Source organism: Bacillus sp. F56 (assembly GCF_001748205.1).
Classification (GTDB): domain Bacteria; phylum Bacillota; class Bacilli; order Bacillales; family Bacillaceae; genus Bacillus; species Bacillus stercoris.
This window is the reverse complement of the sequence record NZ_BDFC01000011.1, coordinates 57,672-115,342: the sequence shown is the minus strand read 5'-3', so window position 1 is coordinate 115,342 and position 57,671 is coordinate 57,672. Positions and strand designations below refer to the sequence as shown.

Below are 57,671 nucleotides of genomic sequence, written 5' to 3'. Positions count from 1 at the left end.
CATATTACGAAGATATGACGAGATGGAATCTTCAAGTATACGGTTTGGTTGACCAACCGATGCTGCTGAGCTTTGAAGATGTCAAAGCCTTTCCGAAGTACGAATCGAAAAATGACATTCATTGTGTCACGGGCTGGTCGAGGCTTGATAATGTGTGGCAAGGCGTGCGTGCTCGTGATATAGCGGAAAAAGCGGGTGTGAAAGAAGAAGCTGGCTACGTTATTTTACATGCGGAAGAAGGCTGGACGACCAATCTGCCGCTTGATGATTTCTTAGCGGAAACTTCCCTTCTGGCTTATGCGCATAATGGCGAGCCATTAACGCCTGAACACGGCTTCCCGCTGCGGGGTGTATTTCCGCATCTGTATTTTTGGAAAAGCGCCAAATGGCTGCGCGGCATCCAATTTACGAAAGAAAACCATCCAGGCTTTTGGGAGCGGAATGGCTATCACATGAGAGGGGATCCTTGGCAAAATCAACGATTTACATGGGATTAAGGTTCTATTTTAAACAGGACCATCCGCATCTTTATCAGGTTTTTATTTCCATATTGATAGTCTGCAGGTACCTTATTTGATACAGGTGCCTTTTTTATTCGGGAAAAAGTTGACTTTCTTTGGAAGAAAACCTATTATTTGAGTTGTCTAGTTGATAGTGAAAATCATTATCATACATTGCGTTTAGTTTAAGGAGAGGAATGTCGTACTGCATGAAAGAGCAAACAACAGACCGGACGAAAGGCGGAACACCAAACGCATATACGATTCCTGGTACGGAAGTGCGTATGATGTCTTCTCGCATTGAAAACCGTACCTATCATATTTTTATCTCGAAACCGAATACGCCGCCGCCACCCGCTGGCTATCCTGTGATTTATCTGCTGGATGCCAATTCTGTCTTTGGAACGATGACGGAAGCCGTTCGAATACAGGGGCGACGACCTGAAAAAACAGGGGTAATTCCTGCAGTGATCGTCGGCATTGGCTATGAGACAGCGGAGCCGTTTTCCTCAGCACGTCACCGGGATTTTACAATGCCGACAGCCCAATCGAAGCTGCCGGAACGGCCCGACGGCAAAGAATGGCCGGAGCATGGCGGAGCAGAGAGCTTTATCAGGTTTATTGAGGAGGATCTGAAACCGGAGATAGAACGAGATTACCAGATTGACAAAAACAGACAAACAATCTTTGGCCACTCGCTTGGCGGGCTTTTCGTGCTGCAGGTGCTGTTAACAAAGCCGGAGGCGTTTCAAACTTATATTGCGGGAAGTCCGTCCATTCATTGGAATAAACCGTTTATTCTCGAGAAATCGGATCATTTTGCCTCCCTCACTAAGAAAAACAATCAGCCTATCAATATCCTGCTTGCCGCAGGGGAATTGGAGCAGCATCATAAAAGCCGGATGAACGACAATGCGAGGGAGCTTTACGAGCGGCTGGCCGTTTTATCTGAACAAGGTGTACGGGCAGAATTTTGCGAGTTTTCAGGAGAAGGCCATATTTCGGTTCTTCCTGTTTTGGTCAGCCGGGCGCTGCGTTTTGCGCTTCATCCTGATGGTCCGCATCTTTCAATGGGCTGAGACATACTCAGCCTTGCTTCTAAAAAATAGTTGTCACTGAAATTATATTTGACTGTCACATGACATTTGGATATGATTATTTTTATAATTGATAATGATAATCATTATCATTTGTTTGCGCTTTTCAAAGTGCGACAGTCTTTTTCTCTGGATGTCTGTTCGGCATCTAGAGTGAAGAAAGGAATTGATGATATGAATGCAACGGATATAAAGGGCAAAATTGCTTTTATAACAGGGGCAGCCCAAGGGATAGGTGAAGCTGTTGCGCGGACGCTTGCCGGTCAAGGCGCACATATTGCGGCAGTTGATTATAATCCAGAAAAGCTGGAAAAGGTTGTGAACAGCCTCAAAGCGGAAGGGCACCATGCGGAAGCTTTTCCTGCGGATGTGAGAGACAGCGCGGCGATTGACGAGATCACGGCGCGCATCGAACGCGAGATGGGGCCGATTGATATTTTGGTGAATGTAGCGGGTGTCCTTCGCCCGGGTCTCATCCATTCGCTTAGTGATGAGGAATGGGAAGCGACGTTCTCAGTGAATTCGACTGGCGTATTTAACGCCTCGCGTTCAGTCAGCAAATATATGATGGACCGGAGATCGGGTTCGATCGTAACGGTCGGATCAAATGCTGCGGGTGTGCCAAGAACATCTATGGCAGCATATGCCTCTTCAAAGGCTGCGGCTGTGATGTTTACGAAATGCCTTGGCCTTGAACTTGCAGAATACAATATTCGCTGCAACATCGTCTCTCCCGGGTCAACGGAAACAGACATGCAGTGGTCATTATGGGCCGACGAGAATGGAGCGGAGCAAGTCATAAAAGGATCACTTGAGACATTTAAAACAGGGATCCCGCTCAAAAAATTAGCCCAGCCTTCGGATATTGCGGATGCAGTGCTCTTTTTGGTTTCTGGCCAGGCAGGGCATATTACGATGCATAATTTATGCGTAGATGGCGGCGCGACGTTAGGCGTGTAACTGAATTTAAAGGAGGTTCATGAGAATGTTGGAACAAAACGTAATACCAGAAACAAAAGCGGAGCATTTGCTTCGTGAGTATCAGCCGGGTGCTTTTTTCTTAGCTTCACCTCATCGCGTACTGTTAGCGAAAGGCATATGTGAAATCGTACCGGGGGCAGACGGGCAAAATCAAATGGAAACCCTTTCTGTCCGTATTGCTGAGACGCTGCGTCAGGCAAAGCGATCGGGGCAAAGCCGTCCGCTTGTTGTCGGGGCCGTTCCATTTGATCAAGTAAAAGCAGCGCGGCTCGTTGTTCCTGAAGAAGTTCGCTGGTCAGGACCGCTTCAATTTGACCATGAGGAGAAGGAGCAGCAATGTGAGCATACATACCACATAGAGCCTGTTCCGGCACCGGAGGATTATAAAAATGGTGTGGAACAAGGGCTGGCGCGCATTGCCGATGGAATACTCAGCAAAATCGTTCTGTCCAGGTCGCTGCAGCTGACATCGCCTGAACCGATTCAGACGGATGAGCTGCTTCGCCATCTGGCTCAGCATAACACGCATGGCTACACATTTGCCGCAGACGTGTCCAGTCAGACGGAAACATCTCCCCGCCGAACATTGCTCGGTGCAAGTCCGGAGCTTCTCGTTTCAAGGATGGGAACTCAGGTCGTTTCCAATCCATTAGCCGGTTCAAGGCCGCGCAGTGATGATCCTGTTGAAGACCAGCGCCGGGCAGCTGAATTGCTTGCTTCCGCAAAGGATCTTCATGAGCACGCAGTTGTGGCTGACGCAGTTGCGGCAGCGCTAAGGCCTTTCTGCCGGACGCTAGAGGTTCCGGAGAAGCCTTCACTGATCAAAACAGAAACGATGTGGCACCTGTCCAGCGTGATTAAGGGAGAGCTTTCCGATCCATCTGTAACCGCACTTGAATTGGCGGCGGCACTTCACCCGACGCCGGCGGTCTGCGGAACACCGACTGATCTTGCAAGAGAAGCGATTCTCAGCATTGAGCCGTTCGACCGCGGTTTCTTTACCGGCATGGTCGGCTGGTGTGACGATGCGGGTGACGGAGAATGGATCGTGACGATCCGTTGTGCAGAGGCAGAAGATCGCTCACTCCGCCTGTATGCGGGAGCTGGTGTTGTTGCCGGATCAAAGCCAGAGGACGAGCTTCAGGAGACATCCGCAAAGTTTCGGACAATGCTGCGGGCAATGGGTGTGAATCACTTATGATCAGAATGAATTGCTGGAGGGATACAATATGCTGAATGGATTTACTCCTTGGCCTGAAGAGGTAGCTGAGATATATCGGAAAAACGGCTGCTGGGCCGGCGAGACGTTTGGAGATTTGTTAAGAGACCGGGCAGCCAAATATGGCGATCGTATTGCGATTACATGCGGGAACACCCATTGGAGCTATCAAGAGCTTGACACAAGGGTTGATCGTCTGGCTGCCGGATTTCAGAAGCTTGGCATTCAACAGATGGATCGTGTCGTGGTGCAGCTGCCAAATATCAAAGAGTTTTTTGAAGTCATTTTCGCGCTTTTCCGCCTGGGGGCGCTTCCAGTCTTCGCACTGCCTTCACATCGAAGCAGTGAAATTACATACTTTTGCGAGTTTGCTGAAGCGGCTGCATATATCATTCCCGATTCTTATTCTGGTTTTGACTACCGTTCACTTGCCAGACAGGTTCAAAGCAAGCTGCCGACGTTGAAACACGTCATTGTCGCAGGTGAGGCAGAGGAATTTTTGCCGCTGAATGATTTGCATACAGAACCTGTAAAACTGCCTGAAGTCAAATCTTCAGATGTGGCGTTCCTCCAGCTTTCTGGCGGGAGCACCGGGCTATCGAAACTGATTCCGAGGACTCACGACGACTACATTTACAGTCTGAAGCGGAGTGTCGAGGTCTGCTGGCTCGACGACAGCACGGTATACTTGGCTGCGCTGCCGATGGCGCACAATTATCCGCTGAGCTCACCGGGGGTTCTCGGCGTATTATACGCTGGAGGAAGAGTGGTTTTATCTCCTTCTCCAAGTCCAGATGACGCATTTCCTTTGATTGAAAGAGAGAAGGTCACGATAACCGCTCTTGTTCCGCCTCTTGCGATGGTATGGATGGATGCGGCATCCTCACGCCGTGACGATTTATCCAGCCTTCAAGTGCTGCAGGTCGGCGGTGCCAAGTTCAATGCTGAAGCCGCGCGAAGGGTAAAAGCTGTTTTCGGCTGCACGCTGCAGCAGGTGTTCGGAATGGCAGAGGGTCTTGTCAATTATACGAGATTGGATGACCCTGAGGAGATCATTGTCAACACCCAAGGAAAACCGATGTCCCCATATGATGAAGTGCGTGTTTGGGATGATCAGGATCGCGATGTAAAACCTGGTGAAGCAGGCCACTTGCTAACGCGGGGACCGTATACAATTCGAGGTTACTATAAGGCGGAAGAGCATAATGCTGCTTCATTTACTGAGGACGGTTTTTACCGTACGGGTGATATCGTCAGGCTGACATCAGACGGCTATATTGTCGTTGAAGGACGTGCGAAGGACCAAATTAACCGTGGAGGAGAAAAGGTTGCGGCTGAAGAGGTAGAAAATCATTTGCTGGCGCATCCGGCTGTCCATGATGCGGCAATGGTCTCCATGCCTGATCAATTTCTTGGCGAGAGATCTTGTGTGTTTATTATTCCCCGGGATGAAGCCCCGAAATCCGCAGAGCTCAAAGCTTTTTTGAGAGAGCGCGGACTGGCGGCATATAAAATTCCCGACCGTATAGAATTTGTCGAATCCTTCCCGCAGACAGGGGTAGGAAAGGTAAGCAAAAAGGCCCTTCGTGAAGCCATTGCTGAGAAGCTTCTTGCAGGGGCAAAAAAATAAAACAACAATTTGAGAGGAAGTGTTCAAATGGCTATACCTGCCATTCAGCCGTATCAAATGCCGACAGCGTCTGATATGCCCCAAAACAAAGTATCATGGGTGCCTGATCCAAATCGGGCTGTCTTGCTAATACACGATATGCAAAACTATTTTGTTGATGCTTTCACAGCTGGAGCGTCTCCGGTAACAGAGCTTTCAGCGAATATACGAAAGCTGAAGGATCAATGTGTTCAGCTTGGGATTCCTGTTGTCTATACCGCGCAGCCGGGAAGCCAAAATCCGGCTGACCGGGCGCTGCTGACAGATTTTTGGGGCCCGGGATTAAACAGCGGTCCTTATGAGGAGAAAATTATACCCGAGCTGGCACCGGAGAATGATGATCTTGTGCTGACAAAATGGAGATACAGCGCGTTTAAGAGAACGAACCTGCTCGACATTATGCGCAAAGAGGGACGCGATCAGCTGATCATTACCGGCATTTACGCCCATATTGGCTGTCTCGTTACAGCATGTGAGGCATTTATGGAGGATATAAAAGCCTTTTTTGTGGGAGATGCAGTTGCTGATTTTTCATTAGAAAAACATCAAATGGCACTGGACTATGCGGCTGGACGCTGTGCATTTACCGTGATGACTGATAGTCTTCTTGATCAGCTGCAGAATGCGCCGTCAGACGTTCAAAAAACGTCAGCAAACACCGGCAAAAAAGAAGTGTTTACATGTGAGAATATCCGTAAACAAATTGCTGAGCTTTTACAAGAAACACCGGAAGACATTACAGATCAAGAGGATTTGCTCGATCGTGGTCTAGATTCGGTAAGGATCATGACATTGGTGGAACAATGGCGCCGTGAAGGGGCAGAGGTGACTTTCGTGGAATTGGCTGAACGCCCAACGATCGAAGAATGGCAGAAATTGCTCACAACCCGCAGCCAGCAAGTGCTGCCAAACGCGGATTATTTATAAAAGGAGGGTAAACAAACGGATGCCTGATACAAAAGATCTTCAATATTCTTTGACCGGGGCGCAAACTGGCATATGGTTTGCTCAGCAGCTTGATCCGGACAATCCAATCTACAATACGGCAGAATATATAGAAATCAATGGACCCATCAATATTGCTCTTTTTGAAGAAGCTTTGCGGCACGTGATCAAGGAAGCGGAATCGCTGCATGTCCGCTTCGGTGAAAATATGGACGGGCCATGGCAGATGATAAACCCGTCTCCGGATGTACAGCTGCACGTCATTGACGTCAGCTCTGAGCCTGATCCGGAAAAAACAGCATTAAACTGGATGAAAGCGGATTTGGCAAAGCCGGTTGATTTAGGAGATGACCCTTTGTTCAATGAAGCTCTGTTTATTGCCGGGCCTGATCGTTTCTTTTGGTATCAGCGCATTCACCATATAGCGATCGATGGCTTCGGTTTTTCCCTGATAGCCCAGCGTGTGGCAAGTACATATACCAAGCTTATAAAAGGACAAACAGCTAAGGATCGTTCCTTTGGGTCTCTCCAAGCCATTTTGGAGGAGGATACAGATTATCGAGGATCAGAGCAGTATGAGAAGGATCGTCAATTCTGGCTGGACCGTTTTGCAGATGCACCTGAAGTTGTGAGCTTGGCTGATCGGGCGCCAAGAACATCTAACAGTTTTCTTCGTCATACGGCATATCTGCCTCCGTCTGATGTAAACACGTTAAAAGAAGCGGCGCGTTATTTCTCAGGAAGCTGGCATGAAGTTATGATTGCGGTGTCAGCTGTTTATGTGCACCGTATGACCGGCTCTGAGGATGTTGTGCTCGGCCTGCCCATGATGGGAAGGATAGGTTCCGCATCACTGAATGTACCGGCTATGGTGATGAACCTTCTCCCGCTTCGGCTGACTGTCAGCTCTTCGATGAGCTTATCTGAACTGATTCAGCAAATTTCCCGGGAAATCCGCAACATTCGGCGACATCATAAGTATCGCCATGAAGAGCTTCGGCGTGATCTGAAATTGATAGGAGAAAATCATAGATTATTTGGCCCTCAAATCAATCTCATGCCGTTTGATTATGGTCTCGACTTTGCCGGGGCCCGGGGCATAACGCATAATCTTTCAGCCGGTCCTGTTGATGATCTATCAATCAATGTATATGACAGAACAGATGGCAGCGGGCTGCGAATTGATATTGATGCGAATCCCGAGGTATACAGCGAGTCTGATATCAAGCATCATCAGCAGCGTATCCTGCAGTTGCTGCAAGCGGCTTCAGCCGGGGAGGACATGCTGATTGGGCAAATGGAGCTTTTGCTGCCAGAGGAGAAAGAACAAGTCATTCATAAATGGAACCATACGGAAAAATCCGAGAAGCTGGTCAGACTCCAAGACATGTTCGAAAAACAGGTAGTTCATACGCCAGAACGTATCGCTCTTATGTGTGATGACATTCAATTCAATTATCGAAAGCTCAATGAAGAGGCAAATCGCCTTGCGCATCTGTTGATTGAAAAAGGCCTTGGTCCGGAGCAATTTGTCGCTTTGGCGCTGCCGCGTTCTCCAGAGATGGTGGCTTCAATGCTTGCTGTGCTCAAGACTGGTGCGGCGTATCTCCCACTTGATCCGGAGTTTCCTGCCGACCGTATTTCTTACATGCTGGAGGATGCGAAGCCTTCATGCATCATAACGACTGAGGAAATAGCAGCCAGTCTGCCTGATGACCTGGCTGTACCGGAGCTAGTGCTTGATCAGGCTGTTACCCAGGAGGTTTTAAAACGCTATTCGCCTGACAATCCGAATGTATCGGTTTCTCTTGACCATCCTGCGTATATTATCTATACATCAGGATCAACCGGAAGACCGAAGGGTGTCGTTGTGACACAGAAAAGCTTAAGCAATTTTCTGCTGTCCATGCAGGAGGCATTTTCTCTAGGAGAAGAAGACAGGCTGTTGGCTGTGACGACTGTCGCTTTTGATATTTCAGCATTGGAGTTATATCTTCCGCTGATTAGCGGTGCGCAAATCGTGATCGCAAAGAAAGAAACGATCCGAGAGCCACAGGCATTAGCTCAAATGATTGAAAATTTCGATATCAATATCATGCAGGCAACACCGACACTATGGCATGCTTTGGTGACGAGTGAACCTGAGAAACTTCGGGGGCTTAGAGTGCTTGTCGGAGGTGAGGCGCTGCCGAGCGGTCTTTTGCAGGCGCTTCAAGACCTTCATTGTTCAGTTACGAATTTATACGGTCCGACTGAAACAACGATTTGGTCTGCAGCAGCTTTTCTTGATGAAGGGCTGAAGGGCGTTCCGCCGATTGGCAAACCGATTTGGAATACGCAGGTGTATGTGCTTGATAACGGTCTGCAGCCGGTGCCGCCGGGGGTTGTCGGCGAGCTTTATATCGCAGGAACCGGCTTGGCCAGAGGTTATTTCCACCGCCCTGATTTAACGGCTGAGCGTTTTGTTGCAGATCCATACGGACAGCCGGGGACTCGGATGTATCGGACCGGAGACCAGGCTCGCTGGCGTGCTGATGGGTCTTTGGATTATATCGGGCGGGCGGATCATCAAATCAAAATTCGCGGATTCCGAATTGAACTTGGAGAAATTGATGCCGTGCTTGCCAAGCACCCGCACATTGAACAGGCAGCGGTTGTCGTACGGGAAGATCAGCCGGGAGACAAACGATTGGCGGCTTATGTAGTCGCTGATTCTGCTATCGATATTGCCGAGCTTCGCCGTTATATGGGGGCCAGTCTTCCTGATTATATGGTGCCGGCGGCGTTTGTAGAGATGGACGAGCTGCCGTTAACACCTAATGGCAAGCTTGACCGGAAAGCACTGCCGGCGCCAGATTTCAGCACATCTGTCAGTGGTCGGGCCCCGCGGACTCCTCAGGAAGAGATATTGTGTGACTTGTTTGCAGAGGTTCTCGGTTTGGCACGTGTCGGTATCGATGACAGTTTCTTCGAGCTTGGCGGTCATTCTCTTCTCGCAGCCCGACTGATGAGCCGTATTCGCGAGGTAATGGGAGCCGAACTTGGTATCGCCAAGCTCTTTGACGAACCGACAGTAGCCGGTCTCGCTGCCCATCTTCATCAGGCGCAGAGTGCACGTCCCGTTTTGCAAAGAGCTGAGCGATCTGAAAAAATCCCGCTATCTTTTGCCCAACGCCGGCTATGGTTCCTCCACTGTCTGGAAGGGCCGAGCCCTACTTATAATATTCCGGTTGCTGTCCGTTTGTCGGGTGAGCTGGATCAAGGAGTGCTGAAAGCGGCACTTTATGACCTCGTCTGCCGTCATGAAAGTTTGCGGACGATCTTCCCTGAAACACAGGGGACATCCTATCAGCATATTTTAGATGCCGACCAAGCCCGTCCTGAGTTACATGTTACTGAAATTGCTGAGAAGGAGCTTTCTGATCGGCTTGCCGAAGCTGTACGCTACAGCTTTGATCTTGCAGCTGAACCGGCCTTTCGTGCCGAGCTTTTTGTGATCGGTCCTGACGAGTACGTGCTCCTTCTTCTTGTCCATCATATTGTCGGGGACGGCTGGTCCTTAACACCGCTGACCCGAGACCTTGGGACGGCTTATGCGGCTCGCTGCCACGGAAAAGCTCCCGAATGGGCGCCTCTTGCTGTGCAGTATGCGGACTATGCGCTTTGGCAGCAAGAACTGCTTGGAAACGAGAATGATCCAAATAGCTTGATTGCCGGACAGCTTGCTTTCTGGAAAGAAACCTTGAAGAACCTGCCTGATCAGCTTGAACTGCCAACCGATTATTCACGTCCGGCTGAGCCGAGCCATGATGGGGATACGATTCATTTTCGTATTGAGCCCGGCCTTCACAAGCGCTTGCAGGAGCTGGCTCGCGCAAATAGGGTGAGCCTATTTATGGTGCTTCAATCCGGTCTCGCCGCTTTATTGACAAGGCTCGGGGCGGGTACCGACATTCCGATCGGCAGTCCGATCGCGGGACGGAATGATGATGCGCTGGGCGATCTTGTAGGGCTGTTTATCAATACATTGGTGCTCAGAACCGATACGTCCGGTGACCCAAGCTTCCGTGAGCTTCTTGACAGAGTGAGGGAAGTGAATCTGGCAGCCTATGACAATCAGGATCTGCCGTTTGAGAGACTTGTAGAGGTGCTCAATCCAGCTCGTTCGCGTGCGACGCATCCTTTGTTCCAAATCATGCTTGCGTTCCAAAACACACCGGACGCTGAACTGCAACTTCCTGACATGGAGAGCAGCCTGCGAATCCACAGTGTCGGTTCTGCCAAGTTTGATTTGACGCTGGAAATCAGTGAAGATCGCCTTGCTGACGGGACACCAAACGGAATGGAAGGACTGCTTGAATACAGCACTGATCTTTTCAAGCGGGAAACGGCTCAGGCTCTTGCTGACCGATTGATGCGCCTGTTGGAGGTTGCAGAGTCTGATCCTGACGAGCAAATCGGAAATCTGGATATTCTTGCGCCAGAGGAACGCAGCAGCATGGTGACAGATTGGCAAGGTGTATCTGAAAAGATTCCGCACGCATGTTTACCTGAGCAGTTTGAGAAACAGGCTGCATTACGTCCTGATGCCATTGCCGTTGTTTATGAAGATCAGGCACTGAGCTACGCAGAGCTGAATGAAAGAGCAAATCGGCTTGCCCGCATGCTGATTAGTGAAGGTGTCGGGCCGGAGCAATTTGTGGCATTGGCACTGCCCCGATCATTAGAAATGGCTGTCGGGCTACTGGCAGTACTGAAAGCCGGAGCAGCTTATCTGCCTCTTGATCCGGATTATCCGGCTGATCGAATTGCTTTTATGCTAAAAGATGCACAGCCCGCGTTTATCATGACGAATACTAAAGCTGCAGAGCACATTCCGCCAGCGGACAACGTGCCGAAAATCGTACTAGATGATCTCGAACTGGAAAAGAAACTAAACACATACCCAGCTGATAATCCGGATAATACGGATCGGACCCAGCCGCTTACGCCTTTGAATACGGCGTATGTCATTTATACATCCGGCTCTACAGGTGTTCCAAAAGGTGTGATGATTCCTCACCAAAACGTAACGCGTTTATTTGCAGCGACCGAGCACTGGTTCCATTTCAGCTCAGACGATATCTGGACCATGTTCCATTCCTACGCTTTTGACTTTTCAGTGTGGGAGATTTGGGGTCCTCTGCTGCATGGCGGGCGTCTCGTGATCGTGCCTCATCACGTCAGCAGATCGCCAGAAGCATTTCTGCGCCTGCTTGTCAAAGAGGGTGTGACCGTTCTGAATCAGACACCGTCCGCTTTCTATCAGTTTATGCAGGCGGAACGGGAACAGCCGGATCTCGGACAGGCGCTCAGCCTGCGCTATGTCATTTTTGGCGGAGAAGCGCTTGAACTCAGCCGTTTAGAGGATTGGTATAACCGCCACCCTGAAAATAGCCCGCAGCTTATCAATATGTATGGTATTACAGAAACAACCGTGCATGTGAGCTATATCGAATTAGACCGAAGCATGGCAGCTTTACGGGCAAACAGCTTGATCGGCTGCGGCATTCCCGATCTTGGTGTATATGTGCTGGATGAGCGCCTGCAGCCGGTGCCGCCGGGTGTTGCCGGAGAGCTGTATGTATCAGGAGCGGGGTTAGCACGAGGCTATCTAGGCCGGCCTGGTTTAACATCTGAACGCTTCATAGCTGATCCGTTCGGTCCTCCAGGCACTAGGATGTACCGCACTGGGGATGTGGCCCGCCTCCGCGCTGATGGTTCTCTTGACTATGTCGGCCGCGCCGATCATCAGGTGAAAATTCGGGGATTCCGGATTGAACTGGGAGAAATTGAAGCCGCGCTGATTCAGCATCCGCAGCTTGAAGATGCGGCAGTGATCGTTCGTGAGGATCAGCCGGGAGATAAACGGTTGGCAGCTTATGTCATCCCTTCGGAAGAAACATTTGATACGGCGGAACTGCGCAGATATGCTGCTGAGAGATTGCCGGATTACATGGTGCCTGCTGCCTTTGTGACGATGAAAGAATTGCCGCTGACACCGAATGGAAAGCTAGATCGTAAAGCGCTGCCCGCTCCGGATTTCGCAGGGGCAGTGACAGGGCGCGGACCGAGAACGCCGCAGGAAGAAATTCTCTGTGACTTGTTTATGGAGGTGCTTCACTTGCCGCGTGTCGGCATTGATGATCGTTTCTTTGATTTAGGCGGACATTCCTTGCTTGCTGTACAGCTCATGAGCCGCATCCGCGAATCCCTCGGCGTTGAACTCAGCATCGGCAACCTATTCGAAGCGCCGACTGTTGCCGGTCTTGCTGAAAGACTTGAAATGGGATCAAGCCAAAGCGCTCTTGATGTTCTGCTGCCGCTCCGAACAAGCGGAGACAAGCTTCCTTTATTCTGTGTTCATCCGGCAGGGGGGCTCAGCTGGTGCTATGCCGGTTTGATGACGAATATAGGAACGGATTATCCGATCTATGGCTTGCAGGCACGGGGAATCGGGCAGCGCGAGGAGCTTCCGAAAACACTTGATGACATGGCGGCCGATTACATTGAACAAATACGAACGGTTCAGCCGAAAGGCCCGTACCATCTGCTGGGCTGGTCCCTGGGCGGGAATGTCGTTCAAGCGATGGCCACCCAGCTGCAAAATCAAGGAGAAGAAGTTTCCCTATTGGTGATGCTGGATGCCTATCCAAACCACTTCCTTCCTATAAAAGAGGCGCCGGATGATGAGGAAGCGCTTATTGCCCTTCTGGCGTTAGGCGGGTACGATCCAGACAGCTTAGGGGACAAACCGCTAGATTTTGAAGCAGCAATTGAGATTCTTCGCAGTGACGGCAGTGCGCTTGCGAGCTTGGATGAAACGGTCATTTTAAATCTGAAAAATACGTATGTCAATTCTGTCGGCATTTTAGGCTCCTATAAGCCGAAAACCTTCCGTGGAAATGTTTTATTTTTCAGATCAACAATCATTCCTGACTGGTTTGATCCGATTGAACCTGATTCGTGGAAGCCTTATATTAACGGACAGATTGAACAAATCGACATCAACTGCCGTCATAAAGATTTATGTCAGCCGGAACCGCTGGCTCAAATCGGCAAGGTTCTCGCTGTCAAACTGAAAGAGTTACATCAATAAGGGAGGAGAAATAGATGGCAAATCCTTTTGAAAATGCGGATGGCACCTATTTGGTGCTGATCAATGAAGAAGGCCAATATTCCCTATGGCCCGGTTTTATAGATGTGCCGAGCGGCTGGACAGTCGTTCATGAACAAAAAGGGCGTGAAGCTTGTCTGGACTATATCCAATCACATTGGAGAGACATGAGGCCAAACAGCCTAAAGACTGTTGAAAATGTGTAATCGCATAAAAAGAGACTGCAGCAAGCAGTCTCTTTTTCTATTTTACGCAGACGTTTGGGTATGATCACAATCTCTGACTGGGTTTCCGTTTTCATCTGTACACCAAGATTGGGATAAAAACGCTAAAAACACAGCGGCCCACTGATCGGCAAACTGAATTAGAATGCCCCCGTCATGCCAAGAGCCGTTGTCTTTTTTCCAGCGGGTATCCATTGCATTCCCTTGATTCATATGGATATTGTGCATGCCGTTGGTCGGGGTAAAGCCGAATATTTTATCTGCAGCCTGTTCAGGTCCGAATTTGGAACCGAATATATAAACCGGCGCTTTCTCATCTTGCGCTTTCTTCATATACGTTTCAATAAAATCATTTAAATCATTATCAGGCCCCGTGATTTCATGCGGCAAAGGCTTCATTTCTCCTGGGTCAAACAAATTGCCCCGCACGTAATCAAGCGCCACTTCACGGTTTGCCTCATTGATCCGTGTATATCCATACGGCATGTTCGGAAGGATGGTAATCGAGCTCGAATCAAACTGATCGTCAGCCAAATACAATACTTCAGATTCCTCAGAACTGGACATCACATTGATGGCGCACCTGTAATACGTATTCTCTTCACCGAGCACTTTGACTTGGAAATGAGGACTGTCATCATCGGTTTCACGCTTCATGTCTAAGACAATGCCTTTTAACACGCCATATTGCTGAACAGCCATATGAATCCTCCTTTATGATCAACTTCATAATCATAATTCGTGAAATGATCTCTTTTTCCTTTTAAAAGATAAAAAAAGCCTGCAGAAATCTTTCTGCAAGCTCAATGTGAATTAAGCGCCCGCCACAGATGATTCATCCTGTAAAGCTTTCTCGGCAGGAACATATTCATAGCCTAGATCCCTCGCTACAGCTTCATAAGTTACGTGTCCGTTTGCGGTGTTTAAACCCGCTCTCAGTGCCGCATTGTCTGCGAGCGCTTTTGCTGCCCCTTTGTTCGCGATTTGCAGCGCGTATGGAACTGTAACATTAGTCAGAGCGATTGTTGATGTGCGAGGAACAGCGCCCGGCATGTTCGCTACAGCATAGTGCACAACACCGTGTTTTTCATATGTCGGCTGGTCATGTGTAGTGATATGGTCGACCGTTTCGACGATGCCGCCTTGGTCGATTGCTACATCAACAATGACTGAACCAGGTTTCATTTGTTTTACCATTTCCTCAGTCACAAGAGTCGGAGCTTTAGCACCCGGAATTAATACTGCGCAAATGAGAAGATCCGCTTCCGCCACAGCATCAGCAATATTGAGCGGATTAGAAATTAACGTTTTAATTTGATGGCCGAAGATGTCATCAAGCTGGCGCAGGCGGTCTGCGTTTAAGTCAATGATCGTCACATCTGCACCAAGTCCGACAGCCATTTTCGCCGCGTTTGTCCCGACCACGCCTCCTCCGATAATCGTTACTTTTCCGCGAGAAACGCCCGGCACCCCGGCAAGCAAAATACCTTTTCCGCCTTTAGGTTTTTCTAAGAATTGAGCTCCGATTTGCGCTGCCATTCTGCCCGCAACCTCGGACATTGGCGTGAGAAGAGGCAATGTCCGGCCTTCACTAACCGTTTCATATGCGATGGCAGTTACTCCTTTATCCTTCAAGGCCTGTGCAAGCTCAGGCTCAGCTGCTAAATGGAGATACGTAAACAGCACAAGACCTTTGCGGAAATAAACATATTCTTCCGGCAGCGGTTCTTTTACCTTCATGACCATTTCGGCGTCCCAGACCTGTTTCGGATCAGCAATGATTTCCGCTCCTGCTGACTCATAGGCTTCATTTTCAAATCCGCTTCCAAGGCCCGCGCCTGTTTCAACCAGTACCCGGTGGCCGTTTGAAATGAGCTGTGAAACGCCTCCAGGTGTTAAAGCGACACGGTTTTCATTGTTTTTTATCTCTTTAGGAACCCCTATGATCATATCTGTCTCCTCCTGTATCTGTGATATTTTTAGTGTAGCTCGATATTTTGGAAAATTCTTTGTTTGATTAAGAAAATAAAAAAACATGGATTTGTGAAATTTCACAAATCCATGTGCCGAAGTTTAATATCTAAATACATGGTGAATTTTTGATTCACATTTTTTAAATCAATTTCAGCGATCTGGCTGATTCGCTTGAGACGGTAATTCAACGTATTAACGTGTATATTTAATAGCTTGGAAGCCGTATTCACGCTGCTGTCTGCTTCAATAAAGCGCTCTAGCGTCTCTACCAGATTTGACTGGTGATCCCGGTCATATTGTTCCAGTTTGCAAAGCGAGTAATTATCATAGCCCGCCAGTTTCCGTTTTTCATATAAGACATCTAAGTATTGATAAATGCCTAACTCAGAAAAGCTGAAAAGATGTTTGGTCTCTTCCGCGAACCGTTCCTTCGCTTTTAAGACGGACAATGCCTCCTGATAGGAGCGGGAGACAAAAGAAATAGAGCTGTATATTCCGCCGAAAGCGATAGAAACGTCTTCTATTTTATACCGCTCCTTCAGCTGTTTTTGCGTACTGAAAGCAAACTGTTTTAAATCTTGAAAAGGATGATCTGTTTTGGGTACGGTTAATATAATCAGTTCATTAGAATCTACGGTCGCCAGCAACACGTAAACCTGCTGGGTCGTTTCCTGTAAATATTGCAGCTGCTGTTCGATTTTTTCAGTCAGCTCACCGTTTATGCGGATGATCATAACGGAAAATTCTGAAGGAGCGGCCATTCCAAGCTTATGGAACCCATCCGCCATGTCGTCCTCCTGATGGATGTGTCCAGTCAGCATTTTCCAGAAAAATTCTTGGCTGCGTTCTTCATTTTTTGTTTTTCTGATTTGAAGTTTAAGAAGTTTGTTTCTCACTGCTTTTGCCGCCATTTGCAATGTCATCAGGTCATCATCAGACAATGTTTTTTGGATCTCAAGCGCCCATATGAAGCCAAGCACTTGGTTGTTTTTCCAAATCGAAATAGCGACCCGATTGCTCAGCCCGACTTCATCGATTTGCTTGACTCTGATCGGCTGGTCCGTTTTTAAGAGAGCAGGAATTGTCCCGTCTTTCCACAGCTTGTTAATCACCTTCTCCGGTACCCTTCTGCCAATAATGGTAGACGTCCGGGCAGGGTCTGTGCAGTCGCTGTGTGTACTGTAGGCAAGCAGCTTGTGGTTAACATCCTCTATGGTGATCGGGCACCGCAGAACGTCGCTGATATGATCAGCCACATCTTCAAGTCTGTCAAAACTATATTTAAACGGATCATTCGGCATGGTCATAAATCTCCCTACTTTTCGTGCTTGATTTCTCTTTGACATCTCATCCCCTTCCTTTTATTATGATTGTTGTTGTTTGTGAAAATCAACAACAAAGAAAAACACTTACATGAGAGAAACGTTCTATATACATGTGGCGGTGAATCGCCTTTTTCAAGTACAGTTGTATGCCTTATATGATACGAAAGCTTATCCTATTAATCTTCTAAGAGAGTCATCGGAGGCGGGACTGATTAAGGAAAGAAAAAACTGAACCTTTCAGAAATGGTGCTGTAGCATCAAATATTCTGAAAGGTTTTTTTTGGGAGTTGGAGAATCATTTGGGTCTTTTGGATTATTCGGAGGATGAAAAGAAGATTAAGAAAATAAACCTATTTACTTTACAATATATGTTATTTTTAAGTGGTTCGAGGTAAACCATTGGACTCATTTTGTAAAATTAAAACATATTTGTTTGACTATGCCGAAAAACTGTTTTTATAATAATGACGTTCTAAAAATAAGTGAATTAGCCCATATTTAGGCTGATGGCACAGGAGGTAATGAGGAATATGGCAGGATTAATTCGTGTCACACCCGAAGAGCTAAGAGCGATGGCGAAGCAATACGGCGTTGAAAGCCAAGAAGTATTAAATCAGGTTGATCGTTTAAACCGAATGATCTCTGATTTGAAAAGCATGTGGGAAGGTGCTTCAAGCGAAGCGTTCGCAGATCAATACGAGCAGCTCAAACCTTCATTTATCAAAATGTCAGATTTGCTTCAAGATGTGAATCAGCAGCTTGATCAAACAGCAAATACACTTGAGTCTACTGACCAAGACATCGCAAATCAAATCCGCGGATAACAGTATGAAAGGGAAGGAGCGCCTGATTCAGAAGAAGACGGCGCTCTTTCTATGTAAGGGTGATCCTAAATGTATATTGATATTACTATAGATTTGAAACATTATAACGGCAGTGTCTTTGATCTCAGATTGTCAGATTACCACCCGGTGAAAAAAGTAATTGATATTGCTTGGCAGGCCCAAAGCGTATCTATGCCTCCGCGCGAAGGGCACTGGATCAGAGTGGTTAACAAGGATAAGGTGTTTTCCGGAGAATGCAAGCTGTCTGATTGCGGCATTACAAACGGAGACCGGCTTGAAATATTATGAAAGGATCTGGTTGAATGTCAGGTAAACAAAAATCGTATTTAGAAAACCAATTAGAAGCCGTTGCCGAGAAAACAGATGCCGGCTATACATTTACCTTTCAGCGGGAAAAAATAAAGCTTCTGGACGGTCTTGAAGCTAATGTGATCAAAGATATAAATCCATTTTTTCATAAAGAGATCGACGTGACAGATGATGAGGTCATCATCACAATCCAACCTCCCTCCTCCTATAAAGCATTCCGCTTCATGAAAGCTAAGGATAAAAAAAGCAAATGGCAGTTTGCCTATCAGCTTGTTCAAGCCGTGCAGCAGCACAATTTGTCGAGGCTGAATGTGATTGTCGCTCCGGAAAACATTGTATTCGATAAAGGGCTGACGCCTTATTTTCTCCATTATGGAGTAAAGGAAAGCATTCCTCCTTACGAGCACGATGAGGAAAGAGTGTGGCGGGAGCTGAAAGCGGCAGCGGCTTTGGCGGTTGACGGCGCTTTTGCATTTGAAGACTATCTGAAATTCAATGAAACGCTGACGTTCTCCCCAGAGGCTAAAGCGATATTGGATGCGAAATCCTATGATGGCCTGCTTGAGCTGATTCAAACCCATATTGATGAGCTCGAAGCCAAAGCAAAAACATACATACATATCCCGAAAAAGAAGTGGAACATCCAGCGATATATCGGCCTGGGGCTCATTGTTTTGCTTGTACCGGCCCTTATTTACTCGATGTACGCCTTATTTTTCGCGCAGCCAAAGCACCAGGCAATAGTGGACAGCAACCGCGCTTTCTTAAACAAGCAGTACAGTGAAGTCATCAGCACATTGTCCAAGTACGATGCGGAAAGCCTGCCTGAATCAGTGCAGTATCAGCTGGCGACGTCTTATGTTGAGGTCGAAAATCTGGGGAGTGCAAAAACTAAAAATATAGAAAATAATTTAGTCACCCTTCAATCGGACCCTCAGCATTTCTTGTACTGGATTGATTATGGTCGAGGAGAATACAAAGAAGCGATCAGTATCGGCCGTAAGCTTGAATACAATGATTATATTTACTTTGCCCTTGCTAAATATAAGCAGCAGCTTTTATCTGAGGATACAAATGATGAAGACATACAGAAAGAACTTGATTCAGTAAATAGTGAACTTGAAAAAGCGCAAAAAGAACGTCAAGACAATAAACAGTCTAATTCTGATACATCATTAGTCGATACTAGCGAAGAACAGACACAAACAGACGAAGAAAAACAACAAGCGGAAGAAAAAGCCGCAGCAGAGGAAAAAGCGAAAAAAGAAGAACAGAAGAAAAAAGAAGAACAAGAGAAAAAAGAAACAGAAAAGAAAGATGAGAAAAAAGATGACAAATAACGTGAGACATGAAGCGCAGGTCATCGCATGTTGCTATTCGGCCGTTAGGGGGTTCGCCATTTGAGTCTATTATGGGTTTTTTACCAAAATAACGTTCAAAAATTAAATCTGTCTAACCTCCCGTCGTCTCATCCGGTGACCATTGGGCCTGATGTGAAAGATTCCGTTACGATCAGCGCCATTCCATTTAATAGCGGAGTCATTTCTCTTCAAAGAAAGGAATCCGGCGGCCAATACGAAGTTTTCCTGGGAAATGATTGTCTCGGCACGATTGAGACGGATACATCATTTACTCTTCAAACGGATCAGCAGGATATACGCTTGATATTGACGGGCAGTGAACCTGAGAAATCTGTTTATTTTACGGGAAACCGGGATGAAATTGTATGTTCCTCAGAAAAAACGAATGCAGATATTTATCTGAATCCGCAAGATTTTGCATTTGCAGAACAAAGCACGTTTTCTTTGCTTCGTGCCGGCGGCAACTGGTCGGTTCGCCCTGAAAGCGGAACGATCTTCTTGAACGGAGAGAAGATCAACGCCAATACGCCGCTCAAGCCGGGGGATGAAATCTTCTGGAACTTCACGCAAATGAGTGTGATGGAACAAGACCTTTTAGAAATCGTTCATTTTGCCCAGTTTGAAACAGCGTTAACAGAAACAGTCAAACCGAGTACAGAGATGCAGAAAAAATATCCGCAGTACAGAAGAACACCGCGGATGGTGTACGATCTGCCGGATGACCGCGTTTCCTTTAGTTTTCCCTCTCAGGAGAGCGATCAAACCAACAGAGGGCTGTGGCTCGTCATCCTGCCTCCGCTTGTGATGCTGATCGTGATGGGCGTAGTCGCCATCATCCAGCCGCGCGGCATATTTATACTTGTTTCTTTGGCGATGTTTATGATGACTCTCATTACCTCGACAGTGCAATATTTCCGGGATAAGAATCAGCGGAAAAAACGCGAGGAAAAACGGGAGCGTGTATATAAGCTTTACTTAGACAATAAACGGAAAGAGCTTCAGGCACTTGCTGAGAAGCAAAAGCAGGTTCTTGAATTTCACTTTCCTTCATTTGAAAAAATGAAATACTTAACAAGTGAAATCAGTGACCGAATCTGGGAAAAATCACTTGAAAGCAAGGATTATCTTCAGCTGCGGCTTGGGACGGGAACAGTCCCTTCGAGCTATGAAATCAATATGAGCGGCGGAGACTTGGCGAATCGTGATATCGATGACCTCATGGAGAAATCACAGCACATGCAGCGCGTCTATAAGGACATCCGCAATGCGCCGGTTACGGTCGATTTGGCGGAAGGTCCGATGGGGCTTGTCGGTAAATCCCAAATTGTAAAAAATGAGATTCACCAGCTGATCGGACAGCTGTCGTTCTTTAACAGCTATCACGATTTGCGTTTCGTTTTTATTTTTCATGAAGAAGAGTATAAAGACTGGGAGTGGATGAAGTGGCTTCCGCAATTTCAAATGCCCCATATTTATGCAAAAGGATTTATTTATAATGAGCAAACGCGAGATCAGCTTCTGTCTTCGCTTTACGAATTGATCAGAGAGCGCGATCTCGAAGATGACAAAGAAAAACTGCAGTTCAAACCGCATTTTGTATTTGTTATCACGAATCAGCAGTTGATCTCTGAGCATGTCATTCTCGAATATTTAGAAGGACAGCATGAGCATCTGGGCATCTCGACAATTGTCGCTGCGGAAACAAAGGAGAGCCTGTCGGAAAACATTACGACCCTTGTCCGCTACATCAATGAGCATGAAGGCGACATTTTAATTCAAAAGAAAAAAGCGGTAAGAATCCCGTTCCGTCTCGATCATCATCAGCGTGAGGACAACGAACGGTTCTCACGCACGCTGCGGACGCTGAACCACCAGGTCGGCATCACGAATTCCATTCCGGAAACGGTATCGTTCCTGGAGCTTTTTCATGCGAAGGAAGTAAAAGAAATCGGCATTCAGCAAAGATGGCTGACGAGCGAATCGTCGAAGTCGCTGTCAGTGCCGATCGGCTATAAAGGGAAAGATGACATTGTGTATCTGAACCTTCACGAAAAAGCACACGGTCCGCACGGCTTGCTTGCCGGGACAACGGGATCTGGGAAAAGTGAATTTCTCCAGACCTACATTCTGTCACTTGCAGTGCATTTTCATCCGCACGAAGCGGCTTTCTTATTAATTGACTATAAGGGCGGAGGAATGGCGCAGCCGTTCCGCAACATTCCCCACCTCCTAGGCACGATCACTAATATTGAAGGAAGCAAAAACTTCAGTATGCGTGCGCTTGCTTCCATTAAAAGCGAGCTGAAAAAAAGGCAGCGTCTGTTTGACCAATATCAAGTCAATCACATCAATGACTATACAAAGCTGTACAAGCAGGGGAAAGCAGAAGTGGCGATGCCTCACTTGTTCTTAATCTCTGATGAGTTTGCCGAGCTGAAAAGCGAGGAGCCAGATTTTATCAGGGAGCTTGTCAGCGCCGCACGTATCGGGCGAAGCCTCGGCGTTCACTTGATTTTGGCGACACAGAAGCCAGGCGGCATCATCGACGACCAGATCTGGAGTAACTCGCGCTTTAAAGTAGCGCTCAAGGTCCAGGATGCCACCGACAGTAAAGAAATTTTGAAAAACAGCGATGCCGCAAACATTACCGTAACAGGCCGAGGCTATTTGCAGGTCGGAAACAATGAAGTGTATGAGCTGTTCCAATCTGCATGGAGCGGGGCGCCTTACTTAGAGGAAGTCTACGGAACAGAGGATGAACTCGCGATTGTCACAGATACGGGTCTGATTCCGCTTTCTGAGGTTGATACCGAAGATATTGCGAAAAAAGACGTTCATACTGAAATTGAAGCTGTCGTTGACGAAATTGAACGCATCCAAGATGAAATGGGAATCGAGAAGCTGCCAAGCCCTTGGCTGCCGCCGCTTGCGGAACGTATTCCGCGCACTCTTTTCCCTTCAGACGAAAAAGACCATTTCCACTTTGCATATGTCGATGAACCTGATTTGCAAAGACAGGCGCCGATTGCTTATAAGATGATGGAAGACGGAAATATCGGCATATTCGGCTCTTCGGGCTACGGAAAATCAATTGCAGCCGCGACGTTCCTGATGAGCTTTGCGGACGTGTACACACCTGAGGAGCTTCATGTCTATATCTTTGATTTCGGAAACGGAACGCTTCTGCCATTAGCGAAGCTCCCGCATACCGCGGATTACTTCCTGATGGACCAGTCAAGAAAAATTGAAAAGTTCATGATTCGAATCAAAGAAGAAATTGACCGACGTAAACGTCTGTTCAGGGAAAAAGAAATCAGCCACATCAAAATGTACAATGCGCTTAGCGAGGAAGAGCTTCCATTCATTTTCATCACCATTGACAACTTTGACATCGTCAAGGATGAGATGCATGAGCTTGAATCGGAATTTGTCCAGCTTTCCAGAGACGGGCAGAGCTTAGGAATCTACTTCATGCTGACGGCAACGCGTGTTAATGCTGTCCGCCAGTCATTGTTAAATAACTTGAAAACAAAGGTTGTCCATTATCTCATGGATCAATCTGAGGGATATTCCATTTATGGCCGTCCGAAGTTCAATCTTGAGCCGATCCCGGGGCGCGTCATCATTCAAAAAGAAGAGCTTTATTTCGCGCAAATGTTCCTGCCTGTTGACGCTGATGATGATATCGGCATGTTCAATGGGCTGAAATCAGACGTTCAGAAACTTCAAGAGCGCTTTGCTTCAATGGAGCAGCCGGCACCGATTCCGATGCTGCCTGAGAGCTTGTCGACGAGAGAATTTTCTCTCCGCTTCAAGCTGGAACGCAAGCCTTTATCTGTACCGATCGGGCTTCATGAAGAAACAGTCAGCCCAGTCTATTTTGATTTGGGCAAGCATAAGCACTGCCTGATTTTAGGCCAGACTCAGCGCGGGAAAACAAACGTTCTAAAAGTCATGCTTGAACATCTGCTTGATGATGAGACCGAAATGATCGGCCTATTTGACTCGATTGACCGCGGCTTATCTCATTATGCGAAGGAATCAGATGTTTCATATTTGGAAACGAAAGAAGATATTGAGCAGTGGATTGAAACAGCAGAAGATATTTTCAAAACAAGAGAAGCCATGTATGTAGAAGCCGTCCGCCAAGGAGACGCGCACAATCTGCGATTCTCACAAGTGGTGCTGATGATTGACGGGATAACGAGATTCCAGCAGACGATTGATACGAGAATACAAGACCGTCTCGCTAACTTCATGAAATCATACGCTCATCTTGGCTTCAGTTTTATCCCGGGTGGTAACCACAGCGAATTCTCAAAAGGCTATGACTCCTTGACGACAGAGATGAAGCAAATCCGCCACGCGATTCTGCTGATGAAAAAATCTGAGCAAAATGTCATTCCTCTCCCGTACCAAAGACAGGAGCCTGAGATTCAGCCGGGCTTCGGATATGTTGTGGAAAACGGGAAGGAGCAAAAAGTTCAAATTCCTTTATGTTCTGCTGAAAGGGAGAGTGCTAGATGACAGAACAACGAAAAAGCTTGATCAAGTTAATATCCGCCGTCATCATCATTTTGCTGCTGCCGGTTTTGTTTTTCCGATTTATTGGAGACGATCCGACGAAAAAAGCAGTCAATTCCACCCGGCAAATCGCGGTGGTGAATGAAGACACTGGTGTATTGAGTGATGAGGTAAAGTCTGATGAAGAGGACAAATCCGCCCAGTTCGGCAAGGAAGTAGCGGCTGTTCTGGGGGAACGTCCTGATTATTCGTGGACGGTCGTAAACCGAAGCGCGGCTGAGACCGGTCTCGCTTCAAAGAAATACGATGCGATCGTCTACATTCCCTCAGACTTCTCAAAAAACATTTTGAGCTATGACAAAGACCATCCACAAAAAGCAACGCTGGAATTCAGCATTCAAGATAATCTGAATGCGGTCAACAAAGAAAAAGTTCAGCGTGAGCTTGAGGATGCCCAAAAGACAATGAACAAAAAAATGTCGGCCTTATACTGGAACTTTGTGTCGCAAAAAGTGGACAACATCAGAGGAGAATTTGACAAAATCGTCAATAAAGAATCTGAATTCCAGAATGTCATGTACAACTTTTACAAACCAAGCTCTAATGATTTAGCAGGTGAAATCAAACAGCAAAAAGACTTAATCGATGAGCTGAAGAAATCAATGAATGAAGCGCAAGGCACGACAAAAGAAAAAGCTTCTACAGCGGAGGAAGCCAAAAACACGCTGAAAGAATTCATTGATACAGTTGAAAGATACAAAGAATATCAAGAGAATCAGAAAAAGCTGCTTTTGGCAGCCCAGGATTCAACACAGCAGCAAATCCGGACAGGCCTAGACGCCATCCAGGCACAGCAAAAGGCGAATCAGTTCAGCGAACGCATGAGCGGATTGGCAACTGGGATCAGCCAAGCGAAGACACAGCTCGGACAAACCAGCAATGTGCTGGCAAACGCCCAGAGAGTCAGGGAGGGCCAAGTGCCTCAGCAGGAACTTGGCATGGCGAAGATCCAAAGTGATTTAATCGATCAATATCAGGCCGCATCAAGACAGGCAGCACTAAATCAGGTTTATGAATTGCTTGTCCCGGCACGCCGGGCATTGACAGTTGACAAAGGGGAAGACCCAACGGAAGAAGATGGCTCTGACAACGATGATCAAAATCAAGATAAAGATCCGAAAGAAGAAGATCCTGAAGAACTGAAAATCGATCTTGAAAAACAGCGTGAAGAACTGAAAAGCATTGCCGCTGATATCCAGGACATTTCAGATAATCTGAAAGAGCCTGAAAAAGAGGACTCTACTCCAGAGCCGGATACAAATTCCGGAAATAATGATGGAGACGGGACAATTCCAAATGATCAAAATGGTAATTCTGGAGAAGACAATAACAGCAGTGATACCGGTAATGACGGACAAACGGACGGCAATACTCAGGATCAGGACCAGCAGCAGGGAACTGACGGTCAGAAGCAGAACGATGATGCCTCTAATGGCGAGTCGAACAGCGGACATACCGAAACGGGTACATCTGCTGAACAGACTGCTTCATCTGATTCAGCCCTTCAATTGATCCGGCTGGCAAATGAAGACAGAACCGGAGATTCAGGAGACGACGGCGGCACGACTCAGCCTGAAGATGACGGTGAGGTTTCGGATATTGCAAAAGCAAAAGAACAGCTCAGCAAAGCGTCTGAGCGAATCAAACAGATCGAAGAAGAGCTCGAAGAAAAAGAAACGGCTCATAATGAAGAGCTGAAAAAGAAACTAGAAGAACTAAAAGAGCAAATGGATGGTCTCAACGATGAAATAGATGATCTCAAAGGCCAAGTGAAAACGCTCGAAGATAAACTTAAAAAGCTTGAAGCGAAACGCAAGCAAGAACTTGAAGGTATTTATAGAGATATGTATAATGCCATTCAAGAACTTGAAAATAAAGCTCAGCTGCCATTTACCGAAGCAATCTATATAAATAAAGAAAATATAAATGCAGCAATGAGATATTATAAATATCTATCTGTTTATGACTCTGTCTTATCCGGCACGATAGACAGCGCTGCGAAAACCAATGCCATTGAAGGCAAGCAGGGCAACGTCAAATCCGTACTGGCTCTCACACCTGAAGAATCAGCCAGCTGGGAAGCTCTCAAAAACAACACGATGCAAACTGATGAAGACATTAACAGCTTCATCGACGGAATGACCAAATTTGCGGACGACTACAGCGGCTATATCCGCGACTCTCAAGCAGGAGTTCTCGACGAACTGACGAACATCTCTGAAAGTGCCGCAAAAGCGACAGAACAGCTGGTAACGGGCGCAACGCAGGAATCTGCGACGTTCAGCAACGATGGACTGTCTGGCACAATGGCACTGAATGTCCAAGATACGGTCGGTCAGGAAGTGCTGCAAATGTCAGACATGATGGGTTCATTGTCTGATCGCCAGTCAGGCATCATTGATTACACAACCAATATGCAGCAAAGCGTCAATGATGTTCAAGCAAAAGCCGACACCTTAAACAACAACTGGGGGAAAAATGTCGCCTCCACGAAACTCGTGCGCAATGACGTATACGGCATACTCGGAAATACATTAGTAGACGGGCAAAACAATGGCTATGTGTATGATTACTTGGCGAATCCGCTTAAAATCAGCGGAGAGGTTCCGGAAGAGAAAACTCAGACGGTACCGCCGGTTGTCATCCTTGTCATTGTGTTGATCAGCAGTCTGTTAATCGGCTATTTTAGCTCGTATTACCAAAACGCGCCGCTTCTCGTCAAAGGAGCGCTATTCGGAATTCTGAATATCCTTGTCGGACTCATGATCAGCTTGTTCGGTTTGAATATTTATTCACTGCCGGACGATCAAACGATTAAGTGGTCAGTGTTTACGATTCTATTGCTGGTCGCAAGCTCTGCCTTCATCCGGACGGCGTTCAGATTCGGATCGATCCCTGGATGGGTTGCTTCAGCGGCAATGATTCTATTCTATGTTGCGCCGCTTATTGATTTGATCATGCCGAACTTTACATTTGAAGATCCGGTTTCGAAAGTATATATCGACATCCAGTACGGTACTGGGCACTTGTTTACAATGGGAATAACAGTTCTGCTAATCATTACGGTGATTGCCGCGGCTCTGCCGCTGATTATCCGGCTGATGGCTGAACACACAGCAGAAAGCGATGAAACGTATGAAGCGTAATCGCAGCATGGAAAAGGGGATCATGATTTGTATGCTCTCCTTTTCCCTTTTCATACCCTCTGCCGCCGCTGCCCAAACCGAAGAAAATACAGATGTCGCGCCAAACCAGTATCAGAAAAAAGACATCGAAATTGATACGAATTATTTACATGAAGATACCTACTATGAAGAGAAAACAGAACTGCCTGAGGAACAGAAGGATATCACTTTTGATAAACCGAAGGACAAGGACGCCGAGCTGATAAAAGATTTGTTTACATCAACAAATGCCCAGGATTCCAACACGATTGCGGCCCAGTCCAAACAGCTTGGAATTACATTTGCTGAAAAGCCAATGACAAAGGCGTCATCAACGGAAACAGAGAATGAACAAGAAACATCATCATTGCTGCTGCCGATGATCTATGTCGTACTGATCCTGCTCGGAATTGCAGGTATCGTGTTCCTCATCCCAAAAGTCACAGCGCAGGAAAACAAGAAGGCATAGGCCGCGTGCTTGTGTTGTGTAAAAGCGGTGCCGTACAATAATAACGGAAAAGGAGGTTTCCAATGGAACTTTATATCATCACCGGAGCGTCAAAAGGGCTGGGTCAAGCCATTGCATCACAGGCTTTAGAGAAGGGTCATGAAGTCCATGCCTTATCCAGAACGAAAGCGGATGTGTCTCACGAAAAACTGACGCAGCATCAAATAGACCTCATCAATCTTGAAGAAGCTGAACAGCAATTTGAAACATTGCTCTCATCCATCGATCCAGATCGTTATTCTGGTATTACCCTGATCAATAACGCCGGAATGGTAACGCCGATCAAACGCGCCGGCGAAGCGTCTCTTGACGAGCTTCAGCGGCATTATCAGCTGAACCTGACTGCACCCGTGCTTTTGAGTCAGCTGTTTACAAAACGGTTTGCTTCATACAGCGGCAAAAAGACGGTTGTCAACATTACATCTGGAGCCGCCAAAAATCCATATAAGGGATGGAGCGCGTATTGCAGTTCAAAAGCCGGGCTCGACATGTTTACGAGAACATTCGGATTTGAACAGGAGGATGAAGAGCTGCCAGTGCACATGATTTCGTTTTCACCAGGTGTGATGGACACTGAGATGCAGGCCGTCATCCGTTCTTCATCGAAAAAGGATTTCCACCACATTGAACGGTTCCGGAAATTAAATGAAACAGGAAGCCTTCGCAGTCCGGACTTTATTGCCGGCACGCTGCTTTCTTTATTAGAAAAAGGGACGGAAAACGGAAGAATTTATGATATGAAAGAGTTTTTGTAGAGCAGATATTTTCTGCTCTTTTTTTTATAAAAAAAGGCTGCAGCCAGAGCATTTATTGAACAGCGGCATATACTGACTGAAACGCTGCTTTTAGGGTATAACAATGATGATAAGAAGATCAAAATGATGTGACATAAGAATTGAGTTTCTCTGCAAATTATGTTAGGATTCTAAAAATATCTAAAGGAGGGGTTTCCATGAGAAAGGTTACATTAATGGATGTTTTCACCCATCCAATTGCACAAAAATATCTTCAGCGTTCCGGCGTGGCACATGCGATTGCCTGCGCTTATCATGCATACAGGCTGTCTGTGAAGGCTGACATCAATCCTGATTTAGCAGCAAAAGCAGCACTGCTTCATGATATCGGCCATTATGAATGGTATACAGACGGAAAGTGGGATTATGAGAAATACAAAAGAAATGACATCCATGCCATTAAAGGGGCAGAACGGGCGCATAAGCTTCTGATTCGGCTTGGCGAGGAACCGAAAGCGGCAAAAGAGATTGCCCTGGCCATTTTGCTTCATACAGATTCCTATTTGCCTGAAGGCGAATTAGATAAAAACACGCTGCAGCAGATTGTCAAAAAAGCGGACGAACTGGATGAAGAGCCGGGCGGCCACCATCATTACCGCCAAATTGATCCTTCAACCGCACGAAAAAAAATAGAAAAGCTGGACCAATTAATCGACCAAGCCCAGGCATCCGTGATAAAGCCTGTATAAGTACGGAACAGCGGCCAGCTTTCTTCGCTGTCTCCGCTTCATCGACACTTCCTTTACACCCGCTTCCAAACGTATTCTCCTAAAATCTCCGCACCCCTTTGTTTTATCAGGGAAGCCTGTGTCATTATCCATAAGCGCGGCATAAGCTGAGATAAAACACACAAAGGGGATAAAAGTATGGTCAATCAAGGTAGTCCGCAACTGGTCTCTTTAGTCGATCCTTATGTCTATCAGACCATTAAAAAGCTCATCGGCTCAAGGTTCGTTATACAGACAGTACGAGATACGGTCAGAGGCAGACTGATCGATGTAAAACCTGACCATATCACAATTGAAGGAGCCCGAAATTCTGTTTGTTTGATCAGAATCCAGCACATGATTTCCGTCACGCCAGATTACAGTGAGCGGGTCTAACAGTGCTTGCGCATGAAAAATAGGCGTACACCGGGACGTCCTATTTTTCAGTTAAGCGCTGTAAAAACGCACTGGGATACATTGTTCCATCAAGGTCAAAACCGGCAAATTCCTGATAGTCACCATCTAAAAAACAGAAAGTGACGCCGTACACCGTATAGCAGGAACGGACTGAAGCATGCTGGCCGACCCTAAAATGATAACCGTCTGAATCTTTTACATACATTCGGGATTTCCCGGCAAATGGGGCACAGAGGCGTGCTGCCTCACCAAAACATTCGAATCCGGCGATTTTGCCGTCTTGGCTGATATCCAGCAGGAGACAATCATTGACCTTAAGCTCCTCATACCGCATATTTCTGTTCTTTTCCGGAGGATGAACATAGATAAAAGCCAGTTCTGAATCTGTATCGTATGTCACGGCCTTCATTAGCAACACTCCTCTCATTATATTAAGAGTTCTGATATGAGTTCATTTTTGTTACAATGATGGGGTATAAGTTCTTTTATCTGACAGACAAAGAAAAACTAGGAGGAACAAAGCTTGTTGAAATCAAAAGTCCATTTTTGGACATTGCAGATTTTATTTGTTTTGCTGATTATTTATGTAGCAACAAAAGTTTCATTTGTATTTCAGCCGTTCATTGTTTTTATCTCGACATTGTTTTTCCCGATGCTGATTGCGGGAATTTTGTATTTCATATTTAATCCGGTCGTCCGCCTGCTTGAGAAAAAAATTCCGCGGACATTATCCATTCTATTGATCTATTTACTGTTTATCGGTTTGCTTGCCTTCGTTTCAGCGTCAGTCGGGCCTGTCATCACATCCCAGGTGACCGGGCTGTTCAACAACCTTCCTGATTACATAAAACAGATTCAGGCGCTGACAAAGGATTTGTCTCATTCCCAATGGTTTACCTGGATGATGAATCAGGATTATGTATCAATATCAAAAATTGAACAGTCATTGACAAGCTTTCTCCAAAACCTGCCGCAAAATATCACGTCCAGTTTATCTGCGGTGTTTGGCGTCGTGACAAACATCACGCTTGTTATTATTACTGTTCCATTTATCCTTTTTTACATGCTGAAAGACGGATACCGCTTTCCGCATTTGGCGGTAAAAATTCTTCCGGCTTCTTATCGGACAGAAGGCTTAAAGATTTTTAAAGATTTATCAGATACGCTTGCGGCTTATTTCCAGGGACAGCTGTTAATCTGTCTATTTGTCGGGACAGCGTGCTTTATCGGCTATTTAATTGCCGGACTGCCGTATGCCCTGATTCTTGGGATTGTCATGGCGATTACCAATATCATTCCTTATGTCGGGCCTTTTCTCGGTGCCGCGCCGGCTGTTATTGTCGGTTTTATGGACTCGCCGGCTAAAGCGCTGTTTGCGATTATTGTGGTTGTCATCGTTCAGCAGCTGGACGGAAACCTGCTGTCTCCTCTTGTAATCGGAAAACGGCTGAATACGCATCCGCTTACGATTATTTTGCTGTTAATCGGTGCGGGAAGCTTCGGCGGAATTCTCGGCATGATTTTAGCGGTGCCGGTTTATGCGGTAGTGAAGGCGTTCTTCCTGAATATTGTCCGCTTGATCAAACTGCGCCAGCGGTCACGCCTCGAAGAAAACGCAAAGCCCGCTGAATAGGCGGGCACCATTTGCGGCTCTTTGCATATGATGCTGTAAATCAATGCGGAGGTGGGGAAATGCCTGCAATTGTGGGGCCGATTTATATCATGTCAGTTACGGGTAATGCCGCGGCAAGCTTTGGAGACGTATTTGCGATTTCGCCCAAAAGCATCGCTCATTCAGGGGCGGGGTCAGGCACATTTCAGCTTGGTGACTTTGTGAAGATTAACAACCAAACGAGTAAAACTCTCTTCAAAGATGCCGATATCATTGATGAAACAGTTTCGTTTAACGGGTAACAGCCTTTTCACAAGAGGCTGTTGCTTTTTTATTGTATAATATGGGTAGTCTTTGAATAGAGAGGTCATGTTATGAAAATCAGAAAAGCAAATATCAATACGCAAACCGGAATGATCACGGACGTGTATCTGCATGAAAACAGAAAAGAACTGCGCACGCTTGTAGCGGTCCCGCAACTGGAGTGGAGCACGATCATTTCCTATGAAGAAGATAAAGCAACTCTGCCTGAACGGCTGGAAGCTTCGTTGCGCCGGCATACAGAGGAAGCCCCTGCTGCTGAGCTGGCCAAAAAAATCATTCATTGGGTAACAGAAATGTAAACCGCGTTTGAAAGTTTAGCTCCTGCCTGATCAGGTGATAATGAAAACAAACAAGACGGGAGGACAGGCTTTTGAGTGAAGATAAAATGGATCTCTATTTGCAGCAAGGAATGTATGGACCTTTGGAGACAAAGCCTGACGAGCGCCATTTGTTTTTAGGCTCTTTAAGAGAAAGAGTCGTTTTGGCATTGACGAAAGGACAAGTGCTTAGAAGCAAACCGTATAAAGAAGCGGAACACGAGTTGAAAAACAGCCATAACGTTACCCTTTTGATTAATGGAGAGCTTCAGTACCAGTCTTATTCTCCTTATATCCAAATGGCGAATCGATACGGAGTGCCCTTCAAGATTGTATCTGATCTTCAGTTTCATACGCCTTTAGGCCTCGTCATTGCGGTTGACATCGCTGTGAATCGTGAATTGATATATATTCAGGACGACATTTATAATCGGTCAGTGCTGAAATCTTAAGAGACAAACGGGCCGTTTGTCTTTTTATTCATGGCAATTCACTTACAACTGGAGATAAGATATAATGTTCTCATACTGATGGCGGGGAGGCCGGCTATGAAAAAAGCACTTATTTGTATTGATTATACGAATGATTTTGTGGCGAGTGACGGAAAATTGACCTGCGGGGAGCCCGGCAGAATGATTGAAGAGGCGATCGTCAATTTAACCGAAGAATTCATCACAAACGGTGATTACGTCGTATTAGCAGTAGATTCTCATGATGAAGGGGATCAATATCACCCCGAAACCCGTCTTTTTCCTCCGCATAATATAAAAGGCACGGAAGGAAAAGATCTGTACGGAAAGCTTTTGCCTCTATATCAGAAACATGAACATAAACCTAATGTTTACTACATGGAAAAAACGAGATATTCTGCTTTTGCGGGAACTGATTTAGAGCTCAAACTCAGAGAGCGGCAGATTGGCGAACTGCACCTTGCAGGTGTCTGCACAGATATTTGTGTGCTACATACGGCCGTTGACGCATACAACAAAGGTTTTCAGATTGTTGTGCATCAACAGGCTGTTGCCAGCTTTAATCAGGAGGGGCACGCATGGGCTCTTTCCCATTTTGCAAATAGCATCGGAGCGCAAGTGGCAGAGTAAGGAAGGGGAAAAACAGTGTTAGAGTACGGATTTAAAGATGACAGCCTGTCATTGCATACAGACCTTTATCAGATCAATATGGCGGAAACGTACTGGAGAGACGGCATTCATGAAAAGAAAGCGATTTTTGAGCTGTTTTTCAGAAGGCTTCCGTTTGAAAATGGCTATGCCGTATTTGCGGGCTTGGAAAAAGCCATAGAGTATCTGGAAAATTTCAAGTTTACGGATAGCGATTTGAGTTATTTACAAGATGAACTGGGGTACCAAGAAGATTTTATCGAATATTTGCGCGGCTTGACTTTTACAGGTTCACTTTACTCCATGAAAGAAGGAGAGCTTGTTTTTAATAATGAGCCGATTATGAGGGTGGAGGCGCCCCTGGTTGAAGCGCAGCTGATTGAAACGGCTCTGCTCAACATTGTGAACTATCAAACATTAATCGCAACAAAGGCTGCCCGGATTAAAGGCGTCATCGGTGATGAAGTTGCGCTTGAATTTGGAACAAGGCGGGCACATGAAATGGATGCGGCCATGTGGGGAGCGAGAGCAGCCTTAATCGGCGGCTTTAGCGCGACAAGCAATGTAAGAGCCGGAAAGCGCTTTAATATCCCGGTTTCCGGCACACATGCGCATGCGCTTGTGCAGGCTTACCGTGATGAATATACAGCCTTCAAAAAATACGCGGAAACGCATAAGGATTGCGTCTTTTTAGTCGACACGTATGACACGCTTCGTTCAGGCATGCCGAATGCGATTAGGGTTGCCAAGGAATTTGGCGACCGCATTAATTTCATTGGCATCCGCCTGGACAGCGGCGATTTGGCGTACCTGTCAAAAAAAGCCCGTAAAATGCTTGATGAAGCAGGATTTACAGATGCGAAGGTGATTGCTTCAAGCGATTTGGATGAGCACACCATTATGAATTTAAAGGCTCAGGGAGCGCGCATTGATGTCTGGGGTGTCGGTACGAAGCTGATCACTGCCTATGACCAGCCGGCTCTCGGCGCAGTTTATAAACTCGTTGCCATTGAGGAAGACGGGAAAATGGTCGACACGATCAAAATTTCATCCAATCCTGAAAAAGTGACGACACCGGGCAGAAAGAAAGTCTACCGAATTATCAATCAGTCCAACCATCATTCTGAAGGCGATTATATCGCGCTTTATGATGAGCAGGTGAATGATCAGAAGCGGCTCAGAATGTTCCATCCGGTCCATACATTCATCAGCAAATTTGTCACAAATTTTTATGCGAAGGATCTTCATGAGCTGATTTTTGAAAAGGGAATTCTTTGCTACCAAAACCCTGAGATTTCAGACATACAGCAGTATGTGCAGGATAACCTCAGCCTGCTTTGGGAGGAATATAAAAGAATCAGCAAGCCGGAGGAATACCCGGTTGATTTAAGCGAGGACTGCTGGAGCAATAAAATGCAGCGGATCCACGAAGTGAAAAGCAGAATTGAAGAAGAGCTTGAGGAAGAATAAATAAAAACTGGCCTTTCGTTCGCGAAGGGCCAGTTTTTTTTATGAATATATTATTTTTCATGTTTAGACAATTTTCGTCAAAATATTTGATATACTTAGGGGTGAAAGCCGCGCGTATTGTAAGGGGGATTAATCAATGAGGGTGTTTGTTGCAAGACAGCCTATTTTTAATAGAAAAGAACAGGTTGTTGCTTATGAACTGCTGTATAGAGAAAGCGAAGAGAACGTATATAGCGCTAAAGACGGCGATCAGGCAACAACAGATTTGGTGATCAACAGCTTTTTAAACATCGGAATTGAGAAGCTGACGGAAGGAAAACGCTGTTTTGTTAATTTTACGGAAAGCCTGATGTTTTCGAATCTTCCCACCTCCTTCAATCCGAAACAGCTTGTCATTGAAATCCTTGAAGATATACCGATCACGCCGGCCCTCATTTCTAGATGCAAAGAATTGAAAAAAATGGGGTATATGCTGGCGCTCGATGATTTTTATGCAATAAACCCGCAAAATGAGGACTTATTGGAAAAGCTCATGAGCTATATTGATATATTGAAAATTGATTTTCTCAAAACAACACGAATGGAACGCAGAAAAATTTTGCAAACCTACAGCTGCAGCGGCTTAATTTTTTTAGCAGAAAAGGTAGAGACCCGAAAAGAATATAAACAGGCAGTTCAAGATGGCTTTCAATTATTCCAAGGCTACTTTTTCAGCGAGCCGCGCATCATCAGCGGGCATGACCTGTCGACTCATTTTTATTCTTACTATGAACTGCTTAACGAACTGAGCAAAGAGCAGCCTAACATAAAGCGTGTAACAGAGTACATAGAGCGGGATTTATCACTGTCCTATCAAATTTTAAAATTTTTAAACTCATCCCACAGCCGTTTGAGCCAGAAAATTGAAAGCATTCAGCAGGCCATTATGCTGCTTGGATTTAATGAAATCAAACGGTGGATCTATATTCTTTCCTTTAAGGATTTAAGCAGAAAAGGGCATTCCAGCAAGCACGAAATCATTAAGATTTCTTTGATAAGAGCAAAGCTTTGCGAGCTGCTGGCGAGGAAGGCATCCCGGCCGCAGCCTGCTTCTTATATGCTGATCGGAATGTTTTCTCTCATAGACACGCTCCTGCATAGAGAAATAGAGGAAATTGTACAAGAATTGCCTTTGAAAGATGAAGTCGGGCAAGCGTTATTAGGCCATCAAAACGACTACTACCAAATGCTTGAGCTTGTGAAATTAATTGAAAGCAACAACTGGGACACTTGCTCGGAATTAGGCAATCAGCTGGACAAAGAAGAAGCGTATGAATGTTATCTTGAGGCTCTGGAATGGTGTCATAATCTTATGGACGCAAAATGATTGCGGTCCTCTGACCACCGCAAAGCAAGAATCATTCGGCTTTGCGTGCCGATAAGGCTGATATAGATGCCGTCGGGATTAAAGACCGTATCCACTTCATGCCGGACGCCCATTTGTTTGATCAGGCGCTTTATGGTTTGTTTATCGGACTGCTCGGCTGCGGTCAGAATGCGGCGCGAGAGCTCCCGCGAGCCCGCAATGCGGCTGAGCACCAGCTGAGCATCCGCAAAAATCCCTGCGGCCTGCTTCGCTGAACGGATAAAAGTATCTATATTGGAGGCAGGAGCGGGCGGACGGCGTATCTCATACGGATACACGTAAAACCAGGGATAACGATATCTCATGGGAGCACCTCACACAAAAGTGGTGTTTCTATATGTATAGATCCCCATTTGCTGAATATGACAAAGCGAAAAGACCACAACTTTAGCGTTGCGGTCTTTTTCGGTGTTTGTCGGTCAGGAAACGCCAAGAATCGCATATTCAATTTTGAAAATACGGTATGAAGGACTATAGTCTTGCTTAATAAAAATGTGAAACACGTTAAAATCAAGGGAATTAAGAATCTTTCTCAATTCGAGCAGAAATATCCGCTCTTGCCCATAGAAAAATAGTCCCGTTCTTGTTGTGATCTCTTTGAGTATAAGGACCTATTGATATTTGCGGTGTCACGCAGGATCTTTTTGCATACTTTTCGGTGAAAAATGAGCCGAAAGCAGATACACTATTAGTAACAGATCAAATACCTAGGACTCGTTCACCATACACAATTCATTGATCTTTCAAAAAAAGGAGTGTGGAAACGATGGAAAAGAAACTTGAAGAAGTAAAACAATTGTTATTCCGACTCGAACTTGATATTAAAGAAACGACAGATTCATTACGAAACATTAACAAAAGCATCGATCAACTCGATAAATACAATTATGCAATGAAAATTTCGTGAAAAAGACTTGGAAACAAGTCTTTTTTTTCGTTCTATCCATACAATTAATGGATAAAGTATTATATGATTGTTAAAAAACGAAAAACCTGCTGTCCTTTAAATGTTCCATTTAGTAAAATGGAATGGGAGGGGGGAAGTCGTTATTGAGCAGATATGTTTAGATTCTGTCCGGATCAAGGAGAAAATGAAGGAGATTGTAAGCCAAAAAATAAAGAATCAGGACTTGGAACGATATCTTCAGAATTTTATTGAGTCTAAGGATACTTTTGAGTTTGCCGATTTGGCACTTCATCATTATTTAGCTTTTAACGGTCAGGATCAAAAAGCAATCGAATGGCTTGCTGCCGGAATTGAATTGCTTATACTCTCATTCGATATTTATGATGACTTAGAGGATCAAGATAATGGAAATGCTGTCTGGATGAAGATTGACTCGTCTATCGCTTTAAATGCAGTTACAGCTCTTTACACCCTTAGTATACAAGTGATGTGTCAAGCTAGTCATGAACCAGAATTTTCACAAGAGATATTGAATTTTGCGTTACAATCAATTCAAGGCCAGCATGATGATATTGTGAATGCGCCGCAAACTGAAGAAGCCTGTATTGACATGATCAAAAATAAATCAGGAGCGCTAACGGCATTGCCTTGTGTAATGGGAGTAATGCTGGCAACAGGCAAATACCATCCCATCGTGGCTTCTTATTCTTATGAACTTGGGATTATTGCACAAATTGAGAATGATTACCAAGGTTTATATTATTTAAATAACGATTTTATTCAGAAGAAAAACACATTGGCATACTTATATTTAAGTAAACGTTTTAATGCAGCTTCTGCAGAAATCTTGAGTTGGTATGAAAATGCTGAGTTGTTCTTATCATTGAATCCCAAACAAATAAAAGAAAAATTAACTGAGGCAGGCGTAGTGCAATATTTACTTGTAATGAAACACTTGTCATTACAAAAACTAAAGAAAGAAATTGCTAGATTAGAATTGCAAGAGAATAAAATAAAAAAATTAATAACAGGAATCATAAAATAAAGGAGGATTTATATGCAGGAAATAGTCGGATACTTAGTAAAAAATCCAGAAGTTTTAGATGAGGTCATGGAAGGCAGAGCCTCTTTATTAAATATAGATAAGGAACAATTGAAAAGTATAGTTGATGCCTTTAGAGGGCTGCAAATTTATACAAACGGTAATTGGGTTCCTTCGTGAGGCTTTAATAAATGAAGGCATGGTACAACAAAGTTTCAATTATTTTGATTTTAGTCAGTTTAGTCTATGTAACTTATTTAACGTATATAAGTTCGAGTAAACTTTTAGTAGGTGCAGCAGTAGCCGAAAATCAAGACAATGAAGTCGTAATAACAAATATTGAGGAATTTTCTACGGCTTATTACTCAGGCATACAAAAAGGGGACGTCATCAAAAGTATCAATAATCAAAAAGTTAAGCGTCCTCTTGAAGTTCAAAAATATAATTCAAACCATGTGAGTTCAATAGTCGTCGAGAGAGATGGAGAAAAGGTTAGAATTAAGCCTGATTTAATGAATGATGGGAATTTTACTACTTTTGTTATCCCGCTAATATTTTATATAGCCTGTCTATTTTGTTGTTTCTTCATTCTAAAAATAAATGAATCGAAAAAACTACTATCTGCTTTGATTTTAATCGTTTTCTTGTTATCAGCTTCTTTAGCATACTTAAGTGCGGGCGGATCTGCAAAGGGGGATTGGTTAAGCAGATGTATAATGGTATTCACTTTAACATCTGTAATGTTTAACTATCTTCTTTTCTTGTATCAGTATTTTAAAGAACTAGGCACTGTGTTATTTAACAAAAAAGTTTTTATACTATATGCAATTCCAATACTAAATCTAGTTTTTGAATTGTTGCGAACTCAGCTTTTCTTTAGACATTATGTGCCTAAAATAAATTTACTTTCGTTCTTTATTTCATTTATAATCGTGAGCGTATATTTTGGATCTATTTTAATTAAAAGTAAGGATACTGAACAAGCACATATTATAAAAGTTCTTACCATAATTAATATCTTATCTTTTTCGCCGTTTTTGTTTTTATATATTATACCTTATGTATTCTTAAGCACTGATGGGATTTCTTCTTTTATAGCTGCTTCATTTATGTTCCTAATACCATTTTCTTTGGTTTATCAATTTATGACAAATAAAATTTATAATGTGGATTTTATTTTAAGTAGGTTAAAATATTATGGAATATTAGCATTAACGCCCACAATTATTTTAGTTACGGTATTTGAGTTAATAGGAAATCCAGCTGGAGATTTCTATTATTTTAGATTGGCGATTCTGATATATATTATTATGGTGGCTGTTTTTTATTATAAAGAAGTACTTGATTTCAGATTTAGATTAAAAAGGGTCTCGGAAAAATTCAATTATCAAGACAGTATATATAAATTCACGCAGATGATTAGAGACTCAACTTCCTTGACTCAAGTATTTGAAGAACTGAAAAATACTATACTTGAAGTCTCTCTTGTTAGCCGAGCACATGTATATGAAGTTTCAGCTGACGCAAGTATTGAACTATATGATGATGCGAACGTAAATTCAATTGAAAAAGTCTATCAAAAAGAATTTAGAAAAGTAACATCCGAAATAGGGAAAATCGTTGAATTTAATAAAGGTTTTGTCATGAAGATTGGTGAACGCGGTGGTAAATCATTTGTGATCCTTTGTTTATCTAAAATGAATACGCCTCGTCTCACACTCGAAGAACTTTCTTGGCTGAAAACTTTGGCTTTTTATACAAACGTATCGATCGAAAACGTCATGAAAATCGAAGAACTAATGAGTCATTTAGAAGAAATAAAACAACAAGAATCCAACCCCGTATGGCTCAAAAAACTCATGTACACGATCGAGGAAAAACAACGCTCCGATCTCGCCCGCGATCTCCACGATTCGGTTCTTCAGGACTTGATTTCCTTAAAACGCCAGTGTGAGCTGTTTTTGGGTGATTTTAAAAAGGATGACAATCCGTGCCGTGAAGAAGTGCAGGACAAGCTTGTACAGATGAATGAGCAGATGTCAGATGTGATTTCGATGACGAGGGAGACGTGTCATGAGCTGAGGCCGCAGCTTCTGTATGATCTTGGATTGGTGAAGGCGCTGTCGAAGCTGGTGGCGCAGCAGCAGGAGCGGGTTCCATTTCATATCCGTTTAAATACCGGCAGATTTACGGCTTCCCTTGATCTGGATTCGCAGCTGAATTTATACCGGATCATTCAAGAGTTTCTGTCTAATGCGGTCAAGCACTCTCAGGCGACGGATGTGCTGATTATGCTCATCAGTATACAAAACAAAATTGTTCTTCATTATGAGGACGATGGCGTAGGGTTTGACCTTGAAAAAAATACTGAACATTCCATGAGCATGGGGCTTTCTGGCATTAAGGAGAGAGTCAGGGCTTTAGATGGGCGCCTTCGGATTGAAACGAGTGAAGGAAAGGGCTTTAAGGCTGATATTGAAATCGAATTGTAATGGATTTATAACGGAAACGACTTGGCACAGGCCAAGTCTTTTTTATAAAATGGAAAAGAGTGAGTAAAAGGGAGGAAAACATGAAAAAGATACTAGTGATTGATGACCATCCGGCTGTCATGGAAGGCACCAAGACAATTTTGGAAACGGATTCGAATTTGTCTGTTGATTGTCTCAGTCCTGAACCGAGCGAACAGTTTATCAAGTAGCATGATTTCTCGTCATATGATCTCATTTTAATGGATCTGAATTTAGGCGGCGAGGTCAATGGGATGGAGCTTTCTAAACAGATTTTACAAGAGAATCCTCATTGTAAAATTATCGTGTATACCGGTTATGAGGTCGAGGATTATTTTGAGGAAGCGATTCGTGCGGGTCTGCACGGTGCCATCAGCAAAACGGAATCTAAAGAAAAGATCACCCAATACATATACCACGTACTCAACGGAGAAATTTTAGTCGATTTTGCTTACTTTAAACAGCTGATGACTCAGCAAAAAACAAAGCCGGCTCCTTCCTCTCAAAAAGAACAAGATGTGCTCACACCTAGAGAATGCCTGATTCTGCAAGAAGTTGAAAAAGGATTTACAAACCAAGAAATCGCAGATGCCCTTCACTTAAGCAAGCGGTCCATTGAATACAGCCTGACATCGATTTTCAATAAGCTGAATGTCGGTTCCCGGACGGAAGCGGTTTTGATTGCGAAATCAGACGGTGTACTTTAAATGTTGGGGGTGTAGATGATGGATATGAAGCATACATTGCTTGAAGCGCTTGGTATTGAGATTGTTGAAAACACTGCGGAACGATGCGTTGCGGTCATGCCGGTGGATCATCGGACGGTACAGCCGTTCGGATATTTGCATGGAGGCGCTTCAGTGGCCCTGGCGGAAACCGCGGCGAGCGCAGGTGCACAGAACCTGATTGATCATACAACGCAAGCTTGTGTTGGTTTGGAGATTAACGCCAACCATTTAAAATCTGTTAAGGAAGGAACGGTAAAGGCGGTAGCCGAGCCCGTTCATGTAGGCAGAACGACGATTGTCTATCATATTCACATATATGACGAGCAAGAGAGGTTAATCTGTATATCCAGATGCACGCTGGCTGTCATCAAGAAATAAAAAAACAGCCGGAACTCTGCCTGTCCGGCTGCTTATTTTTATAAATAAGAATCCTTTTTTCGTTTTATCACAAAGTTTCTGATTCCGTTATAGTCATCCTGCACACTTCTCTCATCAAGCTTGACGCCGGAGTTATACGCAGCACGGCAGATCAAGTGTCCGCCGATAGGCGACGTAATAAAGATAAAGAGAATTCCAAGCAGGATTTTTGCGGAGAGTTCCCCTGACACAAACCACAAATAGAAGAAGACACCGAGCAGAATCATATTGACCCCCAATGTTGAGCCTTTAGAAGCAGCATGAGAGCGTGTAAACACATCTGGAAGGCGAAGCACTCCGAATGATGCAATGAGGCATACAAGAGCGCCAAGCAATATGAATACAGCCACAACCACCTTAGCGGTTTCGATCATTTTCGATAATCTCTCCTTTCTCCAGGAACTTAGAAAATGCGATTGTTCCGATAAATGATAAAATCCCCAGCAGCAAAATAATGTCCAAAAACGCACTTGTTTTCAGCAAAATGGAGACAAGCGCCGTGATCGCGATCAGATTGATGCCGATAGCATCCAGAGCCACGACCCGGTCGGGCACAGTCGGCCCTTTAATGACACGAATGACATACAAAAAGGTAGACACTGCCATAATGCCGAGCGCGATTTGCAGGATCAGCGTAAACATCAGCGGCTCACCTCCTGTATGGCTTTTTCAAAAGACTCCCGAATATCAAAAATCGCTTTTTCCGCATCCTCGATATCCATTGCATGAATATAAAGTATTGTTCTGTCATCAGAAATATCCATCACCAAGGTTCCCGGCGTTAATGTAATGAGCAGGGAAAGCAGGGTGATTTCCCAATCTTTCGTCAGTTCAGTTTTAAAAGCAAAAATGCCCGGTCTGATATTCATTTTTGGTGATAAAACGGATTTCATCACGCTGACATTGGCAAGGTACAGTTCCTTTATAAAAATGAAACAGAGCTTGATGATAGAAAACATTTTCCATAGATAAAACTGGCGAGTGAAAAAGCGCCGGAAGAAAAAGAGAGAGAGCATTCCCAGAATATAGCCTGTAATGAATCCTGCGGCGCTTGGACTGTTGCTTAAGAACATCCAGCAAAAAGCGAGAAACACATTTAATAAAATTTGAAATGCCATGCGATCTACTCCTTCAGAACAGCTTCAATATATTTTTCCGGATTCAGCAGCGTCTCGGCCGCTTGATCAACGTAAGGCGACACCCATTCTGTACCCAATCCGAAGAGAAGAGACAGCAAGAGAAAAATAGCTGCCGGATAAAGAAGCCCTTTAGCTGTTCGATGATTTGGTTTTGGCGTTTCTTTTTCTTCGCCCCAAAACGCATGTATAAAGATTCGCAGCACAGAGTACAGGACAAGCAGACTCGAAAGCAGAATCAGCATGGATATCGTAAATTCACCTTCTGCGAAGCCGCCCTCCGCAATTTTAAATTTGCCGACAAATCCGCTCAGTGGCGGAATGCCAGCAAGAGAAATAGCGGAAATGAAAAACATCCATCCAAGAACAGGATAGCGTTTGATCAGTCCGCCCATTTTATGCAGGCTCGCAGTTCCAGTCAATGCGATCAGCGTGCCCGCCAGCATAAATAAAGCGCCCTTAATCAGCATATCGTGAATCAGATAGTAAATGGCGCCTTGAATGGATGCGGGGGTGTGTACTGCCACACCAAACAAAATCACGCCGACAGCGGTAATAATGTTATAGATCACAATTTTCATGACATCTGAATAAGCGAGTGAACCGATTACACCGAAAATCACAGTCAGCGCCGCCAGCCAAATCATCAGCTGATGGGTAAAGGCTGTATCGTGAATAAAAATCAATGTGAAAACCCTCGTAATCGCATATAATCCGACTTTTGTCAGTAAAGCGCCGAACAATGCGGAGATTGCCGCCGGAGGCGCGTAATAAGAGCCTGGAAGCCAAAAGTAGAGGGGGAAGATTCCGCCCTTCATGCCAAATACCAAAAGCAGCAGGACACCAATCACAGTGATCAGCCCGGTTTGTCCAGATTCAGTGATTTTTACGCTAAGATCCGCCATGTTTAACGTGCCTGTTACCGCGTATAAAAACCCGACACCTATGACGAACAGGGCAGACGATACGATATTAAACACAATATATTTAAGGGATTCCCGCAGCTGAATTTTTGTGCCGCCTAATACAATCAGCATATAGGAAGCAATGAGCAGAAGCTCAAAAAATACGTACATATTAAATAAATCGCCTGTTAAAAACGCCCCGCTGACGCCGGCAAGCAAGAACTGCACGCCGGAGTAATAAAAGGAACGCTCACGTTTTTCACCGACGGAACGGAAGGAATAAAGCCCAACCAATAAACCGATGACCGCTGTTGTGAGAACGAGCAGGCTGGCGAATTGGTCTGCGACGAGCACAATGCCGTACGGTGCTTTCCAGCCGCCTAAGCTAAGTGTTTGGATACCTTTTGTGAAGACAGTCTGTACAAGTATGCCGCTGATCACAATCCCGATAGCCGATGCCGCAGTGCTGAAGATCCGCATGAGCATAAGATTTTTCGTCATGAAAATCAGCAGAATGGCCGACAGAAGCGGGATCAGGATTGGCAAAATAACAAAATTATTCATGTTGATCATTTCCCCTCATTTGATCCATATCGTCCGATTTCAATTCCTGATAAGCGCGAAAGGCCATGACCAGGATGAATGATGTAACGCCAAATGAAATGACAATTGCCGTCAAAATCAGGGCTTGCGGAAGCGGATCGACAAATGATTTGGCATGCTCGCTCAATATCGGAGCGGCGCCTTTCTTTAATCCTCCCATAGTCAAAAGCATTAAATGAACGCCATGGCTTAACAGTGCTGTTCCGATAATGACGCGAAGCAGGCTTTTAGACAGCAGCAAATACGTAGCAGCCATAAAAATAATACCGGCTAATACAGCCATTAAGATTTCCATTATTCTTCCTCTCCAATCGTTTGAATAATGGTCATCGTAATGCCTACGACAACAAGATAAACGCCTAAATCAAATATCGTCGCCGTGGCGAGCTCCGTTTTCCCAAAGATCGGCAGCTGAAAGTATCCGAATGTGTGGGTTAAAAAAGGAGCCCCGAAGACAAAGGAGCCAACGCCTGTTAATACAGCGAGCAGAAGGCCGGCTCCCGCGACATAAATGAAATTAACCGGCAAAAGGGAACGCACGGTTTTTAAATCATATGCCAGAAGCAACAGAACGATGGAAGAGGACGTGATCAGTCCGCCGACAAAGCCTCCTCCGGGCGCGTTATGCCCTGATAAAAATAAATAGAAAGAGAAAAGCAAAATGATAAAGGATACAAGTTTTGTCGCAGTCTGAAGAATTAAGTCATTTGTTTTTTGTTCATTCACCGCTTTTCCCCTCCTCTTTTACTTTTGTTTTAATCATGCTGTAAATGCCGAGAGCGGCTATTGTTAATACCGTAATTTCAAACATTGTATCAAATCCCCTGAAATCAACGAGGATGACATTGACGACATTGTCCCCTCCGCCGAGATCGTGGCTGTGTTTTACAAAGAAGGATGCAATGCTGTCTTTTGTCCGCTGGCTTGAGGATGCGATGCCGAGCAGAGTAACGATCGTCCCGACTCCTAAAGAAATGATAAAATTCGTCATCCGGAACGTTCTCGTTTTTGTTTTCAATCTCAGTTTCGGCAAATGATAGAAGCAAAGCAGAAACAGTGCCACAGAAATCGTTTCAATGACAAGCTGAGTCAATGCCAAGTCCGGCGCTCTGAAAATGACAAAAAACAATGCAAGCGCATAACCGACAACACCAAGTGAAATGATCGCCGTCAGTCTTGACCTAGCAAAAACAGTCGCCACTGTGGCGCTGATCATGACAAGCGTCAAAATGATTTCGTATACGCCGATTTTAGCCATGCCTTCTGTTGAAAAGGAAAATCCGCCTTTGATGACAAAAGCTCCGCCCATCAGAATGATGAAACCAGCGAAAATATACAGCAAGTAATCCCTTAAAAACCCGGTCATATATTGTTTTGTGACCCGGTAAGAGCCTTTCTCCATCAGAGTCAAAAGCTTATCGTATAACCGGTTGAGTGTAAGTTTTGAAGGAAACAGTTTATAGATTCCCTTCCACTTATTCAGCGACAAATAACCGATTGTTCCGATCACAACAATACCCGCAGTCATGAGCAATTCCGTTGTAACCCCATGCCACTGTGAAATGTGAACGTGGAATTTCTCATGTCCGTCCAGCAGTGTCGGATAGATTGAGTTCATCGCAGGCTCTATCAGGCTGTACGACAAGATATTTGGGAAAAAGAAGAGACTGACAGCCAAAGCGACAAGAATGATCGGCGATACGAGCATGCCGACAGGCGCTTCGTGAGCCGGTTTTTCAAGCTGCTCAGGCTGGTAATTTCCTCTGAATGTTTTAAACAGCAATTTCATGCTGTAGATAAACGTAAATACACTTCCGATCCAGGCGAGAACAGGGAACAGAATGCCCCATGTCTGCACGTTGAACAGATCAAAATGTGCTACGCGAAGCATGCTTGTGAAAAACATTTCTTTACTCAAGAATCCGTTAAACGGCGGAAGTCCGGCCATTGAAAATGTTCCGATTAAAGAAATGGTAAACGTAATCGGCATAATCGCCATCAGGCCGCCTAGCTTTCGGATATCCCGTGTGCCTGTTTCGTGATCGATAATCCCGACTGCCATAAACAAGCTTCCTTTAAAGGTAGCATGGTTGATTAAATGGAAAATGGCAGCCATGGCGGCAACTGTATAATATTCTGTATGGCCGTAATGAAGAGCTGCAGCGCTGGCTCCGAGCATAGAGATGATCATTCCGAGCTGGCTGACGGTTGAAAACGCCAAAATCGATTTTAAATCAGTTTGTTTCACGGCATGGAATGAGCCCCAAACCATCGTAAAGAGCCCGACGAGGGATACGATCCAAAACCATTGGGCTGAAATAGCGAAAATTGGACTGAATCTCGCAATTACATAAATGCCGGCTTTTACCATAGTGGCTGAATGGAGATAAGCGCTGACAGGCGTCGGAGCTTCCATCGCATCAGGGAGCCAGATGTAAAAAGGGAATTGCGCGGATTTCGTAAATGCACCTAATAAAATGAGAATCATAGCCGGGATAAACAAATCATGGCCGGCAATTAATTGAACCTGATGAATCATCTCTCTAATACTGAAGGAATCCGTTATCAAATAAAGGAGAATAAATCCGCCAAGCATGCACAGCCCGCCGCTGACCGTAATCAAAAGTGATTTGGCGGCGCCGTAGCGCGACTTTTCTCGCTTATACCAATAGCCGATCAGCAAAAAGGATGAAAGGCTTGTAAGCTCCCAGAACATGTAGAGAACCATGACATTGTCTACAAGAACAACGCCGAGCATGGCGCCCATAAACATCAATAAGTAGACATAAAAGGGCCCAAGCTGTTCTTTTTCTTTCGATAAATAAAAAATACTGTAAAGAGTGACCAAAGAGCCGATGCCTGTGATCAGCAAGGCGAATAATAGCCCGAGGCCGTCTATATAAGCGGTAAAATTAATGCCGAGTGAAGGAATCCACTCTAATACCGACCGAAGTGTTTCTCCAGATTGTGTCATCCTGATCATGGGGAGAAAGTATATAAACAGCAAGACGGGCAGGACTAACACAAACCAGCCCGTATGCACTCTTTTTGCGTATTTTGCCAAGAATGGAATGATAAAAGCAAATAAAAAAGGCGATAAAATAGCAAAATGTAAGAGCTGCAAAGTAAGACCTCCTTTTTCTCGTTCTCAATTGAAAAATGCGCTATGTATGAAATATACGGTCAAACGACCTAGTCCAAATTATATCGCACTTTTCTGCAAGCTGCCACGCTTCGAACTGCTGAAATTGATTTTTATGAGTTCTTTTGACCTCAAAATAAGTCTAACAAAAAAGAGGTTATTTGTATATTTAAAATCATTCCTGATCAAGCTGAATGTAAGGAGCTGGTCATGTGAAAAGAAAAATAGTGATGTGCTCAGGTTTATTCTGCTCAGTATTTACAGGGGCATTCATGTTGAATCAATATGACGGGCGCAGCAGTGTGGCTGCTCGTGATGAGTGGGAGCTGTATTTACTGGAGCATCACCTGTCAGCCAGAATGAGTGAGACGGAATCAAAGGATCTGCCGTTTGGTCCGCGAGAGTATATTCGGATTGTAAATAGATAAAAAAGAGTTCCGCATAAAACGGAACTCTTTCTGTTTATGAAGTGAAAAAACGAAGCAGAACTGTCGCGCAAATCACTGTGCCTGCACCGCCGAGACGTGTTGAAATTTGGGCAAACGGCATAAGGCCCATTCTTCCTGACGCTGATAAAATGGCAACATCACCCGTTCCGCCGAGACCGCTGTGGCAGCAGGTAACGATTGCGGATTCAACCGGGTACATGTTCATCAGCTTGCCCACAAAATATCCAGAACTAATCATCGCGATTACAACTGATATACAAATGATGACAAACGGAATAGAAATCACAGACGCCACGTCATCCAACGGAATAAAGAGGATGCCGAGACCGACCATGAGCGGCCATGTAAAGCTTGAAGAAATAAACTTATAAAGCTGGTAAGCGCCTTCTTCCATTTTTTTCGGAAGAATATTCGCATACTTGACAGCCGCAGCTGAAATAATCATTAAAATCGCGCCTGGAATGAAGATGAACTTCTCCAATAACCCGCCGAAAATAAAGAATGTACACGCGAGCAGAACTCCAGCTCCCATGAGTTTGAAATCAATTTTTGCTTCGGCTTCTTTTTGATTAAAAATCTCATTTGCTTTTTTAGATTTTACGAGGCGTCCGTTCCCATTAAGATCTGGACGCTTATCGCCAAGCTTTTTCATTAAGGCTGCACATATGATAGCAAAAACGTTTCCTATAATAGCGGCTGGAACCAGCTGAGACACAAACACATCAGCGGATGAGCCCAGTATTTGTGAATAGGCGATTGAAAGCGGCAAAATTCCTTCACCTATTCCCCCGGCAATAATCGGGACAACCACAAAGAAAAAGGAATCATAAGCACTGTAGCCAAAAATAAATCCGACAAGAATGCCTGCTGCAACGGCTGCGATCGTTCCTGCAACCAGTGGAACGAACATTCTGATAAACCCCTGTATTAAAACAATTCGGTTCATACCGAGGATACTTCCCACTACAAGGCAAGCGATATAGAAATAAAGGAAATTAGACGTTTTCATCAAGTTGGTTACAGCGTCTAAAGATGTTGAATTCAGTACATTGTAAAAGACTAAAAATGAAGGAACAAATAAAGATAAAATAGCAGGGCCGCCAATATCCTTCAATATCGGTATACGTTGGCCTATGTCTCCAAGAAATACACCAAGAATCATGATGATGGCAAACCCGCCAAGCATATTTGCCGGCAGCTCATTGTAATAGGCTGCAAGAATAATAATAACAGCTAATACTGTGTATAATGGCAGAGGAATCACACCGATTTCCCAAGCCCAGATTTTTTGAAACAGGTTTTTCCCCTGTGGGTCTTTTTGCTCAGGTGAAATTGTCCCCGTTTTTGGAATTGCTCCCATGTCATACACCCCCATGTATTGTTTGTTACAGTCTACAAGAAAGCGTTAACACTTCATATTTTTTTAAGTTAAAAAACCAATAAACAATTAAATTAAGGGGGTCTTTTGAATTAGAAAAAACCCTGAGAAGCATCTTCCCAGGGGAGAATGTTTTATCTTTTTCCTTTAATATAAGGCACACCATTGGCTTTTGGCGCATCTGCCCGCCCGATAAAGCCGGTTAAAGCGAGAATCGTTAAGACATAAGGAGCCATCAGCATATACACATTTGGTATGTCTTTAAAGAGAGGGAGCAGCGATCCGATGATGCTTAAGCTTTGGGCGAATCCGAAAAACAGGGCGGCTCCCAGCGCCCCAATCGGATGCCATTTTCCAAATACAAGCGCTGCCAGTGCGATAAAGCCTTGTCCGGAGATGGTAGAGTGCGTAAAATCAAGCGCAATCGTGGAAGCATATACGCCGCCGCCGAGACCGCCAAATAATCCGCTGATCATCACGCCGATATAGCGCATTTTATATACGTTGATTCCCATCGTATCGGCTGCCATCGGATGCTCTCCGACAGAACGGATACGGAGGCCGAACGGCGTTTTAAACAAGATAAACCAAGAAAGAAAGGCAAGTGCTATTGCAAGAATAGACGTATAATAAACATCCGAAAAGAAGATCTTTCCCAAAACAGGGATATCGCCCAAGCCAGGAATTTTTGTCTTATAAAAAGGCTCTGGAATTTTGTCTGTCTGCGCTTTGCCGTAGATCAGCTTGACGATAAATAAAGTTGCCCCAAGCGCCAGCATGTTAATGGCGACACCGCTGACTGTCTGGTCGGCGCGAAATGAAATCGCCGCTGCCGCGTGAATCAGTGAGAACAGTACGCCTGCTGCCATGGCGGCGAGGAGTGAAAGCCATGGTGCGGAGGCACCTAATTCCTGACCTAAAAATAAATTAAATAACACGCTGGTGAACGCCCCGATAATCATGAGGCCTTCTAGACCGATATTCACAACACCTGATCTCTCGGAAAACACGCCGCCGAGAGCAGTTAAAATAAGCGGGGCCGCATAAACGAGTGTGGCTGGGACAATGATAGATAAAATCTGCACAAAGTCCACTTAATTCGCCCCCTTTTTCTTCAATTTGCCCATGACAAAACGAATCGCATAGCTTGAAGCCACAAACAGAATAATAATGGCAATCACAATGTCGACAACCTCTGATGGGACGCCTGATTCAATCGGCATATTTAACGCGCCGATTTTCAGCCCGCCAAGCAGGCATGCCGCCAGTACAACGCCGATGGCTGTGTTTCCCCCGAGAAGAGCGACCGCGATACCGTCAAAGCCTACGCCGGTAAATGCGCCTTTCACTGCTGCGTATTCGAATGTTCCCAGGCCTTCCATGGCTCCGGCAAGTCCTGCAAAAGCACCGGAGATAAGCATGGAGGTCATGATATTCTTTCGCACGCTCATGCCGGCATACTGGGAAGCATGCTGGTTAAACCCGACGGCCCGGAGCTCAAATCCCTTTGTTGTTTTGTTGATGATAAACCACATGATAACTGCTGCGAGAAGGGCAACGATGATTCCAAAATGCAGCCGTGAGTAATCGGTGATCTGTTCAAGAATCGGAGAGCGGAGGGAGGCGGATTCTTGAATTTTTCCCGTCTTATCTTGATGATCTGTCAAGACGTTTGAAATGATGTAATTGGTCATATGCAGTGCGATATAATTCATCATAATGGTGACAATGACTTCATGAACATAGAAGCGCGCTTTCAAAACGCCGGGAATAAAACCCCATAATCCTCCTGCAGCTGCCGCTGTAAGCAGTGCGAGCGGCAAGTGGATATATGCTGGTCCGTCAAACGCCGTACCGACCCAAACAGCTGCTGTCCAGCCGACGAGCAGCTGGCCCTCCACACCGATATTAAAGAGTCCGGTTCTGAATGCAAAAGCCACAGCCAATCCGGATAAGATATAAGGCGTAATTTGCCGGATGGTTTCACCGACATAATAGATTTCTCCGAATATCCCATTCCACAAAGCTGAATATCCGCTGATCACACTGTAGCCGCTCGCAAACATAATCAGCGCTCCGGCTGCAAGACCGAGAATGATTGCGATGAGCGGCACGAGTAAATGAGAGAGTCGTTTAACCATTTGCTTTCCCCGCTTCCTTTTGCGTGCTTCCTGCCATCAAGAGACCTAGCTCCTGTTCGGTGGTGTCCTGCGGATTGACACTGGCGATAATGCGTCCTTCAAAAATAACGGCGATTCTGTCACTGAGATTCATAATTTCTTCAAGCTCAAACGAGAGGAGAAGAACGGCTTTCCCGGCATCACGCTGTTCAATGAGCTTTTTATGGACAAATTCAATAGCTCCGACATCAAGGCCTCTAGTCGGCTGGGCGGCGATTAATAAATCAGGATTTCGGTCTACTTCCCGCCCGATAATCGCTTTCTGCTGGTTTCCGCCTGACAATGCCCGCGCGTGTGTGTATTCATCCGGCGTTCTGACATCGTACTCGCTGATCAGGCTGCGCGCTTTTTTGTACATTTCGCCTTTATGTAAAACGCCCAATGCTGAATACGGCTTTTTGTAATAGCTTTGCAGCACAATATTCTCTCCGATTGGAAAATCAAGGACGAGACCGTGCTTATGGCGATCCTGAGGAATATGTCCGATTCCGGATTCAGTGATTTTTCTTGGCGTCAGGTTTTGGATCTGTTTTTCGTTTAAGGTGATGGTTCCTGAATCTGTTTTGCGGAGTCCTGTTATCGCTTCAATCAGCTCCGATTGCCCGTTTCCGTCGACGCCGGCTATGCCGAGTATTTCTCCAGCTTTGACTGAAAGCGACAAATTCCTGACCGTCTCAAATCCGCGGGTATCCTTTACAGTGATGCCGTCAATCGCAAGCACTTCCACCCCCGGCTGAGCAGCTTTCTTTTCGGTTTTGAACGATATCTCGCGGCCAACCATTAGACTGGCGAGTTCGTCTTGGTTTGTATCACGGACATCAAGGGTTTTGATGCCTTTTCCTTTGCGGATAATCGTAACGCGGTTACAAATCTCCATAATCTCTTTCAGCTTATGGGTGATTAAGATGATAGACTTCCCTTCATTGACCAGGTTCTTCATAATTTGCATCAGTTCCTTGATTTCATGAGGCGTCAAAACAGCCGTCGGTTCATCAAAAATGAGAATGTCAGCACCGCGGTAGAGGGTTTTTAATATTTCTGCGCGCTGCTGCATACCGACTGATATGTCAGCTACTTTTGCTTCTGGATGGATCTGCAGGCCGTATCGATCGGAAATATCCTGTACCTCTTGGACTGCACGCTTCCGGTCAATTCTGCCAAACTTTTTTGGCTCTTTCCCGAGAATAATATTTTCAGCAACTGTAAAGGTGTCAACAAGCATAAAGTGCTGGTGCACCATCCCAATACCAAGGTCATTCGCTTTGTTCGGACTGTTGATGTGCACCTTCTCGCCGCGCACCCGAATGTCACCCCGCTCCGGCTGATATAGCCCGAAAAGGACATTCATCAATGTTGATTTCCCCGCTCCGTTTTCACCGAGCAGCGCGTGTATTTCACCTTTTTTGACTTGAAGATTGATATTGTCATTGGCGACGATACCAGGAAACTCTTTGCGGATATTGAGCATTTCAATGACATATTCCATTGATTGACCGCTCCTTTATTCAAAATAAAAGAAAAACAAGGGATAAGGGCTCGACCTCCTTATCCCTGCGATTCTTATTCAGCTTTGAAGGTTTTCAGCTCTTTCTCAGTTGTCGGGACTTCCAACCCGTCGATGATTTTTTTCTTCCATTTATCGACCTCTTTGATCACATCATCCGATAGATTTTGTTTAGATGGAGAAATGCCGACTCCGTCTTGATCAAGCCCGTAGGTAAGTGTTTCGCCGCCCGGGAACTTTCCGTCGCTCGCTTTTTTCGTTAAATCTTCAACCGCTGTATCTACTTTTTTAACCATGGAAGTGAGGGTGACATTATCATCAGTTCCTTCTACCTGGCCTTCTGCGTATTGGTCTTTATCAACACCGATGACCCAGACATTGCGTTTTGGATCTTCTTTTTTCAGGTTTTTCGCTTCAGTAAAGACACCTGTGCCAGTGGCTCCTGCTGAGTGATAAATAACATCTACACCTGATTTATACATGCTTTCGGCGGTTGCTTTGCCGACATCGGCTTTATCGAAACCCCCTGCATATTTCACTTCCACAATGGCTTTTGGGTTAATTGCCTTCACACCGGCACGGAAGCCGACCTCGAATTTTTTGATTAACTCTGATTCCATGCCGCCTACAAAGCCGATTTTTCCTGATTTGCTTGATAGGGCTGCGGCCACTCCGACGAGAAAGGAGCCTTCCTGTTCTTTAAACGTAATACTTGCGACGTTGTCTTTATCGACAACAGCATCTATAATCGCAAAGTTTGTATTTTTGCGCTGATCAGCAATTTCACTGATTGAATCCTCCATTAAGTAGCCGACGCCGTAAATCAAGTCAAAATTTTCACGTGCCAATTTATTTAAGTTCGTTGTATAGTCTGCATCTGATTTGGATTGAAGATAGTCATAACCGTTTTTTCCTTTTTTCAGACCGTTTTCTTTCCCGAAGGCTTGGATGCCTTCCCAGGCTGATTGGTTGAAGGATTTGTCATCCACTCCGCCTACGTCAGTAACCATCGCTACACTGAATTTGTTTTTGCCTTCGCCGGAGCCGCTGCTTTTTTCGCTGTTTCCGCATGCTCCTAATATGGTGCCTGCTGCGATCACAAGGGACATCGCCAATCCGATTTTTCGTTTATTCAAGATATAACCCCCCAGAAAAATTTGGTTCAAAGCTGATCCGGCCAGTCATGTGATGGGCTGTCCTGAACAATTTCTTAGAATCGATAAAATTTTCTGATAATAACAAATGGAATGCGCTGAGACAGTTCTATTCTTCCCTGAATAGGCGTGGTGTGAGTATTTCCTTCGAAAGGCGGGGAAGAGAAGGATGCGGAAGGCGTTCCGGGCGGAAAACCGTGACATCTTTTTCTGAAGTAAGACTTATGACTTAGTTTTTCGGGATCAACTAACCAATCATAATTTATCATTTAACTTATAAGAAATAAATAGAAATTTGCAAAATTTTCTTAAAAGTATCTATTTTTAGAATTATTTGTTCAAAATAGAAAAAACCTTTATTATTCTTGTATAACTTACCAACAATACAATCAAGCGTCTTGGCAAGAGATATGACAAAAAAACGCACTGCTCGGAGCAAGCAGTGCGTTTTTTTATAGATATTGTTTTATTCCGTTAAGGTTACTGTTGTTGACGTTGTACTGAAACACTGGTCTTCCAATCGTTCCGTACGCCATTTCTACATTCAGAACTTGTATATCTTCAAGAAATTTTAAGTATTTTCGTATGGATACTTGAGAGATTTCTGTGTGCTTTGCTAAGTCTTCTGTCGTAAAAGATTCATTTTCAAATGACTGGATACTGGACCAGATCAGCTTTAGCGTGCTTTTTGTCAGGCCTTTAGGAAGCTGTACTTTTTCTGTTGCTTCTTTCTTTTGAAAAAGCTCGGCGTCGAGTTCTTTTTGACTCATGTTGCGATGGGTTGAATACACCTTTTGTTTTCGTCTGTAATCAGACAGAGCCGTTTGGAAACGTTCAAATTCAAACGGTTTGATTAAATAATCGACAGCTCCGTAACGAAGTGTTTTTTTGATCACGTCAAGCTCGCTGGCCGCTGAGATGACAATCACATCAACCGCTTCATTTTGGGCTCTCAATTCCGTCAGCAGTTCCAGCCCGTTTTTCCCCGGCATATAAATATCAAGCAAAATGAGGTCGATATGATGCTCGCCTAAGATATGCAGAGCGCTTTGAAAGGAAGAAGCGATGCCTTTCAGCTGAAAGCCATCTATTTGGCTTAAGTATCGTTTATTTAATTCACCCACCATGGGGTCATCTTCAACTATTAGTACATTAATCATGATTTTCCTCCTTCGGTTCGTACGGGATGCGAATACTGAATGTCGTTCCTTCATTCTTTTCGCTTGTGAGGATCATTTGGCCCTTTAAATTTTCGATGCTTTGCTGTGTGAAATAAAGGCCGAATCCCCGGTTTTTGCCCTTTGTTGAATAGCCTTGTTCAAATACTTTGGCTTGGTCTTCTTCTGACATGCCTGCTCCAGTATCGGTAATTTCAATGTCCAGTATGCTGTTATGAAAGCGCATGGACATGGTGATTTGTTTTTTCGGCATTTCGGCAACGGCGTCAAGGCCATTGTTGATGAGATTTCCGATAATTGTAATGAGTTCATGGATGACAGATGGGTCTGCCGCGTTCGGGATGACACCGTTGCATTCAATATCAAGATTTGCGCCCTGCTCACGTATGAAGCTTTGCTTTCCGAGCAGAAAACCGGCCAGTACGGAGCTTTTGACATCATTTATAATTTCACTTGTTTCTGATTTTTGCTGTATGGCTATATCTTTAATATAATCTCCAAGATCATCATACTCTTTCAGCTGGACGAGACCTAATATCACATGCAGTTTGTTCATAAATTCATGAGACTGCGCTCTCAGTGCGTTTGCATACATTTTAACACCTGATAGCTGTTCAGCTAAATGTTTTACCTCGGTCTTGTCTCGGAATGTCGCAATCGCTCCGACAGTTTGTCCTTTCAGCTGGATAGGAACTTCATTAAACACAAGCTCCAATCCGTTAATGCGGACGTCTCTGTCTTGAAGGGGTTTTTTTGTCTCAATAACCTTTTTCAAGCGGCTTTTCGGCAATATGTCATCTACATCCTGATCAATGGGATTTGTGTTGATGCCCATTTTGACGAATAGGCGCTTTGCTTCCGCATTGGCAAGTTTGATTTTGCCGTGCTCATCGACAGCGAGTATTCCTTCCTTCGTCGATTCCAGCATCGCGCTCCGTTCTTCAAGCAGAGTCGCAATTTCATAAGGTTCAAGTCCGTACATGATATTTTTTACCGTACGGGCGACGATAACAGCTCCGATTACACCGACGAAGATGCTGACGCAGATAATAAAGTAAAGCGGCCGTAAGCTATGGCTGATCACTTCATCAATTTCATTTACGGTGATGCCGACCGCGACTGCACCGACCTGTTTTCCATTCTCCGCGTAGACAGGGACGAACGCTCTCTGCGATTTCCCGAGCGTACCAGAGGCTGTGCTGATATGGACATGCCCTTTTAATACCTCGGATTCATCGCCGCCCCTGAATTTTTTTCCGATTTTGCTCGGGTCAGGATGGGTTTTGCGAATACCGTTCATATCCATGACGACAACAAATTCCGTGCCGGTGATTTTCTGAACCCGCTTTGTGTAGCTCTGCAGTTCCTTTTGTTTTTTTCCACTTTCTAAAGCAGCGGCTGTCATCGGCGCTTCTGCTACCATTTCAGCAGTCTGCAGCGCAGTGGCCTTTTCCTGGTCTCTAATCCGTTTGGTCGTTTGGGCACCGACTGTGAAAAATGTAATGAGCAATGCGATTAATACAACGATACAAACAAATATGGTGAGTCTGGTTTGCAGTTTTAATGTTTTTTTCATATAAAACTTCCTTACGTTTTATGATTCCTGCGTACTACTTTACTCTCAAAATGCTGCTTTGTGAAGATTTGGGACCGTAATTCGTAAAAAGGAGAAAAAATGGAATAATTTATCTTGTCAATGTGTTTTAAGTCCTCCATAATAAATGAGGTAGATTATAGAAAGGGACTTTTTTATATGAAAAATACTTATTTGACAGGATATTTTCCGCTGATTGCGATCCTGCTTTTTAGTTCGTCCTTATCCATCTCAACTTCACTTTATGCGTTGAAGATGCTGTCTTCATTTGGAATGTACGATGGAATGCTCGATTATTTTTCAGAGAAAGGGATCAGGCTTGCGTTATTTGCTGCCTTTGCACTTTTATATTTTATGGTTCTGTCCGCTCTGAAATTGATAGCAAATACCGTGACTGAGCTGTCATTGCTGTTTTTTGCTAATGATCCGGAAGGGAACAACCTGAAAAAGCTCAGAATGGGTTCCATGATTTATTTGGGCGGCGGGATTTTATCCTTTGTGCTCTTGCAAAACGTCATATGGATTGTGATCTGGTTTGCGGTCGTCACACTGGCTTACTTTGTGTTTACTGTATACCGGATTTATTCGACGCTTTCTCTCATGTCATTAATCGGATTTATTCTATTGGAACTGCTGTTTTGGTTTACCTTTGTTATCGGTATTCTGTTCATATTTATCAAGCTTTATAATAGCATAATGGCTAGCTTACCTGTGTAAGCTAGCCATTTTTGCGTATCGGCAAACTCTTGCATTCGCGGTCAGACTTACGCTTCGGTACTCTATACGCAATGAAACGGCGTCTGGAATCCGCAATCATCA

51 protein-coding genes and 1 pseudogene (1 of these 52 only partly in view) are annotated in these 57,671 nt (G+C 44.9%); 32 read left to right on the top strand and 20 right to left on the bottom strand.

Going from position 1 to position 57,671, the window contains the following annotated elements; genetic code table 11:
- The 8 genes from BFW96_RS18570 to BFW96_RS18535 form a co-directional block, all read left to right on the top strand.
- Positions 1-497: the 3' portion of a sulfite oxidase-like oxidoreductase gene (locus tag BFW96_RS18570; protein WP_014665221.1), read on the top strand. The gene continues 100 nt to the left of window position 1, outside the view; 497 of the gene's 597 nt are visible here — the last part of the coding sequence; its start codon lies beyond the left edge, outside the window; the stop codon is at positions 495-497.
- Positions 498-709: 212 nt separating this feature from the next.
- Entirely contained in the window at positions 710-1,579 is an 870-nt protein-coding gene (gene besA, locus BFW96_RS18565) for a ferri-bacillibactin esterase BesA (protein WP_069840256.1), read from the top strand.
- A 192-nt stretch (positions 1,580-1,771) separates the two neighbouring features.
- On the top strand, positions 1,772-2,557 hold the full coding sequence (locus BFW96_RS18560; protein WP_041521529.1) for a 2,3-dihydro-2,3-dihydroxybenzoate dehydrogenase: 786 nt from the start codon (positions 1,772-1,774) through the stop codon (positions 2,555-2,557).
- Between the two features lie 25 nt (positions 2,558-2,582).
- Positions 2,583-3,779: an isochorismate synthase DhbC gene (gene dhbC / locus BFW96_RS18555; RefSeq protein ID WP_069840255.1), complete on the top strand. Its 1,197-nt coding sequence runs from the start codon at positions 2,583-2,585 to the stop codon at positions 3,777-3,779.
- A gap of 28 nt (positions 3,780-3,807) precedes the next feature.
- On the top strand, positions 3,808-5,427 hold the full coding sequence (locus BFW96_RS18550; RefSeq protein ID WP_069840254.1) for a (2,3-dihydroxybenzoyl)adenylate synthase: 1,620 nt from the start codon (positions 3,808-3,810) through the stop codon (positions 5,425-5,427).
- 27 nt (positions 5,428-5,454) lie between these two features.
- Complete coding sequence (locus BFW96_RS18545; protein ID WP_069840253.1) at positions 5,455-6,393, top strand: isochorismatase; 939 nt, start codon at positions 5,455-5,457, stop codon at positions 6,391-6,393.
- A 19-nt stretch (positions 6,394-6,412) separates the two neighbouring features.
- On the top strand, positions 6,413-13,549 hold the full coding sequence (gene dhbF / locus BFW96_RS18540) for a non-ribosomal peptide synthetase DhbF (RefSeq protein ID WP_069840252.1): 7,137 nt from the start codon (positions 6,413-6,415) through the stop codon (positions 13,547-13,549).
- 14 nt (positions 13,550-13,563) lie between these two features.
- On the top strand, positions 13,564-13,773 hold the full coding sequence (locus BFW96_RS18535) for an MbtH family protein (RefSeq protein WP_014665214.1): 210 nt from the start codon (positions 13,564-13,566) through the stop codon (positions 13,771-13,773).
- A gap of 42 nt (positions 13,774-13,815) precedes the next feature.
- Here the strand turns inward: BFW96_RS18535 and BFW96_RS18530 are convergent, their stop codons facing one another.
- The 3 genes from BFW96_RS18530 to adeR form a co-directional block, all read right to left on the bottom strand.
- Positions 13,816-14,493, bottom strand: coding sequence for a YukJ family protein (locus tag BFW96_RS18530; RefSeq protein ID WP_069840251.1), 678 nt, complete (start codon positions 14,491-14,493; stop codon positions 13,816-13,818).
- Positions 14,494-14,604: 111 nt separating this feature from the next.
- The gene (ald, locus tag BFW96_RS18525) at positions 14,605-15,741 is read right to left on the bottom strand and encodes an alanine dehydrogenase (RefSeq protein WP_069840250.1); all 1,137 of its coding nucleotides are present in this window, start codon (positions 15,739-15,741) and stop codon (positions 14,605-14,607) included.
- A gap of 101 nt (positions 15,742-15,842) precedes the next feature.
- Entirely contained in the window at positions 15,843-17,111 is a 1,269-nt protein-coding gene (adeR, locus tag BFW96_RS18520) for a sporulation transcriptional activator AdeR (protein ID WP_083252920.1), read from the bottom strand.
- A 509-nt stretch (positions 17,112-17,620) separates the two neighbouring features.
- Between adeR and BFW96_RS18515 the strand changes: the two genes are divergently transcribed.
- The 9 genes from BFW96_RS18515 (at position 17,621) to BFW96_RS18475 (ending at position 29,758) form a co-directional block, all read left to right on the top strand.
- Positions 17,621-17,914, top strand: a complete 294-nt coding sequence (locus tag BFW96_RS18515; protein WP_003220661.1) for a WXG100 family type VII secretion target — start codon at positions 17,621-17,623, stop codon at positions 17,912-17,914.
- Positions 17,915-17,983: 69 nt separating this feature from the next.
- On the top strand, positions 17,984-18,223 hold the full coding sequence (yukD, locus tag BFW96_RS18510) for an ESX secretion system protein YukD (RefSeq protein ID WP_003228763.1): 240 nt from the start codon (positions 17,984-17,986) through the stop codon (positions 18,221-18,223).
- A gap of 14 nt (positions 18,224-18,237) precedes the next feature.
- On the top strand, positions 18,238-19,584 hold the full coding sequence (gene essB, locus BFW96_RS18505; RefSeq protein ID WP_069840248.1) for a type VII secretion protein EssB: 1,347 nt from the start codon (positions 18,238-18,240) through the stop codon (positions 19,582-19,584).
- 60 nt (positions 19,585-19,644) lie between these two features.
- Positions 19,645-24,132: a type VII secretion protein EssC gene (gene essC / locus BFW96_RS18500; protein ID WP_069840247.1), complete on the top strand. Its 4,488-nt coding sequence runs from the start codon at positions 19,645-19,647 to the stop codon at positions 24,130-24,132.
- Positions 24,129-27,335 carry a type VII secretion protein EsaA gene (gene esaA / locus BFW96_RS18495; RefSeq protein ID WP_069840246.1) on the top strand — a complete coding sequence of 1,069 codons (3,207 nt, stop codon included), beginning with the start codon at positions 24,129-24,131 and terminating at the stop codon, positions 27,333-27,335. The genes essC and esaA overlap by 4 nt, the downstream gene beginning before the upstream one ends.
- A gap of 31 nt (positions 27,336-27,366) precedes the next feature.
- Positions 27,367-27,822: a type VII secretion protein EssA gene (gene essA, locus BFW96_RS18490; RefSeq protein WP_083252924.1), complete on the top strand. Its 456-nt coding sequence runs from the start codon at positions 27,367-27,369 to the stop codon at positions 27,820-27,822.
- 62 nt (positions 27,823-27,884) lie between these two features.
- Positions 27,885-28,616: a (S)-benzoin forming benzil reductase gene (locus BFW96_RS18485; RefSeq protein ID WP_014665205.1), complete on the top strand. Its 732-nt coding sequence runs from the start codon at positions 27,885-27,887 to the stop codon at positions 28,614-28,616.
- A 197-nt stretch (positions 28,617-28,813) separates the two neighbouring features.
- Positions 28,814-29,344, top strand: coding sequence for an HD domain-containing protein (locus tag BFW96_RS18480; RefSeq protein ID WP_003244444.1), 531 nt, complete (start codon positions 28,814-28,816; stop codon positions 29,342-29,344).
- Between the two features lie 177 nt (positions 29,345-29,521).
- On the top strand, positions 29,522-29,758 hold the full coding sequence (locus BFW96_RS18475) for a YuzF family protein (RefSeq protein ID WP_003220677.1): 237 nt from the start codon (positions 29,522-29,524) through the stop codon (positions 29,756-29,758).
- 40 nt (positions 29,759-29,798) lie between these two features.
- Here the strand turns inward: BFW96_RS18475 and BFW96_RS18470 are convergent, their stop codons facing one another.
- Positions 29,799-30,188 (bottom strand): DUF2283 domain-containing protein, encoded by a 390-nt coding sequence (locus BFW96_RS18470; RefSeq protein ID WP_069840245.1) that lies wholly within the window; start codon positions 30,186-30,188, stop codon positions 29,799-29,801.
- Between the two features lie 114 nt (positions 30,189-30,302).
- Here BFW96_RS18470 and BFW96_RS18465 point away from each other — a divergent pair, with 114 nt between their 5' ends.
- From BFW96_RS18465 to pdeH, 7 genes are all read left to right on the top strand, one after another.
- Positions 30,303-31,412 (top strand): AI-2E family transporter, encoded by a 1,110-nt coding sequence (locus BFW96_RS18465; protein WP_069840244.1) that lies wholly within the window; start codon positions 30,303-30,305, stop codon positions 31,410-31,412.
- Positions 31,413-31,471: 59 nt separating this feature from the next.
- Positions 31,472-31,693: a spore germination protein gene (locus tag BFW96_RS18460; protein WP_069840303.1), complete on the top strand. Its 222-nt coding sequence runs from the start codon at positions 31,472-31,474 to the stop codon at positions 31,691-31,693.
- Positions 31,694-31,765: 72 nt separating this feature from the next.
- A complete protein-coding gene (locus tag BFW96_RS18455; RefSeq protein WP_069840243.1) occupies positions 31,766-32,014 on the top strand; it encodes a YueH family protein in 249 nt (82 codons plus the stop codon).
- A 71-nt stretch (positions 32,015-32,085) separates the two neighbouring features.
- Positions 32,086-32,484, top strand: coding sequence for a YueI family protein (locus BFW96_RS18450; protein WP_069840242.1), 399 nt, complete (start codon positions 32,086-32,088; stop codon positions 32,482-32,484).
- A 96-nt stretch (positions 32,485-32,580) separates the two neighbouring features.
- A complete protein-coding gene (locus BFW96_RS18445) occupies positions 32,581-33,132 on the top strand; it encodes a cysteine hydrolase family protein (protein ID WP_014665196.1) in 552 nt (183 codons plus the stop codon).
- A 15-nt stretch (positions 33,133-33,147) separates the two neighbouring features.
- Positions 33,148-34,620, top strand: coding sequence for a nicotinate phosphoribosyltransferase (locus tag BFW96_RS18440; RefSeq protein WP_014665195.1), 1,473 nt, complete (start codon positions 33,148-33,150; stop codon positions 34,618-34,620).
- Positions 34,621-34,756: 136 nt separating this feature from the next.
- Positions 34,757-35,986, top strand: a complete 1,230-nt coding sequence (pdeH, locus tag BFW96_RS18435) for a cyclic di-GMP phosphodiesterase (RefSeq protein WP_014665194.1) — start codon at positions 34,757-34,759, stop codon at positions 35,984-35,986.
- On the opposite strand, the gene BFW96_RS18430 is transcribed toward pdeH, so the two are convergent.
- A complete protein-coding gene (locus BFW96_RS18430; RefSeq protein ID WP_014665193.1) occupies positions 35,962-36,330 on the bottom strand; it encodes a YuzC family spore coat inner layer protein in 369 nt (122 codons plus the stop codon). The two genes, pdeH and BFW96_RS18430, sit on opposite strands and share 25 nt — an antisense overlap.
- 114 nt (positions 36,331-36,444) lie before the next feature.
- Entirely contained in the window at positions 36,445-36,570 is a 126-nt protein-coding gene (locus BFW96_RS21600; protein WP_139123549.1) for a hypothetical protein, read from the bottom strand.
- A 221-nt stretch (positions 36,571-36,791) separates the two neighbouring features.
- Here BFW96_RS21600 and degQ point away from each other — a divergent pair, with 221 nt between their 5' ends.
- The 6 genes and pseudogenes from degQ (at position 36,792) to BFW96_RS18400 (ending at position 41,590) form a co-directional block, all read left to right on the top strand.
- A complete protein-coding gene (gene degQ, locus BFW96_RS18425) occupies positions 36,792-36,932 on the top strand; it encodes a degradation enzyme regulation protein DegQ (protein ID WP_003220708.1) in 141 nt (46 codons plus the stop codon).
- A gap of 184 nt (positions 36,933-37,116) precedes the next feature.
- Entirely contained in the window at positions 37,117-37,977 is an 861-nt protein-coding gene (locus tag BFW96_RS18420) for a polyprenyl synthetase family protein (RefSeq protein ID WP_014665192.1), read from the top strand.
- Between the two features lie 12 nt (positions 37,978-37,989).
- Positions 37,990-38,154 (top strand): competence pheromone ComX, encoded by a 165-nt coding sequence (gene comX, locus BFW96_RS18415; protein WP_014665191.1) that lies wholly within the window; start codon positions 37,990-37,992, stop codon positions 38,152-38,154.
- Positions 38,155-38,165: 11 nt separating this feature from the next.
- On the top strand, positions 38,166-40,466 hold the full coding sequence (locus BFW96_RS18410; RefSeq protein ID WP_069840241.1) for a histidine kinase: 2,301 nt from the start codon (positions 38,166-38,168) through the stop codon (positions 40,464-40,466).
- Between the two features lie 80 nt (positions 40,467-40,546).
- Positions 40,547-41,191, top strand: a pseudogene (gene comA / locus BFW96_RS18405) (two-component system response regulator ComA).
- Positions 41,192-41,209: 18 nt separating this feature from the next.
- Complete coding sequence (locus BFW96_RS18400) at positions 41,210-41,590, top strand: hotdog fold thioesterase (protein WP_040081970.1); 381 nt, start codon at positions 41,210-41,212, stop codon at positions 41,588-41,590.
- Between the two features lie 38 nt (positions 41,591-41,628).
- On the opposite strand, the gene mnhG is transcribed toward BFW96_RS18400, so the two are convergent.
- Genes mnhG through BFW96_RS18365 form a run of 7 tightly spaced genes read right to left on the bottom strand, consistent with a single transcriptional unit; the run spans position 41,629 to position 47,397 of the window.
- Positions 41,629-42,003 carry a monovalent cation/H(+) antiporter subunit G gene (mnhG, locus tag BFW96_RS18395; RefSeq protein WP_014665188.1) on the bottom strand — a complete coding sequence of 125 codons (375 nt, stop codon included), beginning with the start codon at positions 42,001-42,003 and terminating at the stop codon, positions 41,629-41,631.
- Positions 41,987-42,271: a Na(+)/H(+) antiporter subunit F1 gene (locus BFW96_RS18390; protein ID WP_003228814.1), complete on the bottom strand. Its 285-nt coding sequence runs from the start codon at positions 42,269-42,271 to the stop codon at positions 41,987-41,989. The genes mnhG and BFW96_RS18390 overlap by 17 nt, the downstream gene beginning before the upstream one ends.
- On the bottom strand, positions 42,271-42,747 hold the full coding sequence (locus BFW96_RS18385) for a Na+/H+ antiporter subunit E (RefSeq protein WP_014665187.1): 477 nt from the start codon (positions 42,745-42,747) through the stop codon (positions 42,271-42,273). The genes BFW96_RS18390 and BFW96_RS18385 overlap by 1 nt, the downstream gene beginning before the upstream one ends.
- Before the next feature lie 5 nt (positions 42,748-42,752).
- The gene (locus BFW96_RS18380) at positions 42,753-44,234 is read right to left on the bottom strand and encodes a Na+/H+ antiporter subunit D (protein WP_040081971.1); all 1,482 of its coding nucleotides are present in this window, start codon (positions 44,232-44,234) and stop codon (positions 42,753-42,755) included.
- Positions 44,227-44,568, bottom strand: a complete 342-nt coding sequence (locus BFW96_RS18375) for a Na(+)/H(+) antiporter subunit C (RefSeq protein ID WP_003220730.1) — start codon at positions 44,566-44,568, stop codon at positions 44,227-44,229. Before BFW96_RS18375 ends, BFW96_RS18380 begins: the two co-directional genes overlap by 8 nt.
- The gene (locus BFW96_RS18370) at positions 44,568-44,999 is read right to left on the bottom strand and encodes a Na(+)/H(+) antiporter subunit B (protein WP_014665185.1); all 432 of its coding nucleotides are present in this window, start codon (positions 44,997-44,999) and stop codon (positions 44,568-44,570) included. Before BFW96_RS18370 ends, BFW96_RS18375 begins: the two co-directional genes overlap by 1 nt.
- A complete protein-coding gene (locus BFW96_RS18365; protein ID WP_069840240.1) occupies positions 44,992-47,397 on the bottom strand; it encodes a Na+/H+ antiporter subunit A in 2,406 nt (801 codons plus the stop codon). The genes BFW96_RS18370 and BFW96_RS18365 overlap by 8 nt, the downstream gene beginning before the upstream one ends.
- Positions 47,398-47,627: 230 nt before the next feature.
- On the opposite strand from BFW96_RS18365, the gene BFW96_RS18360 reads away from it, so the two are divergent.
- Positions 47,628-47,843, top strand: a complete 216-nt coding sequence (locus BFW96_RS18360) for a hypothetical protein (RefSeq protein WP_041521413.1) — start codon at positions 47,628-47,630, stop codon at positions 47,841-47,843.
- 34 nt (positions 47,844-47,877) lie between these two features.
- Here the strand turns inward: BFW96_RS18360 and maeN are convergent, their stop codons facing one another.
- The 7 genes from maeN to maeL all read right to left on the bottom strand — a co-directional run bounded on the left by maeN (position 47,878) and on the right by maeL (position 56,834).
- Entirely contained in the window at positions 47,878-49,224 is a 1,347-nt protein-coding gene (maeN, locus tag BFW96_RS18355) for a sodium/malate symporter MaeN (RefSeq protein ID WP_069840239.1), read from the bottom strand.
- A 152-nt stretch (positions 49,225-49,376) separates the two neighbouring features.
- A complete protein-coding gene (nupQ, locus tag BFW96_RS18350; RefSeq protein ID WP_069840238.1) occupies positions 49,377-50,336 on the bottom strand; it encodes a guanosine ABC transporter permease NupQ in 960 nt (319 codons plus the stop codon).
- Positions 50,337-51,383, bottom strand: a complete 1,047-nt coding sequence (gene nupP / locus BFW96_RS18345) for a guanosine ABC transporter permease NupP (RefSeq protein WP_069840237.1) — start codon at positions 51,381-51,383, stop codon at positions 50,337-50,339. It lies immediately after the preceding gene.
- Positions 51,376-52,908, bottom strand: coding sequence for a guanosine ABC transporter ATP-binding protein NupO (gene nupO / locus BFW96_RS18340; protein WP_069150213.1), 1,533 nt, complete (start codon positions 52,906-52,908; stop codon positions 51,376-51,378). The genes nupP and nupO overlap by 8 nt, the downstream gene beginning before the upstream one ends.
- 74 nt (positions 52,909-52,982) lie before the next feature.
- On the bottom strand, positions 52,983-54,062 hold the full coding sequence (gene nupN / locus BFW96_RS18335) for a guanosine ABC transporter substrate-binding protein NupN (RefSeq protein WP_069840236.1): 1,080 nt from the start codon (positions 54,060-54,062) through the stop codon (positions 52,983-52,985).
- A 470-nt stretch (positions 54,063-54,532) separates the two neighbouring features.
- Positions 54,533-55,240 (bottom strand): two-component system response regulator MaeM, encoded by a 708-nt coding sequence (gene maeM, locus BFW96_RS18330; RefSeq protein ID WP_014477821.1) that lies wholly within the window; start codon positions 55,238-55,240, stop codon positions 54,533-54,535.
- Positions 55,233-56,834 carry a two-component system sensor histidine kinase MaeL gene (gene maeL, locus BFW96_RS18325; protein ID WP_069840235.1) on the bottom strand — a complete coding sequence of 534 codons (1,602 nt, stop codon included), beginning with the start codon at positions 56,832-56,834 and terminating at the stop codon, positions 55,233-55,235. The genes maeM and maeL overlap by 8 nt, the downstream gene beginning before the upstream one ends.
- A 177-nt stretch (positions 56,835-57,011) precedes the next feature.
- Here maeL and BFW96_RS18320 point away from each other — a divergent pair, with 177 nt between their 5' ends.
- Positions 57,012-57,569 (top strand): YufK family protein, encoded by a 558-nt coding sequence (locus BFW96_RS18320; protein WP_014665176.1) that lies wholly within the window; start codon positions 57,012-57,014, stop codon positions 57,567-57,569.
- The last annotated feature ends 102 nt before the right edge of the window (positions 57,570-57,671 follow it).

Coding starts and splice junctions, on each gene's coding strand:
- besA (WP_069840256.1), top strand. CDS start 710: ATGAAAGAGCAAACAACAGACCGGACGAAAGGCGGAACACCAAACGCA.
- BFW96_RS18560 (WP_041521529.1), top strand. CDS start 1,772: ATGAATGCAACGGATATAAAGGGCAAAATTGCTTTTATAACAGGGGCA.
- dhbC (WP_069840255.1), top strand. CDS start 2,583: ATGTTGGAACAAAACGTAATACCAGAAACAAAAGCGGAGCATTTGCTT.
- BFW96_RS18550 (WP_069840254.1), top strand. CDS start 3,808: ATGCTGAATGGATTTACTCCTTGGCCTGAAGAGGTAGCTGAGATATAT.
- BFW96_RS18545 (WP_069840253.1), top strand. CDS start 5,455: ATGGCTATACCTGCCATTCAGCCGTATCAAATGCCGACAGCGTCTGAT.
- dhbF (WP_069840252.1), top strand. CDS start 6,413: ATGCCTGATACAAAAGATCTTCAATATTCTTTGACCGGGGCGCAAACT.
- BFW96_RS18535 (WP_014665214.1), top strand. CDS start 13,564: ATGGCAAATCCTTTTGAAAATGCGGATGGCACCTATTTGGTGCTGATC.
- BFW96_RS18530 (WP_069840251.1), bottom strand. CDS start 14,493: ATGGCTGTTCAGCAATATGGCGTGTTAAAAGGCATTGTCTTAGACATG.
- ald (WP_069840250.1), bottom strand. CDS start 15,741: ATGATCATAGGGGTTCCTAAAGAGATAAAAAACAATGAAAACCGTGTC.
- adeR (WP_083252920.1), bottom strand. CDS start 17,111: ATGTCAAAGAGAAATCAAGCACGAAAAGTAGGGAGATTTATGACCATG.
- BFW96_RS18515 (WP_003220661.1), top strand. CDS start 17,621: ATGGCAGGATTAATTCGTGTCACACCCGAAGAGCTAAGAGCGATGGCG.
- yukD (WP_003228763.1), top strand. CDS start 17,984: ATGTATATTGATATTACTATAGATTTGAAACATTATAACGGCAGTGTC.
- essB (WP_069840248.1), top strand. CDS start 18,238: ATGTCAGGTAAACAAAAATCGTATTTAGAAAACCAATTAGAAGCCGTT.
- esaA (WP_069840246.1), top strand. CDS start 24,129: ATGACAGAACAACGAAAAAGCTTGATCAAGTTAATATCCGCCGTCATC.
- essA (WP_083252924.1), top strand. CDS start 27,367: ATGCTCTCCTTTTCCCTTTTCATACCCTCTGCCGCCGCTGCCCAAACC.
- BFW96_RS18485 (WP_014665205.1), top strand. CDS start 27,885: ATGGAACTTTATATCATCACCGGAGCGTCAAAAGGGCTGGGTCAAGCC.
- BFW96_RS18480 (WP_003244444.1), top strand. CDS start 28,814: ATGAGAAAGGTTACATTAATGGATGTTTTCACCCATCCAATTGCACAA.
- BFW96_RS18475 (WP_003220677.1), top strand. CDS start 29,522: ATGGTCAATCAAGGTAGTCCGCAACTGGTCTCTTTAGTCGATCCTTAT.
- BFW96_RS18470 (WP_069840245.1), bottom strand. CDS start 30,188: ATGAAGGCCGTGACATACGATACAGATTCAGAACTGGCTTTTATCTAT.
- BFW96_RS18460 (WP_069840303.1), top strand. CDS start 31,472: ATGCCTGCAATTGTGGGGCCGATTTATATCATGTCAGTTACGGGTAAT.
- BFW96_RS18455 (WP_069840243.1), top strand. CDS start 31,766: ATGAAAATCAGAAAAGCAAATATCAATACGCAAACCGGAATGATCACG.
- BFW96_RS18445 (WP_014665196.1), top strand. CDS start 32,581: ATGAAAAAAGCACTTATTTGTATTGATTATACGAATGATTTTGTGGCG.
- pdeH (WP_014665194.1), top strand. CDS start 34,757: ATGAGGGTGTTTGTTGCAAGACAGCCTATTTTTAATAGAAAAGAACAG.
- BFW96_RS18430 (WP_014665193.1), bottom strand. CDS start 36,330: ATGAGATATCGTTATCCCTGGTTTTACGTGTATCCGTATGAGATACGC.
- degQ (WP_003220708.1), top strand. CDS start 36,792: ATGGAAAAGAAACTTGAAGAAGTAAAACAATTGTTATTCCGACTCGAA.
- BFW96_RS18420 (WP_014665192.1), top strand. CDS start 37,117: ATGAAGGAGATTGTAAGCCAAAAAATAAAGAATCAGGACTTGGAACGA.
- comX (WP_014665191.1), top strand. CDS start 37,990: ATGCAGGAAATAGTCGGATACTTAGTAAAAAATCCAGAAGTTTTAGAT.
- BFW96_RS18410 (WP_069840241.1), top strand. CDS start 38,166: ATGAAGGCATGGTACAACAAAGTTTCAATTATTTTGATTTTAGTCAGT.
- BFW96_RS18400 (WP_040081970.1), top strand. CDS start 41,210: ATGGATATGAAGCATACATTGCTTGAAGCGCTTGGTATTGAGATTGTT.
- mnhG (WP_014665188.1), bottom strand. CDS start 42,003: ATGATCGAAACCGCTAAGGTGGTTGTGGCTGTATTCATATTGCTTGGC.
- BFW96_RS18390 (WP_003228814.1), bottom strand. CDS start 42,271: ATGTTTACGCTGATCCTGCAAATCGCGCTCGGCATTATGGCAGTGTCT.
- BFW96_RS18385 (WP_014665187.1), bottom strand. CDS start 42,747: ATGGCATTTCAAATTTTATTAAATGTGTTTCTCGCTTTTTGCTGGATG.
- BFW96_RS18380 (WP_040081971.1), bottom strand. CDS start 44,234: ATGAATAATTTTGTTATTTTGCCAATCCTGATCCCGCTTCTGTCGGCC.
- BFW96_RS18375 (WP_003220730.1), bottom strand. CDS start 44,568: ATGGAAATCTTAATGGCTGTATTAGCCGGTATTATTTTTATGGCTGCT.
- maeN (WP_069840239.1), bottom strand. CDS start 49,224: ATGGGAGCAATTCCAAAAACGGGGACAATTTCACCTGAGCAAAAAGAC.
- nupP (WP_069840237.1), bottom strand. CDS start 51,383: ATGGTTAAACGACTCTCTCATTTACTCGTGCCGCTCATCGCAATCATT.
- nupO (WP_069150213.1), bottom strand. CDS start 52,908: ATGGAATATGTCATTGAAATGCTCAATATCCGCAAAGAGTTTCCTGGT.
- maeM (WP_014477821.1), bottom strand. CDS start 55,240: ATGATTAATGTACTAATAGTTGAAGATGACCCCATGGTGGGTGAATTA.
- maeL (WP_069840235.1), bottom strand. CDS start 56,834: ATGAAAAAAACATTAAAACTGCAAACCAGACTCACCATATTTGTTTGT.
- BFW96_RS18320 (WP_014665176.1), top strand. CDS start 57,012: ATGAAAAATACTTATTTGACAGGATATTTTCCGCTGATTGCGATCCTG.